Source organism: Ruegeria sp. YTSB088 (assembly GCF_059609825.1).
Genome location: NZ_JBXWMM010000005.1, coordinates 1 through 57671 on the forward strand (window position 1 = coordinate 1; position 57671 = coordinate 57671).

General features: G+C 55.2%; 49 protein-coding genes and 1 tRNA gene (1 of these 50 running past the window's edge). 31 read left to right on the forward strand and 19 right to left on the reverse strand.

Features of this window, described 5'->3' with window-relative positions:
* Positions 1-776 precede the first annotated feature (776 nt).
* Together AC2FFA_RS09355 and AC2FFA_RS09360 are read right to left on the reverse strand one after the other, a co-directional pair.
* Positions 777-1298, reverse strand: coding sequence for a hypothetical protein (locus tag AC2FFA_RS09355; RefSeq protein WP_496851346.1), 522 nt, complete (start codon positions 1296-1298; stop codon positions 777-779).
* Between the two features lie 916 nt (positions 1299-2214).
* The gene (locus AC2FFA_RS09360; RefSeq protein WP_496851348.1) at positions 2215-3237 is read right to left on the reverse strand and encodes a helix-turn-helix domain-containing protein; all 1023 of its coding nucleotides are present in this window, start codon (positions 3235-3237) and stop codon (positions 2215-2217) included.
* Positions 3238-3333: 96 nt separating this feature from the next.
* On the opposite strand from AC2FFA_RS09360, the gene AC2FFA_RS09365 reads away from it, so the two are divergent.
* Complete coding sequence (locus AC2FFA_RS09365) at positions 3334-4845, forward strand: DUF1214 domain-containing protein (RefSeq protein ID WP_496851349.1); 1512 nt, start codon at positions 3334-3336, stop codon at positions 4843-4845.
* A complete protein-coding gene (locus AC2FFA_RS09370; protein WP_496851351.1) occupies positions 4797-6371 on the forward strand; it encodes a DUF1254 domain-containing protein in 1575 nt (524 codons plus the stop codon). The genes AC2FFA_RS09365 and AC2FFA_RS09370 overlap by 49 nt, the downstream gene beginning before the upstream one ends.
* A gap of 354 nt (positions 6372-6725) precedes the next feature.
* On the opposite strand, the gene AC2FFA_RS09375 is transcribed toward AC2FFA_RS09370, so the two are convergent.
* From AC2FFA_RS09375 to AC2FFA_RS09385, 3 genes are all read right to left on the reverse strand, one after another.
* A complete protein-coding gene (locus AC2FFA_RS09375) occupies positions 6726-8099 on the reverse strand; it encodes an aspartate aminotransferase family protein (RefSeq protein WP_496851353.1) in 1374 nt (457 codons plus the stop codon).
* Between the two features lie 20 nt (positions 8100-8119).
* Complete coding sequence (locus AC2FFA_RS09380; RefSeq protein WP_496851354.1) at positions 8120-9604, reverse strand: NAD-dependent succinate-semialdehyde dehydrogenase; 1485 nt, start codon at positions 9602-9604, stop codon at positions 8120-8122.
* Between the two features lie 115 nt (positions 9605-9719).
* Positions 9720-10202 (reverse strand): Lrp/AsnC family transcriptional regulator, encoded by a 483-nt coding sequence (locus AC2FFA_RS09385; RefSeq protein WP_496851673.1) that lies wholly within the window; start codon positions 10200-10202, stop codon positions 9720-9722.
* A gap of 69 nt (positions 10203-10271) precedes the next feature.
* On the opposite strand from AC2FFA_RS09385, the gene ehuR reads away from it, so the two are divergent.
* The 10 genes from ehuR to doeB all read left to right on the forward strand — a co-directional run bounded on the left by ehuR (position 10272) and on the right by doeB (position 20245).
* Complete coding sequence (ehuR, locus tag AC2FFA_RS09390) at positions 10272-11660, forward strand: MocR-like ectoine utilization transcription factor EhuR (protein WP_496851355.1); 1389 nt, start codon at positions 10272-10274, stop codon at positions 11658-11660.
* Between the two features lie 176 nt (positions 11661-11836).
* Positions 11837-12847 carry a TRAP transporter substrate-binding protein DctP gene (gene dctP / locus AC2FFA_RS09395; protein ID WP_496851357.1) on the forward strand — a complete coding sequence of 337 codons (1011 nt, stop codon included), beginning with the start codon at positions 11837-11839 and terminating at the stop codon, positions 12845-12847.
* 127 nt (positions 12848-12974) lie between these two features.
* Positions 12975-13547, forward strand: a complete 573-nt coding sequence (locus tag AC2FFA_RS09400) for a TRAP transporter small permease (protein ID WP_496851358.1) — start codon at positions 12975-12977, stop codon at positions 13545-13547.
* A 1-nt stretch (position 13548) separates the two neighbouring features.
* Positions 13549-14835, forward strand: a complete 1287-nt coding sequence (locus AC2FFA_RS09405; RefSeq protein ID WP_496851360.1) for a TRAP transporter large permease — start codon at positions 13549-13551, stop codon at positions 14833-14835.
* A gap of 11 nt (positions 14836-14846) precedes the next feature.
* On the forward strand, positions 14847-15284 hold the full coding sequence (locus AC2FFA_RS09410) for a universal stress protein (protein WP_209226310.1): 438 nt from the start codon (positions 14847-14849) through the stop codon (positions 15282-15284).
* A gap of 7 nt (positions 15285-15291) precedes the next feature.
* On the forward strand, positions 15292-16056 hold the full coding sequence (gene eutA, locus AC2FFA_RS09415) for an ectoine utilization protein EutA (RefSeq protein ID WP_496851362.1): 765 nt from the start codon (positions 15292-15294) through the stop codon (positions 16054-16056).
* Between the two features lie 17 nt (positions 16057-16073).
* Entirely contained in the window at positions 16074-17063 is a 990-nt protein-coding gene (gene eutB, locus AC2FFA_RS09420) for a hydroxyectoine utilization dehydratase EutB (protein ID WP_496851364.1), read from the forward strand.
* 1 nt (position 17064) lies between these two features.
* A complete protein-coding gene (gene eutC / locus AC2FFA_RS09425; protein ID WP_496851365.1) occupies positions 17065-18057 on the forward strand; it encodes an ectoine utilization protein EutC in 993 nt (330 codons plus the stop codon).
* An 11-nt stretch (positions 18058-18068) separates the two neighbouring features.
* On the forward strand, positions 18069-19256 hold the full coding sequence (doeA, locus tag AC2FFA_RS09430; protein ID WP_496851367.1) for an ectoine hydrolase DoeA: 1188 nt from the start codon (positions 18069-18071) through the stop codon (positions 19254-19256).
* Positions 19253-20245, forward strand: coding sequence for a N(2)-acetyl-L-2,4-diaminobutanoate deacetylase DoeB (gene doeB, locus AC2FFA_RS09435; protein WP_496851369.1), 993 nt, complete (start codon positions 19253-19255; stop codon positions 20243-20245). The genes doeA and doeB overlap by 4 nt, the downstream gene beginning before the upstream one ends.
* 312 nt (positions 20246-20557) lie before the next feature.
* Here doeB and AC2FFA_RS09440 read toward each other — a convergent pair whose 3' ends face one another.
* A complete protein-coding gene (locus AC2FFA_RS09440) occupies positions 20558-21319 on the reverse strand; it encodes a prephenate dehydrogenase/arogenate dehydrogenase family protein (protein WP_496851371.1) in 762 nt (253 codons plus the stop codon).
* Between the two features lie 328 nt (positions 21320-21647).
* The gene (locus AC2FFA_RS09445) at positions 21648-23294 is read right to left on the reverse strand and encodes a hypothetical protein (RefSeq protein WP_496851373.1); all 1647 of its coding nucleotides are present in this window, start codon (positions 23292-23294) and stop codon (positions 21648-21650) included.
* Positions 23295-23745: 451 nt separating this feature from the next.
* Here AC2FFA_RS09445 and AC2FFA_RS09450 point away from each other — a divergent pair, with 451 nt between their 5' ends.
* Complete coding sequence (locus AC2FFA_RS09450; protein WP_496851375.1) at positions 23746-25140, forward strand: alpha/beta fold hydrolase; 1395 nt, start codon at positions 23746-23748, stop codon at positions 25138-25140.
* A gap of 519 nt (positions 25141-25659) precedes the next feature.
* Here AC2FFA_RS09450 and AC2FFA_RS09455 read toward each other — a convergent pair.
* The 6 genes from AC2FFA_RS09455 to AC2FFA_RS09480 all read right to left on the reverse strand — a co-directional run bounded on the left by AC2FFA_RS09455 (position 25660) and on the right by AC2FFA_RS09480 (position 31330).
* On the reverse strand, positions 25660-27399 hold the full coding sequence (locus tag AC2FFA_RS09455; protein WP_496851377.1) for an adenylate/guanylate cyclase domain-containing protein: 1740 nt from the start codon (positions 27397-27399) through the stop codon (positions 25660-25662).
* Between the two features lie 354 nt (positions 27400-27753).
* A complete protein-coding gene (locus AC2FFA_RS09460; RefSeq protein WP_496851674.1) occupies positions 27754-28266 on the reverse strand; it encodes a LysR substrate-binding domain-containing protein in 513 nt (170 codons plus the stop codon).
* Positions 28267-28380: 114 nt separating this feature from the next.
* Complete coding sequence (locus AC2FFA_RS09465) at positions 28381-28776, reverse strand: nuclear transport factor 2 family protein (protein ID WP_171237914.1); 396 nt, start codon at positions 28774-28776, stop codon at positions 28381-28383.
* Positions 28773-29633 carry an N-acyl homoserine lactonase family protein gene (locus AC2FFA_RS09470; protein ID WP_496851378.1) on the reverse strand — a complete coding sequence of 287 codons (861 nt, stop codon included), beginning with the start codon at positions 29631-29633 and terminating at the stop codon, positions 28773-28775. The genes AC2FFA_RS09465 and AC2FFA_RS09470 overlap by 4 nt, the downstream gene beginning before the upstream one ends.
* A 385-nt stretch (positions 29634-30018) precedes the next feature.
* A tRNA-Pro gene (locus tag AC2FFA_RS09475) sits at positions 30019-30095 on the reverse strand.
* 119 nt (positions 30096-30214) lie between these two features.
* Positions 30215-31330: a THUMP domain-containing class I SAM-dependent RNA methyltransferase gene (locus tag AC2FFA_RS09480; protein WP_496851380.1), complete on the reverse strand. Its 1116-nt coding sequence runs from the start codon at positions 31328-31330 to the stop codon at positions 30215-30217.
* 297 nt (positions 31331-31627) lie between these two features.
* Here AC2FFA_RS09480 and AC2FFA_RS09485 point away from each other — a divergent pair, with 297 nt between their 5' ends.
* Genes AC2FFA_RS09485 through nqrF form a run of 6 tightly spaced genes read left to right on the forward strand, consistent with a single transcriptional unit; the run spans position 31628 to position 37488 of the window.
* Positions 31628-32971 carry a Na(+)-translocating NADH-quinone reductase subunit A gene (locus tag AC2FFA_RS09485; RefSeq protein ID WP_496851382.1) on the forward strand — a complete coding sequence of 448 codons (1344 nt, stop codon included), beginning with the start codon at positions 31628-31630 and terminating at the stop codon, positions 32969-32971.
* Between the two features lie 5 nt (positions 32972-32976).
* The gene (locus AC2FFA_RS09490; protein WP_496851384.1) at positions 32977-34185 is read left to right on the forward strand and encodes an NADH:ubiquinone reductase (Na(+)-transporting) subunit B; all 1209 of its coding nucleotides are present in this window, start codon (positions 32977-32979) and stop codon (positions 34183-34185) included.
* Positions 34178-34993: a Na(+)-translocating NADH-quinone reductase subunit C gene (locus AC2FFA_RS09495; RefSeq protein ID WP_496851386.1), complete on the forward strand. Its 816-nt coding sequence runs from the start codon at positions 34178-34180 to the stop codon at positions 34991-34993. Before AC2FFA_RS09490 ends, AC2FFA_RS09495 begins: the two co-directional genes overlap by 8 nt.
* Positions 34993-35646: an NADH:ubiquinone reductase (Na(+)-transporting) subunit D gene (locus AC2FFA_RS09500; RefSeq protein WP_171125643.1), complete on the forward strand. Its 654-nt coding sequence runs from the start codon at positions 34993-34995 to the stop codon at positions 35644-35646. The genes AC2FFA_RS09495 and AC2FFA_RS09500 overlap by 1 nt, the downstream gene beginning before the upstream one ends.
* Complete coding sequence (nqrE, locus tag AC2FFA_RS09505) at positions 35646-36254, forward strand: NADH:ubiquinone reductase (Na(+)-transporting) subunit E (protein ID WP_050603817.1); 609 nt, start codon at positions 35646-35648, stop codon at positions 36252-36254. Before AC2FFA_RS09500 ends, nqrE begins: the two co-directional genes overlap by 1 nt.
* A gap of 10 nt (positions 36255-36264) precedes the next feature.
* A complete protein-coding gene (gene nqrF, locus AC2FFA_RS09510) occupies positions 36265-37488 on the forward strand; it encodes an NADH:ubiquinone reductase (Na(+)-transporting) subunit F (protein ID WP_117873116.1) in 1224 nt (407 codons plus the stop codon).
* A gap of 59 nt (positions 37489-37547) precedes the next feature.
* Here nqrF and AC2FFA_RS09515 read toward each other — a convergent pair whose 3' ends face one another.
* Entirely contained in the window at positions 37548-38561 is a 1014-nt protein-coding gene (locus AC2FFA_RS09515) for an NAD-dependent epimerase/dehydratase family protein (protein WP_496718310.1), read from the reverse strand.
* Between the two features lie 184 nt (positions 38562-38745).
* On the opposite strand from AC2FFA_RS09515, the gene AC2FFA_RS09520 reads away from it, so the two are divergent.
* On the forward strand, positions 38746-39510 hold the full coding sequence (locus AC2FFA_RS09520) for a metallophosphoesterase family protein (protein WP_496851389.1): 765 nt from the start codon (positions 38746-38748) through the stop codon (positions 39508-39510).
* A gap of 11 nt (positions 39511-39521) precedes the next feature.
* On the opposite strand, the gene AC2FFA_RS09525 is transcribed toward AC2FFA_RS09520, so the two are convergent.
* Positions 39522-40046 carry a CBS domain-containing protein gene (locus AC2FFA_RS09525; protein ID WP_496851390.1) on the reverse strand — a complete coding sequence of 175 codons (525 nt, stop codon included), beginning with the start codon at positions 40044-40046 and terminating at the stop codon, positions 39522-39524.
* Positions 40047-40169: 123 nt separating this feature from the next.
* On the opposite strand from AC2FFA_RS09525, the gene AC2FFA_RS09530 reads away from it, so the two are divergent.
* The 7 genes from AC2FFA_RS09530 (at position 40170) to AC2FFA_RS09560 (ending at position 47625) form a co-directional block, all read left to right on the forward strand.
* Positions 40170-40355, forward strand: coding sequence for a hypothetical protein (locus tag AC2FFA_RS09530; protein ID WP_299897950.1), 186 nt, complete (start codon positions 40170-40172; stop codon positions 40353-40355).
* A gap of 66 nt (positions 40356-40421) precedes the next feature.
* Positions 40422-41447: an FAD:protein FMN transferase gene (locus AC2FFA_RS09535; RefSeq protein WP_496851391.1), complete on the forward strand. Its 1026-nt coding sequence runs from the start codon at positions 40422-40424 to the stop codon at positions 41445-41447.
* A gap of 15 nt (positions 41448-41462) precedes the next feature.
* Complete coding sequence (gene nqrM, locus AC2FFA_RS09540) at positions 41463-41699, forward strand: (Na+)-NQR maturation NqrM (protein ID WP_117873122.1); 237 nt, start codon at positions 41463-41465, stop codon at positions 41697-41699.
* Between the two features lie 71 nt (positions 41700-41770).
* Positions 41771-43441 carry a sulfatase-like hydrolase/transferase gene (locus tag AC2FFA_RS09545; RefSeq protein WP_496670507.1) on the forward strand — a complete coding sequence of 557 codons (1671 nt, stop codon included), beginning with the start codon at positions 41771-41773 and terminating at the stop codon, positions 43439-43441.
* A 192-nt stretch (positions 43442-43633) separates the two neighbouring features.
* Positions 43634-45151 (forward strand): 2,3-bisphosphoglycerate-independent phosphoglycerate mutase, encoded by a 1518-nt coding sequence (gpmI, locus tag AC2FFA_RS09550; RefSeq protein ID WP_496851393.1) that lies wholly within the window; start codon positions 43634-43636, stop codon positions 45149-45151.
* Complete coding sequence (locus AC2FFA_RS09555) at positions 45148-46278, forward strand: murein hydrolase activator EnvC family protein (RefSeq protein ID WP_496851395.1); 1131 nt, start codon at positions 45148-45150, stop codon at positions 46276-46278. Before gpmI ends, AC2FFA_RS09555 begins: the two co-directional genes overlap by 4 nt.
* Positions 46279-46284: 6 nt before the next feature.
* On the forward strand, positions 46285-47625 hold the full coding sequence (locus AC2FFA_RS09560; RefSeq protein ID WP_496851397.1) for a S41 family peptidase: 1341 nt from the start codon (positions 46285-46287) through the stop codon (positions 47623-47625).
* A gap of 41 nt (positions 47626-47666) precedes the next feature.
* On the opposite strand, the gene AC2FFA_RS09565 is transcribed toward AC2FFA_RS09560, so the two are convergent.
* The 3 genes from AC2FFA_RS09565 to AC2FFA_RS09575 all read right to left on the reverse strand — a co-directional run bounded on the left by AC2FFA_RS09565 (position 47667) and on the right by AC2FFA_RS09575 (position 50404).
* Positions 47667-49193: an MFS transporter gene (locus AC2FFA_RS09565; protein ID WP_496851398.1), complete on the reverse strand. Its 1527-nt coding sequence runs from the start codon at positions 49191-49193 to the stop codon at positions 47667-47669.
* A gap of 78 nt (positions 49194-49271) precedes the next feature.
* Positions 49272-49631 (reverse strand): hypothetical protein, encoded by a 360-nt coding sequence (locus AC2FFA_RS09570; protein ID WP_496670518.1) that lies wholly within the window; start codon positions 49629-49631, stop codon positions 49272-49274.
* A gap of 11 nt (positions 49632-49642) precedes the next feature.
* On the reverse strand, positions 49643-50404 hold the full coding sequence (locus AC2FFA_RS09575) for a DUF6478 family protein (protein WP_496670521.1): 762 nt from the start codon (positions 50402-50404) through the stop codon (positions 49643-49645).
* Positions 50405-50656: 252 nt separating this feature from the next.
* Here AC2FFA_RS09575 and AC2FFA_RS09580 point away from each other — a divergent pair, with 252 nt between their 5' ends.
* Genes AC2FFA_RS09580 through AC2FFA_RS09595 form a run of 4 tightly spaced genes read left to right on the forward strand, consistent with a single transcriptional unit; the run spans position 50657 to position 56902 of the window.
* The gene (locus AC2FFA_RS09580; RefSeq protein ID WP_496851401.1) at positions 50657-53764 is read left to right on the forward strand and encodes an ABC transporter transmembrane domain-containing protein; all 3108 of its coding nucleotides are present in this window, start codon (positions 50657-50659) and stop codon (positions 53762-53764) included.
* The gene (locus AC2FFA_RS09585; protein WP_496851402.1) at positions 53757-54641 is read left to right on the forward strand and encodes a CPBP family intramembrane glutamic endopeptidase; all 885 of its coding nucleotides are present in this window, start codon (positions 53757-53759) and stop codon (positions 54639-54641) included. Before AC2FFA_RS09580 ends, AC2FFA_RS09585 begins: the two co-directional genes overlap by 8 nt.
* A 60-nt stretch (positions 54642-54701) precedes the next feature.
* The gene (accD, locus tag AC2FFA_RS09590; protein ID WP_496851404.1) at positions 54702-55631 is read left to right on the forward strand and encodes an acetyl-CoA carboxylase, carboxyltransferase subunit beta; all 930 of its coding nucleotides are present in this window, start codon (positions 54702-54704) and stop codon (positions 55629-55631) included.
* Complete coding sequence (locus AC2FFA_RS09595) at positions 55628-56902, forward strand: bifunctional folylpolyglutamate synthase/dihydrofolate synthase (protein WP_496851406.1); 1275 nt, start codon at positions 55628-55630, stop codon at positions 56900-56902. Before accD ends, AC2FFA_RS09595 begins: the two co-directional genes overlap by 4 nt.
* Positions 56903-56964: 62 nt before the next feature.
* Here AC2FFA_RS09595 and zapE read toward each other — a convergent pair whose 3' ends face one another.
* Positions 56965-57671, reverse strand: the 3' portion of a protein-coding gene (gene zapE / locus AC2FFA_RS09600) for a cell division protein ZapE (RefSeq protein ID WP_496670532.1). The gene runs 361 nt beyond the window's last position; only the last 707 of its 1068 coding nucleotides appear in the window; its start codon lies beyond the right edge, outside the window — the gene reads right to left on this strand; it ends in the stop codon at positions 56965-56967.

A 57671-nucleotide genomic window follows, 5' to 3' on the forward strand; every position in this document is an offset into this window, starting at 1 on the left:
CCGAAGGTCTTCCTATCCGCAATCGCACTCGCAGCTACCGTCCTGTTCTGGCTGTAATTTAATGAGTCTGGAGCCTAGCATCGTATCGGTCTCTCCTAAATGTGGTGCAGCCTCAATTACTCAGTTTTGCTTAAATCTAGATGGTGTTTGAGTTGCTGTGCAACCATCAACCATGCAGCAAAATGAAATGTAGAAGTATTAGAAAGACTGATCGATTTCGCGCTGGAGCCCGCCTTTCTCACTATTGCTGATCCGAAATCAAAACGAATTGGAAATGCAGAAGCAGCAAAGGAGCAGAACTATATAGCGAATGTTCCGTTCGGGCTGTAAGTTCGCAAGGTCTGCAACTCGGACACAGGCATCCGAAAACTCGTTGCGCAGTGAATGAACGACCGCTTTTCTTTCTGCGGTGTGGCTTATAAATTTGCCGATTAGTTTGCTGCGCCTGCAAGTTTCAGAGATGGAGCACTTCTGCCTTGGGCTCGCTGCAGACGTTCGCCCAAGTATCGCGAGCGACCGCAATGCGGACAAAGCAGACACGGGCAATAGTAGACCGCGTTGCCTTGTTTGAAAATCGCACTCGATCTGGCCACTCACTCGGATAAACCAAAATTCGTTGCTTTCCAGACAACGCCCGCACCAGTTTGGGCTAGCTAACCATAAGCTTGAGGCGAAGAGACAAGAAATGACGAATAAATGACCCCGCAAACTGCGGGGCCACTAAGACTTTGACAAAAGGGCGACTCAACTTTTTTGAGGTTGAGCAACGGCCTAAGTTAGCTGGCAAGTGCAAGGTTGCATTTACGCCCTTCTTCCATAGCCTTCTTCGTACCAGTTAGGTCCACAATGAAATTTGCGGACTTCTTTGGAAATGCGATCAAAGTCTGTCCTTCGGCCACGGCAGTCGCCATATTCGCGTCCTTTACAACGATATAGCCACCAGAGTAGTCATCCGCTAGCTTCTTGCTTTTTATGCCTTTTGCGCGACCTTCATACACGAATTCGTCAATTTCTATTTCTATTTTTTGACGGTTTTTGATGTCGATGTCAGCTTGCGTGAATACTCCCAAGTAACCGTGTTTTTGGTTTTTGGTTAGACCCATTTGCATGACGTTCCCGCTCTCGAAGACTTTTTCTATCAGGCATGTACCAGAGTCGTTGTCGGCATAAACCGTCCAACCTTCAACCTCACTGTAAATCTCGAAGTTGTCGCTACTTGCCGGAACCGGGTCTTTGGCAACGGCAACAGTTGCATAAGCGGAGATTGCCACGGCGGCAAAAATGGCAGCATATTTCATGTATTCCTCCCAATAAAACGATGCGTCGCGAAGCTATCTACGACGCAACAAAAGCAAATATTTCGATGTGAATTCATTTCAACGGGTAAAAGCGTCTCCCGCAAACAGCTGCTCGAAAAGCCCTGCGGAACGTCAGTGAACACCTAGTGCCTGAAGAACTCGCAAGCTCTTCTTTCAAAATACAAAGCTTTTAAGGGCGTTTTGATCCAAACTCATGATGGTTTCGTTCGGATCATACCCCTAACTGTTACCCACGGTCCTCTCCCATCCCTTGAACGACCGTGGTTTTTTTCGCTAATTTCTTTGGTTCGTGTCTGGAAAAGACTAGAGGCTGCACCGAAAACAGAACTACAAATGCTCGGCTATGCATTTACAGAAGTATTTTCCATCACGTGGGTTCTTTTAAGTAACTGCTTGGAATAGATGCAAAAAATGGACCAACCGATATAACCCACTAACCAATTCTGAGAAGGTGCTCGGGAAACTCGCGATCAACGCTCTCTAATTCGAGGGGTGTTCGCATTGCATGCTCCGACTCTTGAAGCAGTTGGAGCTATCGAATATTCAAATTGGATTCATAATTAAATCAAGTATCGAAATATTAGAATGCTTCCCGTAGTGAGTGCGGGCATCATTTTGATTACCTAGCACTTTCCTACAGCCCCGCGTTGATCCTATCCCAGGGTAATCGACGCGGGGCAACTGACTAAAATCACCTCCACAAGCAACTACTCTGTAGCGTTGTAGTTGCTCCAATGCACAGTGTTTGTTGGTCCTGAGAGCAAACATGATAAGCGATCGAACTCTTTTAACTTCGCTTCTTACTCGGGTTGGACGCGGTCGCTCGCCGCATCTAACCTTAACTTATATTTGCGAGCAATGCGGAGGCCAACGGCTTGCTTTTGCAGACGACAATTCAATTTTGACCGGAATTCCTTTGGCGATAGTCGGAGGGTGCCAATCCCGTTACCTTTTTAAATGCGCGGCTGAAATTGTTTGCGGTTTCATATCCTAGCATGGAGGAGATACTGGAGACGGTCTCATGCGTATCTGTAAGGAGTTCCTCGGCCCTTGCTAATCTGACATCGTTGACGATTTCGCGAAAACGAACCCCTTCGCTTGCTAACTTACGTTGTAGTGTGCGAACGCCAAGATCGAGCGAACGCGCGGTGGCATCAATCGACATTTCCTCCCGATGAAGTTGTTGCCAAACCACTTCCTCGACTTGTCCTCTAAGTGTTTGAGGTGGGCCGCCCAATCGTTCGCGAGAAATATCTCCGACAGTTGTCGACCCGCCGCTAAGTTTTTTGGGCGTGGCTTCGGCTCGCAAAGCCGATGCTTCAAACTCAACCCCAAGCCGGGTGGCGTTCCAGATTACAGGACAAGCGTAGGTGTCTTCTGCCTCGACAAATCCAGGAACTTTCGGGAAGTCCAAGAGCACGGCCGATGGTTTCCAGTCGTTTCCTAAATACCCGCGGAATATGCTCAAAAAAACCCCAACGGCCGAGAAACCGATGTCCGGATACGCGAAATGCGAGCGAAGTCCAAAACGATAACAGTAGCGCGCGCTTGTGCCCGAAGTTTCTAGCCACGCGCGATCTGCGGACGAATGAAATGGCATGACGGCAGAAGCTCGTACTAGCGCTGCCCCCAGCGTTGGAGCAGAAAGAACGTAACTCCCCCAGGCGCCGTAGTCAGCGACGGTGAGATACGGTGACCACAACAATCCGATGTTTTGTTGTCCCGCGGATCGTGCGGCTTCATGCACAAAGGTCGCCAAGGCATGTTCCGAGATGTAACCGCCTCTTTCTTCAATGAAGTGAATAGGAAGATCGGCCGCATCAAAAGCACGCAACAAGCGTCGCTCGCCAGCGGCCTCAAACACAAACTGTGGCATCGCGCCCAATGCCTTAGCCGAAATCATCGGTGGTAAGTTCAATCCGTCAACCCGCTTGTTCGCCCGTGTGTCGTGAAATGATACGCATCCGCCAATCGGATGTGCAAGCTTGCCCTAAACAGCAGGGAGCGTTGCGATATGAAAATACTTCGGCCATCACACAGCGGTTTGTCGATGCATCTTTTGGGCATGGTACTCGGCATAGGTATTTCTGCTTCACCCGTTCTCTCCCAGTCCTTTAACGACACGGGCGACATCCTTGCGCGATCGGCCGAGGTCGAGGACATCGAATACCAGATCATGGTGCAGCGCGCCACTCAGACGGCGATCTGGGGAATGCCTGCCGCTGGTATGATCGATTTCCTGAAGGGGATTCGCCGCGACCTCGGTGGCGACTACAACGACGTCATTTACCTCAACAAGCCGTTCGACTCCAAACATGGGTTTCTTACGGCCAACGATGTTACGGCCTATGCTTGGGCTTCAATGACCTCCGAACCCGGCCCCCTTGTCATTGAAGTACCCGCTGCGACCGATAAGGTGAACTACTTCGGTACAATCGTGAATGCCTGGGATGTTCCGATTGTGGACGTTGGTCCGGACGGCTTCGATGAAGGTGCCGGCGGCAAATATCTCATGCTACCCCCGGGCTATGAAGGGGGTAAGTCGCTAGAGGAATTAACTGAGGCGGGATACCTTCCCTTTGAAACAGATACCTACGAGTATGGTTTTTCGTTCCGGCCAAAACTGACGAATGGCGGAACGGACGCCGATGCGGCCGACTACGCTCAGACGATCAAAGTGTACTACCTGTCTGAGGCCGACAATCCGCCACCCAACAACTATCTCGAAGCGTCAGAAGTGCCGTACGACTCGCTTCCTTACTACAACGAGACCTTTTTTCAGGACTTGAACGATTACGTTCAAAACAACCCGATACGTTCACAAGACAAGGTTATGGTGAATTTTCTGAAAGATTTCGGGATCGAGAAGGGAAAGCCTTTCGAGCCAAGTGAACTTCAGATGCAGGCAATGAACGAGGGCTTGCTGCTCGCATATGCCTCGATGCAGAATTACTTTGTGACGCCTGGGAAAGCCATGATCCCACTGTGGGTCGACGATAGCGGCGAGATGAGGAGCCAGTGGCTGATTTGGGACTTCGCCGAAGGTCAACCCGAGGCTGGTTTCCCCTATGAGACTGAGACCGAAGTCCTTGTGGATGCGCGTGCGGGCGGCAGTTATTTCTGGATTACATACCTGCCGAAACAACTGGGCGGAGGTACATTTTATCTGACAGGCCTGCGCGACAGCGACGGGGAAATGTACGATCACAATCAGACCTATAAACTGAACGTACCAGCGGATACACCTGCCGACGATTTCTGGTCCGTGATTGTTTATTCGATGGAGACCAAGAGCTTCATTCGGAACGTTGATCCTGTCGGTTTGTCCGAGCGCGACACTGATGCGATGCAGGCCAATGAAGACGGCTCCTACGACATCTATTTTGGCCCAGAGGCGCCGGACGGAAAGGAAGGCAACTGGATACCAACCACAGAGCCGTACTTCCTGTTATTCCGTCTTTACGGGCCGCAAGACGGTTGGTTGGAGAGTGGCTGGATGCTGGGAGATCTCGAAAAAGTAAACTGATCACAACACCAAAATTCCCGATGGAGGTAATGATGAAAGCAAAGTCAGTTTCCTTGCTGTCCGCCCTAGTACTCGCATCGCAATCTTCAGCCCAAGAGTTCAAAGCCGACGTGCCTGAGAATGTTCTTACACCAGACAGGGTCGAGACCCAGACGCTTGGTGATCTTGAATTCTTCGATGGTATGCCATCACCTGAGACGGTGGAGAAAGTCTTCGACAACCTTGATCTGATCAGAGCAACGACGGCTTTCCTGGATGGCATGAAGATCGCTTCGCTTCGGGCTATGTTTCAGGGGTACGAAGACTTGGGCGTCAATCCCAATGACGTCGTGATTGCAGAAGACCTGCTGGACGCGCGGTCCATCTGGCTGACGCCCAATACAACCACAATCTACATTGGTTCGAATGTCGATATCTCGGATGGCCCGATGGTGATTGAGGTTCCGGCAGGCCTGCTTGGGTTGCTTGATGACGCCGCGTTTGACTATGTGACGGATATCGGGGCGCTTGGCGCGGATAAGGGAGAAGGTGGCAAGTATCTACTTTTTCACAACGACGATGAAACGCCGGTGCCCGAGGGCTACTTCGAACTACGCACAAAGACATATGAGCACTGGTTGTTGCTAAGACGGTCGCCAGACGCAGACGGAGATACGGCTGGTCCTGTTGCCGAGATCAAGGCGGGTCTGAATATCTATCCGCTTAGTGAAGCGGACAATCCTCCCGCGGAAACTTTCCTGAATATCTCCGGTGTTCAACACAATACTGTTCACGCAAACAACGAGGACTTTTTTGAAGAGATCCACATAGCGCTCGAAAACAACCCAATTGGTGCATTCAATCCGGAAATTGTGGGGACATTTGCCTCCATTGGGATCAGGAAGGGCGAGCCCTTTGAACCCGATGCCCGTATGCAGGCCATTTTCAAGGAGGCAGCAGCGATAGCAAACGCCACGGTGCGAGCGATTACGTATGCCTCGCGCGATCCGGGAGTTTTCTTTTATGAAGACCGGCAATGGAACTCACCGTTCCAACGCCAGAGCTATCAGTTTTTTGAGGACGGCGCGCGCATCCTCGATGATCGGTCGTACTTTTTCTATATGGCAACGGGCATAACGCCTGCGATGACCTCGCCACCGGTCGGGACGGGGTCTGTCTACGCGATGACTGCGCGAGATAACAACGGACAGTACCTTGACGGCTCAAAAACCTATAAGGTAACGCTCCCGGCGCCGGTTCCCGCCAAAAACTTTGCGTCGTTTATGTTGTATAGCGGACAGACTCGGTCAATCCTTGAAACTGACCAGCAATCCGGCGGTATCGACTCTAATAGATCGGGGATAAAGCCAAATGAGGATGGGAGTACCAGCATCTATTTTGGTCCAGAAGCCCCGGAAGGTTGGGAGAACAACTGGGCGCAAACCATGCCCGGGCAAAGCTTCAACGTGATGATGCGCCTCTACGGCCCGCTCGAGCCTTGGTTCGACAAGACCTGGCGTCCCGGTGATCTGGAACTGGTAGAATAAAGCGACAGCCGCGACTATCGGGCGACGCTACTTTTTGGCGTCGTCTGGCATTTTTTCGGTGTCCGCTTTGGGCTCGGTACAGACGTTCGGCAGAATTCAGTGAATGTCTGCCTTGCGGACAGACAGGCCATTGGTCCAACGACCGCTTTATGGAGCCTGGTTCACAACCACGGTTGAAGAGAGCACAGCAATGTCAGCACAAAAGGCCACAGGGCGCGTGTCCTTTCAAACGCGTCGACGGTCGCAATTGCGGTTCAAAGTGAACCCAAGAGCTACCGAGGCGTCGAGTTTCAATTGGCCCTTGCGCCCAGCACGTTCTACTTAAGACTCTGTGGCAGCAACGAAACGATGGACCTATGCAAAGTCGGTGGAAGCAACGGCTCGGCGTGTTGCCTCGACAACCCTGTCGGCCTCTTCGCGCGTGAGGCATAGGGGAGGGGCGAAGCCCAGTATGTCGCCCTGCGGCATCGCTCGTGCGATGACGCCTTCTGCCAAGAGTGCTCCGGCGACTTTTGCGCCGACACCTTTGCCGGGCTCGAAGAACGACCGGGATGAAGGATCACGCGCGAATTCGACGGCGCAGAGCATACCCTCGCCGCGAATTTCAACGACGTTTGGATGGGAACCCAAGGCCTTTTGCATCTCGGCATTCAGATAGGCGCCGGTGGTACCTGCGTTGCTCACCAGATCCAGCGTGTCGATCAGCTGCAGATTGGCAATTCCAGCGGCCGCCCCAATGGGATGGGCCGAGTACGTCCATCCGTGACCAATGGGGCCGTTTTCGTCTGTTCCCTGTTCCAGCACAGACCATACCTTCTCGGACACAATCGAACCGGATAGCGGCGCATAGGCCGAGGTCAGGCCTTTGGCAATGGTGATAATATCCGGCTGCAGCCCATAATGCGTTGAGCCGAACATGCTGCCGAGCCGCCCGAAGCCGGTGACGACCTCGTCCGCGATCAGCAGAATATCGTATTTGTTCAAAACCTCCTGAATGGCAGCCCAATACCCATCAGGCGGCGGGACGATCCCGCCGGTTCCAAGAATGGGTTCTCCGATGAACGCAGCAATCGTGTCGGGCCCTTCGGCGAGGATCAGGTCTTCGAGGCGCGTGGCGCACCAGTCGGAGAATTCCTGTTCGCTCATACCGGCCTCGGGGCGGCGCAGGTAATACGGCGCTTCGGTGTGAATGACCTGAGCGAGCGGGAGGTCGAATTTCTTGTGGAAGAGTTCCAGCCCGGTGAGTGATCCGGTCATCAGCCCCGACCCGTGGTAGCCGCGCCACCGGCTGATGATCTTCTTCTTTTCAGGGCGGCCAAGAATGTTGTTGTAGTACCAGACAAGCTTGACGTTGGTCTCATTGGCGTCGGAACCACCCAGTCCGAAATATACCTTGGACATGTGATCCGGCGCGCGATCCAGGATCATTTTGGCAAGTGTGATCGACGCCTCGGTGCCATGGCCGACATAGGCGTGATAGTAAGCCAGCTCTTTGGCTTGTTCGGCAATTGCTTCGGCTATTTCCTGTCGTCCATAGCCGACGTTGACGCAATAAAGCCCGGCAAACGCGTCCAGCATACGCTTGCCATCCCGGTCTTCGATATACACACCTTCCCCGCCCGTGATGACACGAGACGGCGTGTCGCCGCGCGCATGGTTCGCCAAATGCGTTGAGGGGTGAAAGAAATTCTCGCGATCCCATGCGGCCAGTTGATCATTCGTCAGCATTGTTTTGTTCCTCGCCTTTGTCACGCCCAGTCGCGGCAGACATATTTGATTTCTGTGAAAGCCTCGAGCCCTTGTCTCGCACCTTCGCGGCCAAGCCCGGATTGTTTGACGCCGCCGAAAGGGATCGGCGCGCCGGTAATTTTGGTCCGGTTCACGGCAACCATGCCGAACTGCAAGGCCCGGCTGGTGCGGTAAATCCGACGAGGGTCCTGCGTGTGGACATACGCGACCAGCCCGTATTCTGTCGCATTTGCGATCTCGACGGCCTCGTCCTCGTTATCGAAGGGCGCAATCGCTGCCACCGGGCCAAATGTCTCTTCGTGGAAGATCTTTGCGCTTGTCGGTACGTTGCTTAGGACAGTGGCCTCAAAGAACAGAGGGCCTTTGTCAGATACCCGCCCTCCGAGCAGGCAGTGTGCGCCTTGCGCGACGGCGTCTTCGACCTGTTCGATTTGCTTCGCGACAGCTGCCGCGTTCATCAGTGGGCCGAGGTCTGGATCGTTGATCCCCGCATCCATTGAAAGCGCCGCTGTGGCTTTGACGAAACGCTCGACAAAGGCATCATAGATGGGACGGGCAACAAGGATCCGATTGGCGCCGAGGCAATCCTGCCCGGTCGTTGCGAATTTTGCGTTGATGGCTTCGTGGACCGCGACGTCCAGATCGGCATCTTCGAAAACGATGAAGGGAGCATGCCCGCCAAGTTCCAAGACCAGCCGTTTTACGGTTTCTGCCGACCGGGCATAGAGCATCCGCCCAATTTCCGTGCTGCCGGTAAAGGACAGTGCGCGTACACGCGAGTCGTTTAACCACGGCTCAACCACTGCCGCAGGGTTTCCGGTCACCACATTGAAGACGCCTTCCGGAAGTCCCGCACGATCAGCGAGCTCGGCGAGGGCCAGCGCGGAAAAAGGCGTTTCCTTCGAAGGATGGACAAGCACGCTGCAACCCGCAGCTATGGCCGCCGCCGCTTTTCTCGTGATCATCGCACAAGGGAAATTCCACGGTGTGACCAGGGCCGCAACACCAACCGGTTCGCGCCAAAGTTCGACCTCGGCCGTATTCAGATGCGATGTGACACCCTCGATATTGGGTCTGCGGGTTTCCTCTGCGTAGAATTCCACAAAAGATGCAGCATAGTCGATTTCGCCGCGAGCCTCCGAGATTGGCTTGCCCTGCTCGGCAGTCATGATCTGCGCGAGGTCTTCTCGGTTCACAACAATCAGATCATGCCATTTTCGCAGCACCTCCGCCCGGTCCTGCGGCAGCGACTTTGCCCAGGACGTAAATGCACGATGCGCCACATCGACCGCACCTGCGCTGTCTTCGCCGTCAATCGCGGCGACCTGGCCCAGCACATGTCCTGTGGCCGGATCGGTGACGCCAAATTCTTCTCGGCGGCGTCCGGCAATCCACTGATTGCCGACATAGGCAAAATGCCTGAGCAGTGACGCATCAGCCAGATCAACCGTTGGCGTGCGGGTAAGATCGGATTCAGCAAACATCGGTGCAACTCCTGTGCAAGGGCTGCACCCTTGCTAGCGCGAGACGCCGCAGAGGGTGTTTCTGATTGTGGGGCTTTGGGCAGACGATCTCTCTGAAATCAGCCGGGGGAAAGCGTCACTTTTTCTGCGCGCCATCTAGGACGGCAAACGGGGGTGCGCTGACCTTGACGGTCGATGTGACGATGTAGGTGAAGTATCGCGCCAGCCCGAGATCGGCGTGCAAAAGCGTGTCTATGAAGCGTTGATAAGTGTCTACGTCTTTCGTCACAACTTGCAGGATGTAGTCAAACCCACCACCCAGCGCCCAGCAGGCTGTGACCTCATCGCTCTGATTGACCGTGTCTTCGAAAGCACGGAAATCCTGCGCCTTGTGCCGTTCCAATTCGACGGTAACGAAGATCGTCACGCTGGGGCCGAGAGCTGAAAACTCGATATCAGCTCGGTACCCTCGGATCAGCCCCGAATTCTCCAACCGCTTCAAGCGCTCCCAACAGGGTGTCGGAGAGAGGTTCACGCGCTTGGCGAGCTCGGTTTTCGATATCCGACCCTCGCGGCTCAGGATGCGCAGGATTTCGAGGTCCCGATTGTCAAGTTGAATGCTCATATGAAACCAATCCGAAATCGGAATGTACTTGTCAATTGTCTTGGTATTATTCAGGATAATATCATGACAAAATGGCCAATACAAAAACAAGATCTGGTGCGCCCAGCCTACCGCTCGCTTGCGAGAAAGCTGGTTGAGGCGATTGAGAGCGGTGATTTGCCCGCCGGAACGCAACTTCCGACCCATCGGGCGCTGTCCTACGAGCTAGAGCTGAGTGTTCAGACAGTCAGTCGTGCTTATGACGAATTGGGCCGGCTGGGCTTTATCAGCGGAGAGGTCGGACGCGGCAGCTTTGTGCGCGGGCGCGATGGAGATGCTCAAGTGCCGTGGAATCGCACGTCGAGTGGTTTTAACATTATTGACCTCTCGATGCTCGCCCCTGTCACCGGTGACATCCACGCACAGTGTATGGCGCAGACACTGAGCGAACTGTCCAGGGACCTGCCGCAAAGCACGCTCGTTTCGTTTCGACCGCGCTCTACTTTGGAGCGGCATGTGACAGAAGCTGCGCGTTGGATCACAGCAGGAGGGGTGCTGGTCGACCCTGAGCGCATTATTCCGACAAACGGCAATACAGCGGCCATGAGCGTCGCGTTGCAAACAGCCGCCTTGCCGGGTGAGTTGATTGTGACCGAGACGCTGGGTCACCATACCCTTAAGTCGCTGACCTCAACGCTGGGTCTGCGCCTGCAGGGTCTGTCCATTGACTCAGAGGGTATTGTGCCCGAGGCATTCGAAACTGCCTGCAGGAACGACGCTGTCAAAGCGTTGTTTCTAATGCCATCCGGGCTCGGTCCGACTTGCGCCTTCGCAAGCGCAGAGCGCAGGCAGGCATTGTGTGATATCGCAAGAAAGTATGGTGTCTGGATCATCGAAAGCGACGCCTGGGGTCCGATTAACCCTGCAAGATCTCCGGCGTTTGCCGAACTGGCGCCGGATCAAACCTTCTACTTTACCGGGGTGACCAAATGCCTGCTGCCTGGGTTACGGCTTGGCTGGCTGGTGGTTCCGGAATCGATGATATCGGCCGCACGGAACCGGCATCTTGTTACGAACTGGATGGCGACACCCCTTATGGCCGAGATTGCCACGCGCTGGATCATTGATGGGACGGCACAAACTCTTTTGAAGTGGCAAAGGAAGAATCTCGACCGCAGAAACGCAATCGTGAGATCAAAGTTCGGTCCACTTGATTTTGCTTCTTCGCCGTATGGAATGCATGTCTGGCTTCCGCTGCCGGAGCCATGGAAAGCGCAGGATTTTGTCGAATATGCGCGCAACGAAGGTGTCGCGGTTGCAGCGTCCTCGAATTTTCGGACCGGAGAAGAGGCCGCACCGGAAGCTGTCCGCATATGTGTCGGAATCGGGACAGAGCAAGAGCTTGCAAAAGGATTGAGCATAATTGCTCGTTTGGCAGGCAATTCGCCGGAACCGGCACTTCTGGCAATTTGAGATTGCACGGAAACGCTGGATAAAATTGTCATGATTTAATAAAAAAATTGACATGATTTGATTTTCCACAAAAGCATTGGCGGCGTCAGGGCCGGATGATTTGTCATGCGCCCTCGAACTTACAAACGGCCGATCAGGGCCAACCTGAGACGCGCCAATGAAACAGGGAGTCAAACATGACAATTAAGAAAATTGCTGCAGCGGCGTCTGCACTTGCAATGCTGGTCGGAGCGACCTCGGCCCGTGCCGACAACTGGCGCTATGCCATGGAAGAGGCGCTGACTGATCCGCAGGGAATGTATGCGCTGAAGTTCAAAGAGGTGATCGAAGCCAATTCCGATCATACCGTTCAGATTTTTCCCATCGGCTCGCTTGGGGAATCCGCTGATGCCATGGAACAGGCACAGGCCGGATTGCTTCAGTTCATTGACCAATCGCCAGGCTTTACAGGCGCAATGATCCCCGAGGCCGAAGCGTTTCTGGTGCCGTATGTTCAGCCGACAGATCCGCAGGAAGTTCGCAAGTTCTTCAAAGAGGGCGTCGCGGTCAACGAGATGTTCCACGACAGCTATCGCGAACAGGGTCTGGAGCTTTTGGCCATGTTCCCCGAGGGCGAAATGGTCGTGACCACCATGGAAGAATTCCGCACACCTGAAGATATGGAAGGCATGAAAATTCGCACTATGACGTCGCCATTGCTGTTGGAGACATACAAAGCCTTTGGCGCGTCGCCTATTGCCATGCCATGGGGCGAACTGATCGGGGCCCTAAAGACCAACATGGTTGACGGACAGGAAAACCCGACGGTCTGGATCGAAGCCTATGACTTGGACAACCTGACCAAGGTCATGACCTATACCGGTCACGGACAATACACGACTGCCGTCATGGCAAATGCCGAATTCTACGACGGGCTGAGCGACGAGGACAAAGCCCTTGTTCAAAAGGCATCTCAGGAAGCTTTGGACTACATCCTCGATGTGGCGGTTGAACTGGACGCCATTGGCCTGAAAAAGATCCAGGAATCCAATCCCGACTATAAGATTGTGCGCCTGACGGACGAAGAGCGCGAAGCGTTCAAAGAGCGGGCCAAATTGGTGGAAGCTGCATTTATCGAGCGGGCAGGACCGCGGGGTGAGGCTATCTTTGAACAGATGAAGAAAGATCTGGAAGCGGCGCGGCAATAGGCTGCGCTAGAGGAACCAAACCACTCACGGTGCGGTGCACTGCGGGCCCTTTCCAAAATTCTGGAGCCCGCAGGCCGTCTAAAAAATCAAAGTGATGCGCCGGGTCGGCTGGCACTGGGGAGAGACGATGAACAATACGCCAGACAAAAAAAGCGGCGTGACGGGCCTGGTCGACAGTTTGGACAATGGCGTTGCCGCGCTGGAACGTGTGATCATGGCCATCGGCGTGATCCTGATGGCCGTGAATACCATTGCCAATGTCATCAGCCGGTTTCTGTTCAATCACTCAATCATTTTCGCGGAAGAACTGAACAGCATTTTCATTTTGTTGGTGACGTTTGCCGGGCTTGGATACGCCGCCCGACATGGGCGCCATATTCGGATGTCGGCCATTTCCGATGCGATGCCGCACCGTGTCCGGAAAATTCTGATGATTGTCATCACGGGGGTCACTTCGATCCTGCTGCTGCTTCTGGCTTGGTATGCGGTGCAATACATCGTCAGTATTCAATCGAAGGGGCGCGTGTATCCTGCGCTTGGATTTCCCGTTTACCTCAGCTTCCTTTGGGTACCTGTCGGGCTGCTCGTCTCAGGCATTCAGTACGCGTTAACCTGCCTTCAAAATCTCAAAGAGCCGGAAATCTATCTGTCCACGGATCTGCGCGAAGTGGATGCACAGGAACTGGAATTGGAGCTTTAAGATGGCCCTGTTGATGTTTTCCGTGATGGTCGTTCTGCTTCTGCTGGGCTTTCCCATGATGGTACCGCTGATCGCCGGGGCGTTCATCGGTGTCGTTCAATTGTTCGGTTCCATCGAAAAGACCGAGTTTCTGGTTCAACAGATGCTTGGGGGAATCCGACCCGCGTCTTTGATTGCCGTGCCTATGTTCATATTGGCGGCGGACATCATGACACGAGGTCAGTCAGCGGGTCGCTTGATCGATATGGTCATGGCCTTTGTCCGCCACATTCGAGGGGGTCTGGCGGTCAGCACTGCGACGGCCTGCGCCTTGTTTGGCGCTGTGTCGGGTTCCACCCAGGCAACCGTCGTCGCCGTGGGAACACCCCTGCGGCCCCGGATGCTCAAAGGCGGTTACAAGGATTCGTTCATCCTCGCCCTCATCGTGAATTCAAGTGACATCGCTTTTCTGATCCCGCCTAGCATCGGGATGATCATTTATGGTGTGGTGGCAAAAGCATCCATTCCGGAACTGTTCATCGCGGGGCTAGGGCCGGGCATTCTGATCCTGATCATGTTTTCGATCTACAGTGTCATCTATGCCAAGCTGAACGATGTTCCGACCGAGCCGAAAGCGTCTTGGAGCGAAAGGTTGATCGCGATCCGTGGTGCCCTGTGGCCACTGGGTTTTCCCCTGCTGATCATTGGCGGGATTTTCTTCGGTATTTTCAGCCCGACAGAGGCGGCTGCAATCAGCGTGGCCTATGCGCTTTTCCTGGAAGTCGTGATTTTCAGAACCATGAAAATCACGGACCTCTACCAAACGGCCCTGTCTACGGGCATGGTGACCGCTGTGGTATTCATCTTGGTGGGTGCCGGAGCTGCATTCGCCTGGGTTTTGTCCTTCGCGCAAATCCCGCAGCAGCTATTGGGGGCACTTGGAATTGACCAAATGGGTCAGATCGGAGTGCTGTTCACAATTGCGATCGCATTCTTCATCGGCTGCATGTTCGTGGACCCGATCGTGGTGATCCTGATCTTTGTGCCAATCTTTGCACCGGTTGTCGCGCAAACCGGGCTAGATCCGATCCTGGTTGGCACATTAATCACGTTGCAGGCTGCCATCGGGTCAGCAACTCCGCCCTTTGGTTGCGATATCTTCACGGCGGTGGCGGTCTTCAAGCGACCCTATCTTGAGGTCATCCGTGGAACGCCACCTTTTGTGTTCATGCTTCTTACCGTCTCGGTTCTTTTGATCTTCTTCCCACAACTGGCGCTTTTCCTGCGCGATGTGGCCTTTGGCAAATAGGGGGCTGGCGCATGTTTACATCGATACTGGCGGCATTTGACGGGTCCGAAGGCGCAGTCGCGGCGCTTCAAAAAGCGGCGGAGCTGGCGAAACTTTCGGGCGCGGAACTTACGATTTTGACCCTCTACCGGCACCATTCGGTGCTAGAAGGGTCAATGTATGTCACAGACGTAGAACAACCCGATAACATTGACGAAATCATGCGTGAACGTTCCAAGGAAATCGCGGAAAATGGCGCATCAATCGCCCGGGAGGCGGGCTGCGAGCACATCCGGGCGTTCGTCAAAAGCGGGCCGGTCGCGCGAACGATCATTGGCTTCGCGCAAGAGCATAAGAATGACCTGATCGTCATGGGAAGCCGTGGTTTGGGGTCAATCGAAGGGTATTTGCTGGGAAGCGTCTCACACAAAGTGACAAGCCTGGCACAATGCCCTGTACTTGTGGTGTGAGGTAGAAATGGAATTGTCCATAAGATCTTCGGTTTCATCCGTTGCATCCAGTCTCGACGCCCGCCCCGTTGCAAAGCGTATCGGATTGGTCGCCCTGGCTACGGATCATACGACCGAAGTGGACTTTGCGCGGATGCTGCAAGGCGAGGATGTTGGTGTCTATGTGAATCGTATCACGTTCGACAACCCGACCACTCACGACAGCCTTATGCGCACCGGTCCGCGTCTTGCAGCGGCGGCCGCCGACATTTTGCCGGGTGAGGCGCTGGATGTTCTGGTCTATGGATGCACCGCCGCCTCTGTGGTCTTGGGCAACGACACGGTGGCCGAACACATGAACAAGGCCAAGCCCGGCGCGCCATGCGTGACCCCAAGTTCCGCCGCCTTCGATGCATTCGATGCTCTGGGAGTTAGGAAGGTCAGTGTTCTGACCCCCTACACGCAGGATGTAACGGATTCCCTTGCCGCCTATTTCTCACAACTCAGCGCAACCGTCGTGAACGCCGCCTGTTTCGGGCTGACTGACGATCGCGAAATGGCGCGTATATCCAAAGAAAGCATTGTCGAGGGCGGGGTTGCTGCCTGCGCCGATGATGCCGATGCACTTTTCATTTCCTGCACCGCCGTTCGGGCCGCCGGATGTGTCGAGGAATTGGAGCAGCGGCTGAGCAAGCCGGTTGTGACGTCCAATCAGGCGATGGTTTGGCGGTGCATGAAGCATCTGGAGATACCCACTGACGTGCCTCATGGAGGCTTGCTGTTTAAGACGTAACATGCTCGGAATAAGCAATGAAATCTGAAATCACTCTTCAGGACAGCCATGCGGCGCGGCAGCGCATTTCTGGCCATGTCCGGGCCACTCCGATTGCCGCCTCACCCAGTCTGAGCGCGACAACCGGTGGCACCATCGAACTCAAATTAGAGCAGCTGCAAAAAACCGGCAGTTTCAAACTTCGCGGCGCGACCAACGCGGTCTTGTCGTTGACCGAAGCCGAGCGCGCGCACGGCGTAGTCGGTGTCTCCACCGGCAATCACGGTCGCGGTCTAGCATACGCGGCAAAACAAGCGGGCGTCCGGTGCATCATCTGCATGTCGGAGCTTGTGCCGCAAAACAAGGTGGACGGGATCAAGGCGGAAGAGGCCGAGGTTCGTATCGTCGGGCGATCGCAGGATGATGCCCAGCTGGAAGTCGACAAACTCGTTGCCGAAGGCATGGTTATGTTGCCGCCGTTTGACCACCCTCAGATCATCACAGGGCAAAGTACACTGGCGCTTGAGATGCTTGAACAGTCGCCAGATCCCGATACCGTACTGGTCCCCTTATCCGGCGGTGGGCTGATTTCTGGGGTAGGCATGGTCATCAAAGCGCTGAGTTCATCGACCCGCGTGATCGGTATTTCGATGGAGCGCGGTGCCGCCATGTATGAAAGCCAACAGGCGGGCAAGCCCACTATGGTCCCCGAGCTTCCAACCCTCGCGGACAGCCTCGGCGGTGGGGTCGGGCTGGACAACGAATACACTTTCGCAATGACCCGCGACTTTGTTGACGAGATCGTTCTGGTCAGTGAGGCTGAGATTGCCGCAGCCATTCGCCACGCCTATTGGCAAGATCGTCTGGTCATCGAAGGCTCGGGCAGTGTGGGGATTGCCGCGCTGATGTCGGGAAAAATCAAAGATCCCGGCAAATGCATCGTCGTCATTTCGGGGCAGAATATCGATATGAACCTGCATCATCGGATCATTTCCGGTGAAGATGTAGATGTGGCACAGGAGAGTTGAGTTGCCAGAAATCAAAATACTGACCGAGGCCGACCTTCGCACGCTTGTTCCGCTGGACATCGACGCGATCGATTGCGTTGAACAGGGGTTTGCAGTGCTGGCCGGAGGCAGCGTCGTGATGCCCCCGATCATGACGTTGATGGTTCCGGACCATAATGGCGAAGTGTGCGTGAAGTCCGCCTATGTTCCCGGCATCGACAGTTTTGCTATGAAGATGAGCCCCGGGTTTTTCGACAACCCCAAATTGGGCCTGCCAAGTACATCCGGGTTGATGGTGTTGTTTTCTTCCAAGACGGGTATTCTCGAAGCTCTGCTGCTTGATAACGGCTACCTCACGGATGTCCGCACCGCAGCCGCCGGCGCCGTGGCCGCGCGTCACTTGGCAAAAGAAGACGCAAGCAGGGTCTGTGTCATCGGGGCCGGAGTTCAGGCGAGGTTGCAATTAAAGGCCCTTTCTCTCGTGCGACCAATCGCAAGCGCGGTGATCTGGGCGCGCGACAACACAAAAGCCGAAGCGCTGGCGAGCGAACTTCGGGAAGAGATGGGGATCGACGTAAGCGCGAAAGAGGACGCGGCCGTAGCCGTCTCTTCGGCGGATATCGTGGTGACCACCACACCTTCTTCCACGCCTCTAGTCATGTCGGACTGGTTGCGACCGGGGCAGTTGGTCATCGCGATGGGATCGGATCAGGAACACAAGGTCGAGCTGGAACCGGGCTGTCTGGCCCGCGCGGGCCTGTACGTACCGGACAGTCAGTCGCAATGCGCCGTCAAAGGTGAATTGCGCAGCGCCCTTGCCGCAGGTGTTGTTCCTCCCGAAAAGCAATTTGCCGAGTTGGGAGAGATCGTCATTGGCAATGTATCTGGTCGGCGGTCAGAAAGCGATATTATCATAGCCGATCTGACAGGCACTGGCGTGCAGGACACCGCCATCGCCACGCTCGCAAGGCAACGCGCCGAGGCCAAAGGCGCGGGCACTACATTCAACAGCTGAAGAAAAACACCATGAATGCACCCACACTCCACTTCACGCCCGATGAATTCGCAAGCCGCCTGTCCAAGACCCGAACCGCAATGGAGGCGGCCGGGCTGGATGTGCTCATAATATCGGACCCGTCCAATATGGCGTGGTTGACAGGTTATGACGGCTGGTCCTTTTATGTGCATCAGGCTGTCGTCGTCGGCACCGATTTCGACCCGATTTGGTTCGGACGCGGACAAGATGCTGCAGGCGCGCGGCGCACAACATGGCTGCCCGAGGCCGACATCATTGGCTACCCGGACCACTATGTGCAATCCACCGAGCGCCATCCGATGGATTATCTTGCGGCGCGTTTGACCGAGCGCGGTCAGGGCGCAAAGCGTATCGGCGTCGAGATGGACAACTACTGGTTTTCGGCCAAAGCCTACGCTGCACTGACCAACGGTATGCCGGACGCTTCGTTTTCCGATGCAACAGCGTTGGTGAACTGGCAGCGTGCCGTGAAGTCCGAGACCGAGCTTGACTATATGCGGGTCGCCGGGCGGTTTGTCGAAAAAATGCACAAACGCATCTTCGAAGTGGTTGAGCCGGGTCTTCCAAAGTCTTCACTCGTGGCCGAGATTTACGATGCTGGTCTGCGCTATGACGACCAGATCGGTGCTGGGGGCGACTATCCCGCGCTTGTCCCGCTTTTGCCCTCCGGAGCGGATGCCGCCGCGCCGCACCTGACCTGGGATGACAAGCCCATGAAGACCGGCGAAGGAACGTTTTTCGAAATCGCGGGCGTGTATCGCAGATATCATTGCCCGCTATCGAGAACGGTCTTTCTTGGCCAGCCGACAAAAGACTTTCTCGAAGCCGAGAAAGCGGTTCAAGAGGGGATGGAAGCCGGTCTTGAAGTAGCCCGTGCAGGAAACCTCTGCGAGGACATCGCCAAAGCCTTTTTTGCGGTTTTGTCCCGCCACGGTATCGAGAAAGACAACCGAACAGGCTATCCGATCGGGCTATCTTATCCCCCGGACTGGGGCGAAAGGACCATGAGCCTGAGGGCGGGTGACAAAACGGTTCTTGAACCAAACATGACGTTTCACTTTATGACGGGTCTTTGGATGGACGAATGGGGCTTTGAGATTACCGAAAGCATTGTCATTCGAGACGGCGAACCCGAATTGCTCGCCAAAGTTCCACGCAAACTGATGATCAAACCATGACCGCAACCAATCCGATCTCAAGCACTGTTTCCTTCGATCAGGACGGGGAGTTTCATGGCTTTCTGTCTCTTCCGCACAGTCGCGAGGACAGCGCATGGGGCCTTATACAAATTCCGATTTCAGTGTTTCGAAACGGGGATGGCCCAACCGCGCTGCTTACCGGGGCCAACCACGGGGACGAATACGAAGGCCCAATTGCGCTCCAGTCGCTGGCGCATGACCTGAGTGCTGAAGAAATTCGCGGCCGGGTGATCATCGTACCTTATATGAACTACCCAGCCTTTCGGGCCGCGCGGCGCATCTCGCCGGTAGATGGGCTGAACCTGAACCGCATCTTTCCCGGCAAACCGAATGGAACGGTGACGGAGAAGATTGCAGACTACTTCCTGAACCAGCTCATCCCCTTGGCTGATATTGTTCTGGACTATCATTCTGGTGGTAAGTCCTTGGACTTCATTCCATTTGCCGCTGCGCACGTGCTGGACAACAAAACCCAAGAGGCAGCTTGCATAGCCGCGATGGAGGCATTCGGCGCTCCATACTCGATGACGCTTAAGGAAATCGACCCCACCGGCATGTATGACACAGCGGTCGAGGAGGCAGGGAAGATTTTTGTCTCCACCGAGCTCGGCGGTGGCGGCTCCGCCACAGCACGCTCAGCCGGCATAGCGCGCAGGGGTGCAGAAAACATCCTTAAACACGCTGGGATCTTGAAAGGGGAGCTAATTGGCACTGGCACGACTCGGATCGATACCACCGGTGGCGATTGCTTTCACTTTTCGCCCTGCGACGGAATGCTTGAGATGTTGTTCGATCTCGCGGATGACGTGGCCGAGGGTGACACCGTCGCAAGGATCTGGCCTTTGGATGGGTCAGGGCAAAAGCCTTCAAAGGTGATTTCAAATGAGACTGGGATTCTGGCAGCACGACATTTCCCCGGCCTGATCAAGCAGGGCGATTGTCTGGCTGTTGTGGCCGTCACTCAGTAACGCTTGGCAGTGCTATGTTCGTTTTGTTTGCACGAAAAAACGTCCAATTCGGAAAAAGGAAGTTAGTGCGGGACGTATAAAAACAACCCTCCCGAACGCATTCAAACCGGTTTTACTGAACGCGCTCGACTAAGTGACATAGGGTTCACCCCGTAATGAGCTAGGTGCAAGACCCGACATTCGCTGCGTCCTGACGAGTGATCAAGTTGGGCTCAATGCGGTCGTTCGCTGCAACTTGCTTGAACGTGTACTTTGCGGGACGAAGCTGCCGTTGGGTGCCGCTTAATCAATGTCCGCTTTTGTTGTGGCGGTCTAATCAATTGCTGCCTCCAGCTCTACACTCAGACTTGCGGCCAAATCAAAAAACTGCCGTCGCACGGTCTCGGCGTAGGGATTGGCCTTCTCAATCGCTTCGAATACTTCTGGCGCATCGTGCTGAACCATGGAAATCGCCTCAGACAGCAAGTCAAAACTCTTCGTGGTCATACGCGTTGGCAGCGGTCCCATTCTCAGAAGCACTTTGGCGATGAGGTGCGTGAGCCCTTGGACTACTGCCGCTTCTTGGTCGTGATCTTCTGGTGTCGTGATGATGACAGTCAGACCCAGTGTCTTGCGCAAAAACGCAGCAAGTCTGGCATGTTGCCTTCCCTGAATGGGGCAGACGGCAATTTTTAAACCCTTAATACCTGTCGCAGCACTCTGAGGACCAAACAAGGGGTGGGTCGCGATTATGTCTACATGGTTCGGTAGCCGCCGCCGCATGATTTCCGAGGGAACTACCTTTACTGAGCCTACATCAACAATCAGCGCGCCAGGTTTACAAGCAACTGCAATCTCGCTGACAACCCGCTCAAATGATGCCACTGGTGCCGAAATGAGGACCACATCAGACTGCAATACTGAGTGCATTGATGAAAGACGCACCCCGAGTTTCTTTGCGACCTTGGCGACGTCCGCGGACGGATCGTAGGCCGATATCTCGAAGTGCTGACCGAGATGAAAGGCGGCGAGTTGTCCGAACGCACCAAACCCCACGATACCTAGCGACTTGTTTTGACTTCTGTTGCTGTTCATTTATCGACCTTTGAATTTGCCGCCCGGCACAAGGTCGATTGTTTGTTGACCGCTGTTAGGGGCAGCGGAAAACCAATGATGAATAACCCGCAGCTATCGAAGCTGAGGGTAATAGCTCTGCGATGCGAAGAACGATCCGATCATGACGCCAGCGATAAAGTACACAAGAGAGCAGAGTCAACGATGTTGGTGCCTAGCGGCAATTGGATAGGGCGCTGCATTTTTGAGTTTTGGATTCTATGCGGCCATTCGACCAACTCGATTTGAAGTCCGCATTGCGGATAAAGTAGACGTTGCTTTTAACCCAGACTGTCCTTCTGGTAGCCGATTACTCGGCTGCCAAAGCCTTGTGCCGGCAATAACATGACGCCCTGATTGGCACTTCGGCTCGGGCAGCGGCCTTGTCCAGTTGTAGTTTTATTTGGGGCGCTTCAACCGTTTCACCGCGCCGATTCAGGCATTCGTACAAGCCGTGCAAGCTCCAGACATTGCCTGGGTGCTGGCAGGCCCGGCTAAGCGTTGCATCCAGTCCAAGGTCGGCGCGATAAACGCTTTCCGCTTCCACCATATGGCCTTGCTCCAATAATAGAGCGCCGAGCGCATGCCGAGTGGGCTGCATCCAACCCCAGGGTTCGTCGTAGGGTAGCGTATCATCAATCTCGACCGATCTACGCAGGTGCTCGAAAGCGCTCTCGTGCTCTCCCTTGTGATACGCTAGCTCACCTAGCATCATTTGCTCGGCAACCTTCAAGATGTCGCGGCACGCGTTGTTGAACAGCATTCTGGTTTCAGGCACCTGATCCAAAGCTTCATAGAATTTTACCTTTTCACTCTCGGCGTCAGTGATCTTTTGCTGGTTCGCCAAGGCAACGGTTCGCGCGTACCGCATCATGGCGGTAGTGACGCAGAAAAGCTCTTCATCCACTGGCAGATCCTGATCGAGTATCTCTTGCCAGCGTCCGAACCGGATCAGAACATGTTGCTTCATAGGGATGAAACCTTCGAACCAGTCGGCCATAGGGCGAAGGGTCTCCCCGGGTAATGTCGCAATCAATTCTTCCGCCGCTTCTATCGCTGCACTCGGTTGGCCAAGGAACATCGCTCCGTAGATCTTGAAGTGGTAATTGTGGCAGCGATAAACGGAGTAGAAGTTGTTGGGGCCCTCGCGCTCCAGAAACTTCCTGTCGGCAACGATGGCCGCTTGATTGCGAAGCACCACGTTCATGTAGTCACCGCACAAAACGTCGACGTGGGTAGGCATATGCAGTAGGTGCCCGGCGTCCGGAATCAGTGTGCTGAGCGCATCGCCATGGCGCAGCGCGCGTTCGGGGTGCGGGGACATTTCCATCAGATGAATATACATGTGCAGAAGCCCGGCATGTTCCCATGCGCCAGGAAGAGAGGAGAACGCTGTGTCGAGCACGCCAATTGCCTCAAGCGTATCTGCGCCTTCGGCTGGCTTCCCGGTCGCTAAATCCCAAAGCTGCCAAGGCGTCCGGTTCATGATAGCCTCGGCAAGGACGGCGCACACGTCCAGATCATTGCTGAATTCGGCATGGACTTTGCGCATTGCAGCAGCGAAGGCGTCATTCCACGGGCTAAATTCTTCGACATCTGACGAAGTTGGATAGCGGGACGGAATTGCCTCGATCAGGGCACGTTCAACCGGTGTCAATCGATCTAAAAGCGCGGTAGCGGCATCGATTGATGCACTTGCCAATGCGATGCAGTCGGGCTTCTCGTCGTCCTCAAAGGTTTCCCAAGGCTTGTTGTAGTTCGGTCCGATGCAATACGCGATGCCCCAATGCGCCATCGCACAATCGGGGTCGGCGGCAAGAGCCTTTTGAAAGCAAACTATCGCCTCTTCGTGATTGTAGGCATATGTCCACGCCAAGCCCCGATCGAACCACCTCTGAGCGTTATCTGAAGATGTTGAAATCTTACGCGTATAGTCGCCGAGGTCGTAGTACTCCATCGGGATTTCCCCCACTAAATTCGCTAAGTTTATCACGGAACGCCTTGAGTCGATAGCGACGCCGCAATTTGGCGAGTATCGGACTACCTGCCTATGCTTTTGGCTGCTTTGGGCTCACTGCTTTGAATTGAGCGGTTCTGTCGGATGACGCATATCAACGCTATGCGGTCCTTGGCAGTCTCCCCTTCGAGTTTTCAGCCCTCAAGGTCCGGCTCTTCCGTCTTCGTAGGCTCATTGAGATCGGTGCAAGGAAAGAGTCGCCGACAATACTGCCTTTCGCGAAACAGACGTAACAGCGGCCACTTTAAGCGATTGTTTCTCCGATTTTCTGGCTTTTGGAGACCTTGGCGAACGGTAATCTCGAAACAAAAAACACGCCTTCTGACAATTTATCGATTCTAACATTTTATGGGCATGGTAGAGTTTTCGAGCAATCTTTCCGGAAGTAACCATGAACCAACGCCGCCTTGCCGCAATCCTGTCTCTCGATGTCGTCGGCTTCAGTCGGATGATGCAAGGTGGCTCAAGGGCGCTGCTCAAAACACTGAACACGCTGTACCGCGATTTGGTGACACCAATCATCGGACAGCACCATGGCCGGGTGGTCAAACTTCTTGGCGATGGGGCACTAATTGAATTTCCGTCCGCGGGCCACGCTCTCGAAGGGGCAATCGCGATCCAAACCCAACTTAGAGAGCCGGACCATCCATATTTGGTTCCAGAACGCATTCAGCTTAGAGCAGGCTTGCATGTGGGCGATGTCGCTGTGGACGGTGAAGATATCTTCGGAGACGGCGTAAATATTGCGGCGCGCCTCCAAGCGGCAGCTGAACCCGGTGGCATTCTGGTCTCAAAAGTACTCTGTGATCTTGCCGGGTCGGATTATGCCAACCGATTGCACAGAGAGGGGCTGCGGACGTTAAAAGGTATTGCACAGCCGATTGAGGTGTTGTCGATCAACTTCACTGATGAAGGTGTGTCAAAGTCACGAGTCGACTTCGCCAAAACACAAGAAATCCGCTACTGTCAAACCGATGACGGCACTAGTCTGGCTTGGAGCGCAGTGGGCGACGGATCCCCGGTTGTGAAAGCACCAAGTTGGATTGGACATCTAGAACTGGACTGGCGCAATCCTGCGGTGGCTCCAATTTGCACTTCGGTTGCGCAACATCACCGGCTAATTCGATTTGACGCACGGCTCAACGGTCTCTCCGACTGGGATGCAGAAACTTGCACGTTCGATCGGTTCGTCGATGACTTGGAAACCATATTCGACGCGGCTGGTCTAAAGCGCGCGCCAATCCTTGCGATTTCACAAGGGTCTGCTGTCGCAGCCACCTTTGCAGCCCGTCGACCAGACCGGGTTTCGGCAATTGTTATGATCGGTGGTTTCCCAGTAGGACGAGCAAAACGGAAATCTCCGAAGGATGTTGAGCGAGCTCTGGCTATGAAACAGATGATGACTGCAGGGTGGGACGATGAGTATCCGTCTCTGCGCGATTTAATGGCGCAAATCATTGTGCCTAGCGCTAGCCAAGAGGCCCGGCGGCAATATGCAAAAGACATGAGCCAAATGATCTCGCCCGAAAACATGGGGCGGTATCGCGATGTGATCGACCAAATTGATATCAGGCAAACACTGTCAAAGGTTGAGGTGCCGTGCCTTGTTTGTCATGCGACGGGGGATAGGATGCAACCTGTCGATCAGGGACGACTGTTCGCCAAGGGATTGCCCAACGCGAAGTTCATCGCCTACGAAAGCTCTAACCATGCCATGCCGGACAACGACCCAGAATGGCCGCGTTTCGAGAGAGACGCTTTGGCTTTCTTAGCAGAAAACAAATGAAAGGTTTTGTCAGATCAACTACGCTTGAGCGTGGTATGGCATTTGGGAATGACCCGACCAAACTCCGTCAAGTGCTTCAAAAGCAGTCCCGAGTTCATTCGTCCAACCGTGATACTGATCGGCATCCTAGCCAAACGGCTTGCCGGACAGGTTGATTAGCGGTCATTTGTGAGACTTGCAGCATCCGGCACTATGGGCTCTCAGCAGCCATCAGATACGGTGCAGCATCTTCTCAATCTTCGATTGGGCCGGCAACAGGTCCGGCCCATAGGAGACACTCGACAGGTTGCTGTCATTCTGCGGTCGCAGCCCGCATTGTTGTCGTTCACTGCGTAAGAAAATTCAGTGCATGTTCAATTTTTCACAGCTCGCGACGAAACGGACATTCCTCGTAGTCGCATCAATTTTCGCTTTAGGCTATGCCGCGTTGTTTTGATGCAGCAAGCGGCGTTTCTGGATTGTCTGGTGTTTGATCTCCTTTCTTTGTCTGAGGATGGTTTCGGCCCTGGCCCCAATGGCTCATCCCGGCAGACCTGCCTTCCGCAAGGCTTCAACGACAAGCGTGCGATCCTCACCACGCCGAAACGAATTTATTAGTTGTGTGCGGTCGAGGCGAAAGTCTGGGTATTCGCCAAGCAACGACTGTGCCTCTGTCTTTGCTTCCTCAACCTGATCGGATCCTACCAAGTTGAGTATCCGGTAAAGTCTTGTGATGGTCTGCCCGCCCTCGCTGCTTGCCAGGATCTTGAGTGCGTCGTCACTGCGATCGTGTAGGAAATAAGCAAGCGATAAGTAATTTTTGAAGACATCAGGCGCATACTGATTTGTTGCAAATGCACGTTCAAGATGGACCAAGGCCTGTTCCGGCTCACCATTCCACAACCGCGCAAGGCCAAGTGCGATCATCATGTCGCTATGATATGGGTTTAACTCGTAGGCCCGTTCGGCATGGGCCACGCCTTTTGCGTAATCGCTTTCGAAATAGCGCAGGCGGCTCATAAGCCGGTGAATGTGAGCGGAACGCGGATAGCGGCGCATTAGATCGATCATTTCGTTGAGGGTGAACTCGAGTGCATCTGCTCGCGTTGACGGCCAGCCGCCGGCCAGTTCTATGGCATATGTCCAGCAAAGGCAGAGCTTGGGCCAAAGCCCCTTGGGATCTGATTGCAATACGTTCTCGAAGTGGCCTCTGGCGACTTCGTTGTCTTTGGGATTGACCCGGTGAAGGAGCTGAAGACCGCGTACAACCTGCTCATGAGGCGAGAGCTCGGAATCCGGTTTCTCGGCAATCGCCTTCGCCTGCTCCTCACCGACCGCATCGCTCATTGTGGATGCGACCAACGCGGTGATGTCATCCTGAAGCTCAAAGACATCATCAAGGCTGCGGTCGAGTGTGTCGGACCAAACCCGTTGACCATTGGAGACTTTCACAAGCTGCACACTTATGCGTGCCTTTTGAACCGCAACCTGTACCATGCCTTCTAGCGCGAATTCGGCTCCAAGCCGACGACTGGCTTCGAGAGCTCCGGAGTTTGCGATGGCCTGCTTCGCACTACTGGGGTCTATGAGTTCGAACTCCTCAAAATGGGCAAGCGCCGAGCCCAGGGTTTCAGTCAGCCCTGAGGCCAGGCTTTCTGCGTCAATGCTGGCACCCTGGTGTCGAAACGGTGAAAGGAGAACGGTGGGAGGCTTCCAGGTCGAATTTGAATCGTTGCGTCGTCGTGCTGCCATTTGCAGTTTATCGGGGAAAGCGCGTACACCGGATGTCAGGCGATACACACGCACCGGTTCAGCTACATTTTTTAGGTGCTTGGCACCAAGATCCTCAAACTGTGCCTCAACTTTTCCTTTCGATTGACGCCATGCATCCTCGGAAAGACAAATTCCACCCGGTTTCGCAAGTGCCTCCAGGCGGGCAGCGACGTTGATCCCTTCACCAAACAAGTCATCATCCTCGACAATTACGTCACCCAAGTTGATGCCTATGCGAAACACCAGCGGGCCTTCCATTTGGTCCTGCCATTCAATCGCGCATTGCACGGCTGAAACAACGCTTGGAAATTCAACGAGATATCCATCTCCCATCTTCTTGACGATGCTTCCGAAATATTTTGCGACGGTGGGTTGGATCAACTTTCTCTCGCAATTCTTCAGATGAGCAAGCGTACCTGCTTCGTCTTCGCCCATCATGTTCGAATAGCCAACGACGTCAGCGGCCAGAATGGCCGCAAGTCGCCGCTTCGGTTTGCTGTTTTCCATGAACCTCAGATTAGCCCAGGGTTAAGCTCAAGGCTATGTCTCAGGCGACAAGCGGACGCCACAATCTCAGCACCGTTGAAGCGAAACTTCTAAGCCAGCAAATATCGCATCGCTTTGAAGGCATGCTCGGGGCTCAAAACAGATGATTTCTTCAACTCGCGTCAGCGGAATGCTGCGGCCCTTTCCGGACCTTGGCCGACCGTTCAAGTTTCTGCGGCCGCAGCCCGCATACCGGACATTCGCCGCGACGGCAAAGTCAACCGCATCTAGAACTCACAGTTCGCGGAACAAAACGGACCTACGCTCAGCGCAGACCAATGACCGCATTCCCGGGGCTTTGACCGGAACCAGAGCTCAAATTGACATGAGCCATTTCCTGAAAATTCTCACCGTGACCCGCTTCTGATCGCCGGGGCGGCAGACGAAGTAGAGCCCACGTACCAATGGAACACGGCTTTCATCGATGCGGATCAACCGACCAAGTTTCAAATCCCTCTCTGCTAGAAGATTTCTTGCCAGTGCCACGCCTTGCTCATCTATCGCGGCCTCCAACAGAACTGCACTGTCCACGTACTTGATGCTTTGCGAATTGATCCTATCAGCGTTCAGACCGACTTGAGCAGCCCAGTTTTCCCATCCGACGTTGAATGCATCGTGCAATAGTGGGAGATCAGCCACGTCCTCGGCGCGCATTGGTAGCCGTGTTTGCCCGACAAGGGACGGCGCGGCCACGACAATCAATTCCTCTAGCCTTATTTGCTCATGATACAGCCCGTCCCAACCGGGCTCCCCAAACCGCAGGGCGACATCAACTTCGGACGTATCGAAATCCACAAAGGCATCATTTGTGTCCAGCAATAATGCGATACCCGGATGTTCATGCTGAAACGAGCTTAGTAACGGAACAAGCCATTTAGGACCGCTGCCGCTGCCATGCCACCCATTCCCGAGCCTATGACGATCGCGTCCCAATCAGTGTTCTCAGTCTCCGACATGCTTAATCTCCGTTGGTTGACTAGGAACGATGTCCCAGACCTCTTGAATTCGCCCCTCGACAACGCGCCAGACGACAACGACGTCCACGGTGATGATCTGAGCTTCGAGGGTCAGCGTGTTGCGAGACTGGACAACGACCAGTTCCGGCCCCACGGGCGTGGCCGAAACGGGCTCTATCTGGAAAGTCCCTTGGGATTTCTCTGCGAGATTGGCAAAAAAGGTGCTTATGCCTGCCGGTCCCACATAGTCGCCGTTCAAGTCCGGCAGATTGGGGTTGGAGTAGTGCCAGACGGCATCTTCGGCGAAGAGATGCGCAGAGGATGCTATGTTTCTGGTATCAAGCTGCTGCAGAACAGCCAAAGCGGGATGATCTTCAGTCATGTCTGCAGACTTTCAGGTTCGTGTGCAACACCTGTCGCTTGATCAATGAACTCTGACGCGCCGAAATCATGCGAAGGAACGATCGCGAGATTAGGCAGGCGCTCTTGTAGCTTCCGAACCTTGGCATAGGACGCCAGCAGTGTGGGACCGTCGCCAACACCGGGGACCACATCTTTCTCCATCAACGATGCTTCGTAAGTGACGTCAGCAACAAGCAGGATCGGATCCCAACCCTCCTGCCGGATCAACATAGACATCGAGCCCTTGGTATGGCCGGGCGTTGGCAACAAGATCATGGAGCCGTCACCGACCACGTCATGGATGCCTTCGAAGCCATCAAACAGGGGGTCGTCTGTGGGCACAAACGAAATCTGCTGCCACTTCGCGGATGGGATTTCGATGTGCTCTCGCAGGATCCAGTCCTGTTCCGGGTGTGGCTCCGACAGGATCGACCATTCCTCCGCGCTCACCAGCAGGTCAGCCTGCGGGATGTGTTGAATACCCCCGACGTGGTCAAAATGCAGGTGCGAAATGATCGCCGTCTTGATCTCCTCCGGCGCAACGTCGGATTTGCGAAGGACATGATCGATGCGGTCCTCCGCAGTCAGGTGCAGCCGAAAGATGCGCGGCAGCAAAAAACGCCCGATGGCCTGTTTGATATAACTGCGGTCCAATTGAACGGCGGGGTCAATTCCCGTGTCAAACAGCACCAAACCGTCCTGATGGGAAATCAGGAAGGCCTGGAGCGGCAGCTTCACCCAGCGCCGCCCGAAGAACACCCACCAAAGCTTGGGCAATGGACTGCCGTGCCGGTGTTCCCAGTGCTGTTCCGCGCGCCCGCAATCGAGAACCTGCACGGACCTGATGAGTGCGTCAGAGCTGTGATCGGTTCGTTCTTTTTCCGTCGGTTTTGTGTACAAAAGAGGCTCCCCTCAAGGGATCATTCGGACACATCTCAAATTGTTCGCTGGCTTGGATGAGCGTAGAGATCCGATACCACGACAGACTCTAGTACAAGCAGAGACTGGCAGATTTGATCTCTCTCAAAGCAGTAATTCGCAGTCATGGGAGCAAATGTAACAATGGGCTCCAAGCGGACCTTAGCTGCGCGGTGCCTGACGGCCCGGGCGGAGATCATGCGAAGGCTCGCCGAAAGGGCCTAATTTAGACTCCCATGTGGGCTGGGTGTGGGCTGGAGCACACAAGGCTCTTAGCCCCCATCGCGTAAGTAATTGATTTTATTGGTCGGAGTGAGAGGATTCGAACCTCCGACCCCTGCCTCCCGAAGACAGTGCTCTACCAGGCTGAGCTACACTCCGACCGTGGCGGGTGATCTATACGCGGTGCTGCTGATGCGCAAGAGGTTTTTGTAATGGGGACACCCGGATCACTCGGTCTCAAAAATCGAAAAGAATTTGGGCGGAACCCGATTTGGCAATCACGACAAGGGATCGGTTTTGTACAGGCGAATTTTGGTTCCTCCATGGTCCACTACCGGTCCTGGTGCCAGCAATGGCAGGCGTGTGGCCCGAGCAAGCCCGGGGGCGCTGGTGATTACGCCTACGCGCCATCCCCTGAACCGGTTCATCAGGGTTTTTCCCATGGCACCATAGACTGAACGCAAGCGTTTTTCGTCACCAATTCGCGCTCCATATGGCGGGTTGACAATGACCAGCCCCGCAGGACCCTCGGGTGGTTTGATGTCGCTGACGGAATGCTGTCGAAACCGTGTCCAAGCACCGACTTGTGCCCTTTCAGCATTGGCGGTCGCAGCATCAATTGCGCCGGTGTTGCGATCCGAGCCGTAGAAGGTAAGGGCACAGTCTGCCGTATTCGTTTCTCTTCGCATCTTTTGCCACTGATCAGGATCAAAACCCGCCAGTTCTTCGAATGCAAAACTACGGGAGCGGCCAGGACGCAGACCCAGAGCGATCTCGGCGGCCTCGATCACGAATGTGCCTGACCCGCACATCGGGTCCAGTACGGGTTCGTCGCCCGAGTAGCCGCACTCTCTCAGGAACATTGCGGCCATTGTTTCTCGCATCGGAGCCTTGGCAATGGCTTCCTTGTGGCCGCGCTTGTGCAATAGCTCGCCAGAACTGTCGACGGAGATCGTGCAAATGTCTTTCTCGATTCGGAGCAAGACCCGAAGCCCTGCGTCGGATGAAATCGGAGCGCCCAATGTTTCGGATATTGCCCGCTCGATCCTCTGACGTGCTGCACCCGCATGATAAATTCTGGATTTGCGGCTGGTGGCCTCCACCTTGATCGGCACGTCAGGACGCAAGACATCACCCCAAGGGAATTTGCGTGCACGTTTGTCCAATTGGGCAAGATGCACAGCGGGGAAACTGCCGAGTCGCACCAGAACCTTGTTGGCGCCTCGCAGCATCAGGTTGGCACGCCAGACCTCGGGCCACGACCCCCGGCATGACACGCCACCTGGTACGGTTCTGACCCCTGCGAATCCGTTCGATTGCGCCTCGTCACCGAGAGGTGCTTCAAGGCCTGGGGTGGCAACCAGAAAGATTTCCAAATCTGTGTCTTTTTCCATTCCGGTTGCTTACACTGGAACTTGGGAGGGCGCGACATACAATTGTATGCTTCGGATTCGGTAGGTTTGATCGGTAAATTGCAGGATTGTGTGGTTCATTCTTAACTTTTGGCGGTAACAGGTTTGCGTTTGTGAACTTCCCCGCGTAAAGGGTCCTTGATCGGAAATACGCCTGCGGATTTTGGACCGTTTTCGACGCTTTTGCGACGGAGGTTCGAGAAAACCGCGCTATTGCATGACCCCGAAAGGGTGTTGGCAGAGCTGGCGCAGAAAAGAGGCTTGGAAGAACGTAGCAACATGCAAACTTTCAAACTGAAAAAAGGGCTGGATCTGCCAGTGGCAGGCGCTCCTGACCAGACCATTCACCCGGGCCCGGAATACTCGACCGTAGGCGTCTTGGGCGGTGACTACATCGGCCTGAAACCCAAGATGCTTGTGCAGGAAGGCGACAGTGTTGCGCGTGGCGCGCCGCTGTTTTGTCACAAGGATGCACCTGACGCGATGATGGTCGCACCGGTCAGTGGCAGGGTCGTCGCGATCAACCGTGGTGCCCGCCGGGTGCTGCAAAGCGTTGTGATCGAAGTGTCCGACGTCAATGACGCTGGTATGGATTTCTCGGGCGTAGGGGATGCTGAAAGCGCTGAAGGCGTGACCGCCAAACTGTGCGCTGCCGGTCTGTGGACGTCGTTCCGTACGCGGCCCTATTCAAAAATGCCGGAGCCCGGCGTCAAACCGGATGCAATTTTTGTCACCGCAATGGATAGTGATCCGCTGGCTGCGGATGTTGCCTTGATCCTTGCGGAGGCACCGGAAGCATTTGCTGCCGGGTTGGCCGCGGTCACCACGCTGACCGAGGGTAAAACCTATCTTTGCCAAAAGGAAGGCGACGCAATACCCGGCACAGATGTCGCCGGTGTCGAAACTGCATCTTTCGAAGGCCCGCATCCATCAGGGCTGGCTGGAACGCATATTCACTTCCTCGAACCTCTTGCAGGTGACAAGCAGGTCTGGACCATCGGGTATCAGGACGTCATCGCCATTGGCCGCTTGATGCTGACCGGCCATCTGGATCCGAATATAGTGATTGCTTTGACGGGGCCCGGTGCGCGTCAACCGCGTTTGATCCGTACCGTGATGGGCGCATCAACTGACGATCTGACCCGCGACGAAGTCAATTTGGACGGCACACCTCGGATCATTTCGGGTTCGATCCTGTCGGGCCGACACGCTGATGGCCCGACTGCTTATCTGGGCCGGTTTGCACGTCAGATCAGCATTATCCGTGAAGACCCCGATCAAATCCCATTGGGCTGGATTCGTCCGATGCCGTCGAAATACTCGGTCCAGCCTGTATTGGGTTCTGCATTTGCCAAGAAGCTGTATGCGTTCACATCCAACCTGAACGGCGGTCGTCGCGCCATGGTGCCGACAGGTGTTTTCGAAGAACTGATGCCGCAGGACTATTTGCCCACTCAATTGCTGCGGGCACTGCTTGTAATGGATACGGACACGGCCCAGTCTCTGGGCGCGCTGGAGCTGGATGAAGAAGATTTGGGTCTTGTGGGCTTCGCCTGTCCTGCGAAATATGAATACGGGCTGGCGCTACGCGATTGCCTGACCAAGATTGAAAAGGAGGGCTGATCCAAATGGGTTTGCGCAGCTTCTTCGATCGGATCGAGCCGAACTTTACCAAGGGCGGCAAGTACGAGAAGCTTTTTCCCATCTACGAGATGGTGGAAAGCTTTATCTACACTCCGAAAACTGTGACCACCGTTGCCCCTCATGCGCGGTCTTACGTGGATATGAAGCGGATCATGACCTACGTCGTGATCGCGACGATCCCCTGTATCTTATGGGGGATGTGGAACACCGGTTATCAGGCCAATTCAGCCATTGCTGAGCTTGGGTCGGACTCGGCTACCGGCTGGCGGATCGCGATTTTGCAGGTATTTGGCATTTCGCTGAACCCGGACAGCATTTTTGCCAATGTCATGCACGGGCTGATGTACTTCTTGCCGATATATATCGTCACGCTGGTGGCAGGCGGCATCTTCGAGGTCATTTTCGCGACCGTTCGCGGGCATGAGGTGAACGAAGGTTTCCTTGTTACATCAATGCTGTACACGCTGATCATGCCTGCAACCGCGCCCCTTTGGCAGGTCGCATTGGGCATCATCTTCGGTGTTGTGATCGGCAAGGAAGTGTTCGGTGGAACGGGTAAGAACTTCCTCAACCCGGCATTGGTTGGACGGGCCTTTTTGTACTTTGCTTACCCCGCGCAGATGTCGGGCGATGCGGTTTGGACCCCGGTTGACGGGTTTTCGGGCGCGACGGCTCTGGCGATATCGGCTGCTGACGGCGTGCAGGCACTGGCTGCTGACGGCATCACGTGGTCGAGCGCGTTCTTCGGCCAAATCCAGGGCAGTTTTGGCGAGACATCGACACTGGCCTGCATGATCGGTCTGGCTTTCCTTTTGATGACCAAGATCGCCAATTACCGCCTGATTGTGGGCTGTCTGGCGGGCACCATCGGCTTTACCCTGGTGCTGAACCTGATCGGATCGGACACGAACCCGATGTTCGCGATGCCATGGTACTGGCATATCGTGTTGGGAGGCTACGCTTTCGGTCTGGCCTTTATGGTGACGGAACCGGTTTCGGCCAGCCACACCAATGTGGGTCGCTATGTCTACGGCGCGCTGATCGGTGTGATGGTCGTGATGATACGTGTGATCAATCCGGCTTTCCCCGAAGGCATGATGCTGGCAATCCTGTTCGGGAACGTTTTCGCACCGCTGATCGACTATTTCGTCGTGCAAGCCAACATCAAACGGAGGGCGCGTCGCCATGTCTGATACGCAATCCCCAGAACCTAAAGGCGCACTGGCTAAGTTCCTGGCGGCCTCGCCGGATTCGGTTGGCAAAACGATCTTCGTCGCCGTTGCCGTCTGTCTGGTCGCCTCGATGGTAGTGTCCGCGGCCGCAGTCAGTCTGCGCCCGGTGCAAGAGGCCAACCGCCTGAAGGACAAACAGGTGAACGTTCTGCAAGTTGCGGGCGTGTTCGAGCCCGGCATCGACGTAACAGAGGCTTTTGCCGCGTTCGAACCACATGTGTTGGAACTGTCCACCGGTGCGTTCGTCGATGATCAGTTTGATCCGACCACGTTTGACGACATCGCCGCCGCCAGCGATCCAGAGCTGAGCGTCGCGCTGGACAGCGACCCCGCCGGTATCGGACGCAAATCCAAGTACCGCGTTATATATCTGCTGCGCGATGACGCAGGAGAACTGGACAAGGTGATCCTGCCTCTGCACGGCTATGGTCTATGGTCGACGCTCTATGGTTTTATCGCGCTTGAGAATAACGGCAACGATATCTACGGCCTGCAATTCTATCAGCATGGTGAAACACCGGGCCTTGGGGCCGAAGTGGACAACCCACGCTGGAAAGCACTGTGGAACGGTAAAAAGCTGCGCGACGAAGCAGGTGAATTGCAAATCACCGTTGCCAAATCGCAGCCCTCAGCCGGACCAGATTTCTATGTCGATGCGTTGGCGGGAGCCACGCTGACGTCGGTCGGTGTCGATAACCTTGTGAAATTCTGGATGGGCGATGCGGGCTATGGTCCCTTCCTGGCCAAACTGCAAGCAGGAGAGATTTGATGTCCCAGACCAAAAAAGAGATGCTGGTCGACCCGCTTGTCGACAACAACCCGATTACCCTGCAGGTGCTTGGCATCTGTTCGGCACTGGCGGTGACATCATCGCTGCAAGTGTCGTTCGTGATGGCGCTCGCGGTGACATTTGTGACATCTTTCTCGTCCTTCTTCATCTCATGCCTGCGAAACCAGATCCCGGGTTCGATCCGGATCATCGTGCAGATGGTCATCATTGCTTCGCTGGTTATTCTAGTGGATCAGGTCCTCAAGGCTTACGCCTTCGAGATTTCGAAAACACTGTCGGTTTTTGTCGGCCTGATCATCACCAACTGTATCGTGATGGGCCGCGCCGAGGCGTTTGCGATGAAGAATCCCCCGGTTGCGTCCTTCATCGACGGGATGGGCAACGGAATGGGCTATGGCCTGATCCTGCTGCTGGTCGGCTTCATTCGCGAGCTGTTTGGGGCAGGGTCGCTGTTTGGAATCACGATTCTGGAAACCGTCAACAACGGCGGCTGGTACGTGCCCAACGGCATGCTGCTGTTGCCGCCTTCGGCGTTCTTCATCATCGGTCTGATCATCTGGGCCTTCCGCACCTGGAAGCCGAACCAGGTGGAAGAGCGTGAATACAAAATTCAGCAGGTAGAGGCCCACTGATGGAAGGTCTGATCTCACTGGCCGTAAAGGCCATCTTTGTCGAAAACCTTGCGCTCAGCTTTTTCCTTGGCATGTGCACTTTCATCGCCGTGTCCAAGAAAATTTCAACCGCGCTGGGTCTGGGTATTTCGGTCATGGTTGTTCAGGCCATCACCGTACCTGCCAACAACCTGTTGCTGAACTATCTGCTCAAGCCGGGCGCGCTGGCCTGGGCAGGGTTCCCGGATGTGGACCTGACCTTCCTTGGCCTGATCTCCTATATCGGTGTGATCGCGGCGATGGTGCAGATACTTGAGATGGTTTTGGATAAGTACTTCCCACCGCTTTACAATGCGCTGGGGATCTTCCTGCCGCTGATCACAGTAAACTGCGCCATCCTTGGCGGGTCTCTGTTCATGGTGGAGCGTGATTACAACTTTGCCGAGGCGGCGACTTATGGCTTGTCTTCCGGTTTTGGCTGGGCACTGGCAATCACGGCAATGGCCGGAGTTCGGGAAAAGCTGAAATATTCGGACATCCCCGATGGCCTGCAAGGTCTTGGCATTACCTTCATTACCGCAGGTCTGATGGCCATGGCCTTCATGTCCTTCTCAGGCGTGAAACTGTAAGGGGGCGTTGATGGAAACCTTTACCCTAGGCGTAGCTCTTTTCACCTTAATCGTTCTGGCATTGGTGGCCATCATCATGGCCGCACGATCCAAGCTGGTTTCGACTGGCAACGTCAACATCACGATCAACGGCGAAAAGACCATTTCCGTTCCAGCAGGTGGCAAGCTGTTACAGACACTGGCTGCCGAGAAGCTCTTTGTTCCTTCGGCCTGCGGTGGCGGCGGCACCTGTGCGCAATGTCGAGTGCGGGTGCATTCGGGGGGCGGGTCGATCCTGCCAACCGAAGAAAGCCATATCACGAAACGCGAAGCGTCGTGTGGTGATCGCCTGTCTTGTCAGGTTGCCGTCAAGCAGGACATGGACATCGAAGTTCCGGAAGAAGTTTTCGGCGTTAAGAAATGGGAATGTACCGTTCGTTCGAACGAGAACGTAGCGACCTTTATCAAAGCGCTGACCCTGGACCTTCCGGAAGGTGAGGATGTGAACTTCCGCGCTGGTGGCTACATCCAGATCGAAGCTCCGGCGCACCAGTTGAAATACACCGATTTCGACGTGGAAGAGGAATATCGTGAGGATTGGGATCGCTTCAATCTGTGGCAGTACGACTCGGTCGTTAATGAGCCGATCGAACGCGCCTATTCGATGGCCAACTATCCAGATGAAAAAGGCATGATCATGCTGAACGTCCGCGTCGCCTCGCCCCCTCCGGGCTCAGAGGGTATTCCGGCGGGTCAGATGTCGTCTTACATCTTCAACTTGAAACCGGGTGACAAGGTGACAATCTCGGGTCCGTTTGGTGAGTTCTTCGCCCGCGAAACCCAAAAAGAGATGGTGTTTATCGGCGGTGGCGCGGGCATGGCGCCGATGCGCAGCCACATCTTTGACCAGCTTAAGCGTTTGGAAAACCGTGATCGCAAGATCAGCTTCTGGTACGGTGCGCGGTCGAAGAAAGAGATGTTCTTTGTTGAAGATTTCGACCAATTGGCCGAAGAGTTCGACAATTTCGATTGGCACGTCGCCTTGTCGGACGCACAGCCCGAGGATGACTGGAAAGGCTATACTGGCTTCATCCATAACGTTCTGTTTGAAGAGTACCTCAAGAACCACCCAGCGCCCGAGGATTGCGAATACTACATGTGTGGTCCGCCAATCATGAACCAATCGGTCATCAACATGCTGCTGGATCTGGGCGTGGACCGTGAAGACATCATGCTCGACGATTTTGGTGGGTAAGAAACAAAGAAAAACCGGCGTTGAACACGCCGGTTTTTTCAATTGGCGGCTGGCCCGCGCTATTTTCCGTAATAGTCCCGATACCACGCGACGAATTGAGCGATACCGTCACTCAGCTCTGTCTGTGGACGATAGTTCGTCAGTCGTTGTAGCAGTCTGTTGTCAGCCCAAGTGGCGTAAACATCACCCAACTGCATCGGCATGAAATTCTTCACGGCTTTCTTTCCTACGGCCTGCTCGATGGCTTCGATGAAATCCATCAGACGCACTTTGTCTCCGTTGCCGATGTTTACGACGCGGTAGGGCGCGACGGGTGACAGGCTGTCACCGTCCACGATGTCATCACGACTGGCTGGCCGCACCGGAGGCACGTCGATCAGCAATCTGATCCCGCGCACAAGGTCTTCGACATGCGTGAAGTCCCGATACATGTCACCGTGATTGTAGATATCGATCGGGCGGCCATCCAGGATGGCGGCAACAAATTTGAAATACGCCAGATCGGGCCGTCCCCAAGTGCCGTAGACAGTGAAGAACCGGAACATTGTCGTCGGTAAGTCCCACAGATGCGCGTAGGAATGCCCCATCGCCTCATTCGCCTTCTTTGTCGCGGAATAGATGGTCAGTTGGGTGTCGGCTTTTTCCGTCTCGGTGAACGGCATCTCTTCGTTGGCACCGTATATCGATGAGGTCGATGCCATCAAAAGATGTTCCACCTTATGCTGACGCGCAATTTCCATCACGTTGAAAGTTCCAACGACGTTTGATTCAATATAGCTGCGGGGGTGTTCCAAACTGTGTCTAACACCGGCTTGAGCCGCCAGATGAACAATGACATCCGGCTGAAATTCTTCGGCGACCTGCAACAGCCGATCATAGTTTTCCAACCGATCCTCGGTTGCCGTAAAGCCGGGTGTCTGAAGCAGAATTTGATGGCGACGCTGCTTCAGGACCACGTCATAATAATCCGTCATCCCGTCGTAGCCATGCACGCGGTACCCTTCCTCCAACAACAGTTTCGCCAGATGGAACCCGATGAACCCCGCAGAGCCCGTAATCAAAACCCGTTTCATAGAACCCTCAATACGCCCTGAATGACTATTGCTGATCAAAAGACTTTGTCCCTGGTATCGGGGCAAATACTTTTGACCACTTCGAAAGTCATATCGGACATCCCGACGTCATTGGTCAACTCTTTGCCGATTCAATCAGTTGTTCATTGCCGCCAATTGACGAGAAGGATAGGGATCAACGTGCATGATTACGAACTGGATCAGACGGCGGTTCGACCGCGCACCGGGGCAGACAACGGATACAGTGCCTTGCGACATCGCTCCGGCTGCGAAAGTGACGGCCGTGGGCGATATTCATGGTCGTCTGGACTTGCTGCAGGCGTTGTTGCCCAGGCTGGACGATCAGTGCTCGCTAGTTTTTGTCGGCGACTACATCGATCGGGGGCCGTACAGCGCACAGGTGTTGCACCATCTGCGTCACCTGAGCGAGACGTCAGAAGGTCGTGTTCACTGTCTTCTTGGGAACCACGAAGAAATGCTATTGCGATTTCTGGATGTGCCGGAATGCAATGCCCGGCTCTGGTTTCAAAACGGGGGCGTGCAAACGCTGGCGTCTTTCGGGCTAAAACCGCCTGAAAATGCCAATAAAAACCAGCAGGTTCAAAAGTTGGCGGATGACCTTCGCCTGAAGATGGGAGAAAGCCTGCTCAACTGGCTTGCCGATCGGCCCCTGACCTGGACCAGCGGCAACGTCACATTTGTTCATGCGGCCCTGGACCCCCGACAGCCGGTTGAGGTCCAGGAACCACAGATTTGCCTCTGGGGGCATCCCATGTTTCCCAGGCTCGCACGCAGCGATGGCCAATGGGTGGTGCATGGCCACACCATCGTAGACCTTCCCCGGGTCAAGAACCGGGTGGTGTCTCTTGACACAGGAGCTTTCGCTTCGGGTCGTTTGACAGCCGCCGAGATCAACACCGGCTGCGTTCGGTTCACCTCAACCGTTTGAACAATGGACGATTAACCGACGATCATTTGCTTCATGCGAAGGGCTTCGTATTCCAGCTCTTTCAGGCGGAAGTGGACAACGTCTCCGATCGTGATAACGCCGCATAAATTACCGTCGCGCAGCACCGGCATATGGCGAAAACGGCCTTCGGTCATTGTTTTCAGGACTTCATTCAGCAGATCATCCGGTGTGCAGGTCTTTACGTCCTTGGTCATCAGGTCTTCGACCGATTGCGGCAGGGTCTGGCCGGGTGTATCCGCCATCCGCCGGACAATGTCCCGTTCTGACAAAATCCCCTGCAACTCCCCGTTCTGATCCGTCACAAGTACAGCGCCGATCCGTTTTTCCTTCAGCGTGTTGACCACAGAATGAATGGTGTCGTTTGGGCGCACCGAAAAAACCGCGTCCCCTTTACCTTCAAGCAGCTTGGCCACAATTGTCTGCGAGTGCGACAGGTTCGATTCCGCTGACTGGCTGTACGTCGTCTTGTCAGCCTTGTCGCCGCGCGAGGGCGACTGGTAAGAGGTTGGAGCCATGGGCAATCTCCTTGTGGTTCTTGCAAAGTCTTTCCCTTTCACCTTAGCGCAGCTAAACGACCTGTATAGGGTGCAATTGCGCGGATCGGTAAAAACGCGGGCCCGGAAAGGACGTTTAAGCTATTGAGTGAACTCTATCTTACTCCACCCATAGCGGCATTGATCTTCTTTGCGGTTGTCGTATGCGGCCACAATTTTCGCATGGCGTGGAAACAACAGCCGCCGGGTTGGCAAAAACGTGCGTGGTTCTTTGGCGTGCCGGCGGGGGTCGGCCTGTTGGTGCTGGGATTCCTGCCGCTAAAGATGTGATCGCAGTTTGACTCTGGCCGGGGCCACTGGCATATGCCGGGCACAGAATTTCCCGGAGATCGACCGATGCGTCTTATGCCTTTACTGGCCGTTGCCACCCTCCTTTCCGGCTGTCTGTTCGACAAGGAACCCGAGGTGGTTCGTCTGTCGGGCGAAACAATGGGCACGACCTTCAATATTACCGCGATCGGTGAAGATATTGATGAGGCCGCATTGGCCGCCGCGGTCGAAGAGACGCTGGCCGAGGTCAACGCCAAGATGTCCAACTGGGATCCAAAGTCCGAGGTTTCCGTTTTTTCGGCTTCAACCAGCACAGCCCCGATTCCGGTTTCAGACGAACTCGCGCTGGTCCTTTCGGCAGCCAATGACGTGCACGAAAAAACCGGTGGGACCTTTGACGTAACTCTGGGCCCGCTGATCGAACTTTGGGGCTTTGGCCCGCGCAAGCCCGAGGATCCGGTGCCATCGGATGCCGAAATCGAGGCCGCGTTAAGCGGCGTCGGGCAAGCCAGTTTGCTGACGCTCAACACCGAATCTGGCACTCTGTCAAAATCTGATCCGCAAGTGGGCATCAACCTGTCGGCGATTGCGAAGGGCTATGGCATCGATGCGGTTGCCGGCGCTTTGCAGGATGCCGGTATCGACGATTACCTTGTCGAGATCGGCGGTGATCTTGTCGCCAAGGGAAAGAATGAGCAGGGCGAAGCCTGGCGCATTGGCATCGAAAAGCCTGAAACGGGCACTCAGAGCATTCAATTGATCGTTTCCCTGGATGATCGTGGCATGGCCAGCTCGGGTGATTACAAGAATTTCTTCGAACAGGACGGTGTGCGTTATTCGCATATCATCGATCCGACCACGGGACGCCCGATCACACATCGCACGACCTCTGTCACGGTTCTGGCGGGAAACGCTATGTTGGCGGATGCCTGGGCAACGGCCATGCTGGCTTTGGGTCAGGAGAAGGGAATGGACATTGCGGAAAAGCATAAACTTGCCGTGTACTTCATTTCGCGGGATGTGACAGGCGGCGAAGATGCCTATATTACGTCGCACAGCACCGCGTTCAAAGACGCTTTGGGAACCAACTGACAGGCAGGGACCAAGATGAGCACTTTTATTCTGGCATTTATTCTGCTGGCACTTGTCATGGTCGGTATGTCTTTGGGTGTCATACTGATGGGTAAGACCATCAAGGGCAGCTGTGGTGGCCTGAACGCGATTTCGGGCGCTGATAAGTGCGTTGTGTGCCAAAAAGATGTCGACCCGGACAGCCCGCTGCGCGACCAATTGCAATGCAAACGTGCCAGGAAGATGCTGGAACAAATGGAACAGCAGACCTGAAGCAAGTTTTTCTTCGCTCTGCGGGCGGAAATGGCTAACTAGGTCCCCATGACTTCCGGAGAGGCGTCGCGTTGGCCAAGGCAAAGAATATCCTGTTCATCATGTTCGACCAGCTGCGCTGGGATTATCTGAGCTGTTATGGGCATCCACATCTGCACACTCCGAATATCGATCGTCTGGCCGCGCGCGGTGTCCGCTTTGACCGCGCCTATATCCAGTCGCCGATTTGCGGCAGTTCACGTATGTCGACCTATACCGGACGATATGTGCATTCCCATGGTGCATCATGGAACAACATCCCTCTGAAAGTGGGCGAGATCACGCTGGGCGACCACCTGCGCAAAACGGGAATGGATTGCTGGCTTGTTGGCAAGACACATATGGCCGCGGATGCCGAGGGGATGGCCCGTCTTGGGCTGGAGCCCGACAGCGTCATCGGTGCCCGCGTGGCGGAATGCGGGTTTGACGTGTTCGAACGCGATGACGGGTTGCGTGCCGAGGGTCCGGATGGGTTCTATGATCCGGACGGGGCAAAGAAATACAACCAATACCTTGCAGACAAGGGATACGAGAGCGACAACCCCTGGCATGACTTTGCCAATTCCGGTCTGGATGCCGATGGCAATGTTCTGTCAGGCTGGTTCCTGAAGAATTCATCCGAGCCTGCAAACATTGCAGAAGAGGACAGTGAAACTCCATATCTGACGACCCGTGGGATCGAGTTCATGGAAAGCCATGAAGGACCGTGGTGCTGTCACCTCAGTTATATCAAGCCACACTGGCCTTACGTTGTGCCAGAACCTTACGCTTCGATGTATGGACCAGAGCATGTTGTGCCCGTGGTCCGCTCTGAGGGCGAGCGAATGACTGCACACCCCGTCCTGAAGGCCTTTATGGACACCAAGGTCGGGCAGGCATTTTCGCGTCAGGATGTCCGCGAGGCGGTGATCCCGGCTTATATGGGGCTGATCAAACAAGCTGATGACCAGATGGGTCGCCTGTTCGACTGGATGGAGAAAACCGGGCGGATGGACGACACGATGATCGTGTTGACCTCAGACCATGGCGACTTTCTGGGCGACCACTGGATGGGTGAAAAGACGTTCTTCCACGATGCCTCAACCAAAGTGCCGCTGATTATTTATGATCCGTCACCTGAAGCAGACCTCACGCGCGGCACCACCTGCGACGCGCTGGTCGAGTCGATCGATCTGGCGCCAACGTTTCTGGAACAGGCAGGCGGTGAAAAAGCCGGTCATATTCTCGAGGGGTATTCTCTGCTGCCGATCCTGCATGGTCAGTCCGACAAAACGCCCCGAACGGTCGCAATCTGCGAGTACGACTATTCCGCGTCTCCGATCGCGCAGCGGCTGAACGCATCTGTTCGCGATGCGGTGATGTTCATGGTCGCGAATGAAAAGTGGAAGCTCATCCATTGCGAAGGTGGGTACAGGCCGATCCTGTTCGATCTGGAAAACGACCCGGATGAGCTGATCGATTTAGGTGACAGCGCGGACCATTCGGATGTTATCGCGCAGATGTATGATCACCTGTTCGCCTGGGCGCGGCGCACGTCTCAGCGCACTACCCGATCCGAACAGCAGTTGGTCGATATGCGGACGCGAAGTGGGGGTACAGGAATCATGATCGGTATTTACGACGAAAACGACACGCCGTTGGAACTGACGGTCAAGTATCGCGACCGCATGGCGCAGCCATACAAAAGCTACCTAAAAGATTAGTTTTGTCCGCGTTTTCATCGAACAAAACATGAGGCCCTTTAATTGAGTTGTTCAGGGGTTCGTTGTCTTCCAGCGGGAGACCTTGGGCGCCCGGCGGCTTGATTAATTCTGCGCAAATTGACGCAAAGACGGTTCACCCCTTGCCAGCCAGACGGTAGAAGATGACCCAAGAGCAGTAATCGGAGAATTTCAATGTCCACCCCCAAACCAGTTGTTCTGTGTATTCTTGATGGTTGGGGCCTGTCCGACGACAAGCATGCGAATGCGCCTTTACTGGCGAACACTCCGACCTTTGACGCGATCATGGCCAAGTTCCCGCACGCCACGCTGGTAACGCACGGCCCTGATGTGGGTTTGCCCAGCGGGCAGATGGGTAATTCCGAAGTAGGCCATACCAATATCGGCGCAGGTCGCGTTGTTGCCATGGATCTGGGTCAGATTGACCTGGCCATCGAAGACGGTTCATTTTTTGGCAATGAGGCCCTGCAGGCTTTTATTTCCAAGGTCAAAGCCTCCGGGGGGACGGCTCACCTTATGGGGTTGGTCTCGGACGGTGGTGTCCATGGGCATCTGAACCACATCATAGCTGCAACCAGGGCCATTACGGACGCCGGCGTTCCTGTCGCCCTTCATGCCGTTACCGACGGGCGCGATGTGGCCCCCAAATCTGCGCTGACCTATTTGTCCCGGTTGGAAGAGCGGCTGCCCGAGGGTGCCCGCGTTGTCACGGTGAGCGGTCGCTATTTCGCCATGGACCGCGACAATCGCTGGGAGCGGGTATCAGAAGCTTACGACGCGATGATCAACGGCAAGGGCAGGGCGGCCAACACTGCACATAGCGCCGTGGACCACGCCTACAACCAGTCTGAGTCTGACGAATTCATCACGCCAACCGTACTGGAAGGTTACGAAGGCGTCGTCGACGGAGATGGCTTCTTCTGTCTGAATTTCCGAGCAGATCGCGCTCGCGAAATTCTGCGCGCGATTGGTGAACCGGGCTTTGCAGAGTTCGAAACCGGGCCACGGCCAAAACTGTCGGCGCTGCTGGGTATGGTGGATTATTCGGACGGTCACAACGCATACATGACCACGGTTTTTCCGAAACGGGCGATTGAGAACACGCTCGGGGAATGGGTGGCCAAGCAGGGATTAGGTCAATTCCGGCTGGCTGAAACTGAAAAATACCCCCATGTAACCTTTTTCCTGAACGGGGGTAAGGAAACCCCGGAACAGGGTGAAGATCGCTGTATGCCCAAGTCACCTAAAGTCGCGACCTATGACTTGCAGCCCGAGATGTCCTCGGCTGAGGTCACAGCCAGGTTTGTCGAGGCGATTGAACAAGGGTATGACCTGATCGTGACCAATTACGCCAACCCTGATATGGTCGGGCATACCGGCGATCTGCAAGCTGCGATCAAGGCATGTGAGGCTGTCGATACAGGGTTGGCACAGGTCGTTGCTGCCTTGGAAAAGGCAGGCGGTGCAATGATCATCACCGCCGACCACGGAAACTGTGAAGTGATGGTTGATCCGGCAACCGGTGGTGCACATACGGCGCACACGCTGAACCCAGTGCCCGTTGTGTTGGTTGGCGGACCTGAAGGGGCGCGATTGCGTCAAGGTCGATTGTCTGATCTGGCGCCGACGCTGCTTGACTTGATGAACCTGCCCAAACCGCCAGAAATGACCGGAGAAAGCCTATTGTCATGAGGCTGACCGCCCTTGCACTATTTTTGCTGTCAACCTTGCAGGCTCTGGCCCAGACTGACTCATCCCAGGCTGCACTTGAAGCCGCAGAGATGCTGGAACAGGCGTCTATCTCTCTGACTGAAGCCGAAGGTGCCCGGGATCGGGTGCGCGCGTTGACCGAAACGATACAGGCCTATGAGGCCGGGCTAAGCGCGATGCGGAATGGTCTGCGCAAAGCTGCGACACGCGAAGCGCAACTGAGCGCGCAACTGAGGGTGCGCGAAAAGGATGTCAGGCAATTGCTTGGCGTTTTGCAGACCATTGAAACGACCGCCCCGCCGGTGCTGATGTTGCACCCTTCAGGCCCATTGGGCGCGGCGCGGGCCGGAATGATACTTTCTGAAGTCACGCCTGGTCTCAACGCAAAAGCGCAAGCGCTGGCACAGGACCTGAACGAAGTTCAGACACTGCGCCTTCTGCAGCAAAGCGCCTCGGAAACTCTGACAGAAGGACTGAGCGGTGTGCAAGAGGCCCGCACACGGTTGAGCGAAGCGATTGCCGACCGCACTGATTTGCCGCGTCGATTTGTTGAAGACCCGGTGCGCACGGCCATTCTGATATCATCCACCGAGACTCTGGATGGCTTCGCAAGCGGCCTGTCAGAAATCTCGGAAGGTGAGATCATGGAATCCGACGCAAGTGTCTTGGACCAGAAAGGGCAGATCGTGTTGCCAGTTCAAGGCGTCGTGCTTCGCAAGGCAGGTGAGCCGGACGCGACAGGGGTTACCCGCGCAGGTCTGGTTATCGGCACTCGTTCCCGTGCGCTTGTAACATCCCCAACCGCGGCCACGATCCGCTATCGCGGGCCATTGCTGGATCTGGGAAACCTAGTCATTCTGGAGCCGCAACCGGGCCTGTTGTTCGTGTTTTCGGGCTTGCAAGAGGTCTATGGTCAACCCGGGCAGGTGATCCCAAAAGGCACTCCGGTTGGCCTGATGCCGGGTGAAACGCCGGAAATCGGCGCAATATTGTCAACAAGCGGTGATGGCACTGGAACTGATCGCCCAGAAACGCTCTATATAGAGGTAAGAGAAGATAACAGCCCGGTGGACCCGGAAACTTGGTTTCGGACCGACAAGGATGGATAAACGAGTATGAAGAAATTTGTGATGGCCGGTTTGGCCGGAACGGTGGCAGGCATTCTTGCTACAACGCAGATCGCAGGCCCCCTGCTGGCGCAAGAGGCCGTGAACAAGGCCAGCGTCTATGAACAGCTTGACCTGTTCGGTGACATTTTCGAGCGCATCCGTGCACAATATGTCGAAGAGGTTGAGCCCGAAGAACTGATCGAGGCTGCAATCGATGGCATGCTGACCTCTCTTGATCCGCACTCCAGTTATCTTTCGCCCGATGATGCCGAACAGATGCGCGTGCAGACTCGGGGCGAGTTCGGTGGGCTAGGCATTGAGGTCACGCAGGAAGACGGTTTTGTCAAAGTCGTGTCTCCCATAGACGACACACCCGCTGACGAGGCCGGGATCGAAGCCGGCGATTTCATCACACATGTGGATGGAGAAAGCATTCTGGGCCTGACGCTGGACAAAGCGGTGGATCTGATGCGTGGTCCGGTCGGCTCAGAGATTGTCATTACCGTCGTGCGCGAAGGCGAGCCTGATCCATTCGATGTCACCATTATCCGTGACACGATCAAGCTGACCGCCGTTCGTGCGCGCACCGAAGGCACTAGCGTCGTCCTGCGCGTAACGACCTTCAATGACCAGACCTTCCCAAACCTGCAGGAAGGGTTGCGGGAACAGATCGAAGAGGCCGGTGGCATCGACAAGGTCAATGGTGTCGTATTGGACCTGCGCAACAACCCCGGCGGACTGTTGACACAGGCCATAAAAGTTTCGGATGCGTTCCTGAACGAAGGTGAAATCGTGTCGACCCGTGGACGGGACCCGGAAGAGGGTGAGCGGTTCAACGCTGCGCCCGGAGATCTGGCGGAAGGCAAACCCATTGTCGTGCTGATAAATGGCGGATCGGCTTCAGCGTCCGAAATCGTTGCCGGTGCCTTGCAGGATCATCGCCGCGCTATCGTCGTCGGCACCAAAAGCTTTGGCAAGGGGTCGGTTCAGACGGTGATGCCGCTGCGGGGTGATGGTGCGATGCGCCTGACCACGTCCCGGTATTACACCCCATCAGGGCGGTCGATTCAGGCTCTGGGTGTCAGCCCTGATATTATCGTGGAACAACCCCGCCCGGCGCCTGAACCGGAAGAGGAAGAAACCAACGCCCGTTCGCGGTCCGAGGCCGATCTGCGGGGCAGCCTCAACAATGACAGCCTGAGCGAAGATGAGATCCGCCAGATCGAAGAAGATCGCGCCAAGGCTGAGGCGACGGCTGCGTTGAGGGAAGAGGATTACCAGCTGGCCTATGCTATCGACATCCTGAAGGGGCTGTCGGCCTTCAACCCCAACGGGCCGTCACAGTAAACTGTAGGGGCTGCGCATGTCGCAGCCCTTTCTGACCGGCTTCAGCTTTCGATCCTGTGCAGTTTCTTTTCATCGAGAAGCAGCGCCAGAACGAGACCGACCGAGACCGATAGGGCTGAAAAGACGAAAGCCATACTCATCCCGCTGTCAAACGCTGCCGACAATGCCCGATGAACCGTCTCTGCTTCGCTGGATGACAACCGGCTGATAACCGCGTGGGCGGACGGCGTATCAAGTGTTCCGCCATTGATCGTCCGAAGCTCTGCTTCCGTCAACTTGATACCGGAAGCAACCACATACTGGCGAAGCTCAGACAGGCTGACGACGTACATAATGGCCGTGGCACACGCGACAGAAATTGCGCCATAAACCAGATGGGTCATAAAGCTCAGACCGCCGACCAGCCCAGCCCGTTCCGGCTTCACTGCACACATTGCAGCCGTGCCGGACGGACCGACGGTCAGGGTTGCCCCCAGTCCGATCATCGCCATGCCGGGCAGGATACGAAAGTATCCCAGATCGCTGGGCATCACCACAATCGTCGCAGCCCCAATCGTGGCAATCAGGTACCCCCAAAACAGTAACCGCTTGGGGCCGAAATCATTGTAAAGCGTGCCTGAAACGACTGACCCCACCGCGAGCAACACGGTTAGCGGTGCCAACCCCAGTGCAGATTCAAACGTGGACCAGCCCAGCACCTTTTGCATGTATTGCGGGAAATACAGCAGCCCCACAAAAGCCGCGGACACGTTGAACATGTTCAGGCCAAGGGTGATGCGAAACTCGCGGTTTTGCATCATCTGCGGTAAAAGCAGTGGCTCTGTTACGCGTTGCTCGACTTTCGGGAACAGAATGAAAAGCGCAGCGCTGATGAAAAAGAGCATCAACAACGGTACGGACGTCCACCCCCAATCCGCGCCCACATCCAGACCGTAAAGCAGAATTAATACGGCAAAGGACAATACACCCATTCCGGCGAGGTCGAGATGCTCACCCTGTTTGTGATGGGTTTCCCGTTCCATCAGGATCAGCGCGGTGGCCATCGAAATGCAGGAAAAGACGACATTGGCGAGGAAGAAGTACCGCCACTCCCCCAGGTTCACAGCCAGCCCGCTAATCATCGGGCCAAACACATTACCGGTCGTCACACCCGCCAGAATAAGCCCCATCACCAACGCCCGATGCTCAGGCTTCGCCACCTTGGTTGCCCCGAACGCCAGAGTGCAAGGCCAGACGCATCCCGCGCCAATACCTTGCAACGCACGTGCAACGATCAGGAAGTCAAGGCTAGGCGAAACAAAGCACATGACCGAGGAAAACAGAAAGATCGACAAGCCAAAAAGCATCATCCTGCGGTGGCCATACATGTCGCCAAGCCGCCCGCCTGCGACCATGGTCATGGCAAAAAACAACGCATAGATGTTCAGAACCCATTGGGTGCTGGTGATATCGGCGTCAAAGCCGTTTTCGATTGCAGGCACCAGCATGAGGGCACCGGTAAAATCGATACCGATGCCAAATCCTGTCACCATCAACGCGATGACTTTGACAATGCTGCTGCGGTCCATTGCTGGGCACGATCCGTTTCGAATGCAACCATGATGCACGGAATCGGTGAAAAGGATAGAAAAACAGGCCAGAACGGATCAGTAGCCGTCCCGGCAGATACGACGAAATGCGCGTTTCAGCATATCCAGCTCTGCACGCAACAAATCTACTTCGGCCCTGAGATCATCTGCTGCAGGCTCACCCGAGATTACCGTGAAGTGTCCCAGTTTTTCAGCATTAGCTGCGTCTGCAATGACGAACGTGTGCACGCCTTCGGATAGGGCGGCAACAGGCACCTGTATGCGTAAATCCCATCCGTCTTCTGCGGGCGACAGGTCAACATTGTTAAGGGTTTCGCCCTGGTAGCTGACCTCCAGAATCGGCTCACTGCTGGCTTGAATATGGCCTTGCCAGGTTCCGTTTTCGAACCGAATGAAGGTTAACGTGGTTTGCGTCATGTCTGATCTTCTCACAAGTCGGCGCGATGAAAACGGCAAAACGTAAGATCCCGCACCACTATGCGGTTCATTTCGGGCATTTCAAAAATCAGGTCCAGCCAGATTTTTTCGATCCTGCGCTCATTCAGGGGGAGGTGCGCCAGATCAAAATCCACCGCATTCGACGCCTCAGTGGGATCAAGGCTTCGCAACACTTGCTCCATATTGGGCCCGTGCTGAATGTTGAGGCGCGCGAACACGCTCGATGGCTTTTCACACTCGATCAGGGTTTCCACCCTCACAAGGTGCTCGCGTGTGAGGTTAACTGCTGCATCCTCAGGTAATTCGACAGAAACTGACAGAAAGGATCCTTCAAAGCTGAAAACCTCGACCACGAGACTGAACGGGGCCAGATCCCTGCCTTCCCTGTTGCGGACCTGCCGCACGGCAATTTCAGAATGCGGGCAATCGTGGAACAGGCTGACCTGCCTATCCAGAACGGCCTTTCGCGGGGCCGAAGCCACACCCGGTTGCGTCAGGGGGCCACGCCAAAGGTCGGGGCGACAGCTCCAGTCCGTCCCGAGGGGCTTGGAAAACTGCGTGGACCCAACCTTTGGCCGGATAAGGCGGCTGTCCGCCTGCTGAATCAAATGATCAAGATGCCTGCGCAAACCGCGGGCCTGGTCTCGTTGCAACCGCAAATCTGCCTGCGTGGCATACGGGGCCTGGTGCGCGGCCTTGCGCCAACGCCCCATAATCTTGCGATGAATATAGCGATCCAGAATCCTGCTCATGGCCACGTCGTCCGATAATGCCCGTCGTTAGTCAAGGAGAAGAGCATGAACAAACCCGCAATAACAAAATTGCTATCGAAAGCCTGCGGTTTTCTGTTGGGGTCGGACCATAATTTGGATAGGCGCGACGTGTTGGATATGAACTGGTCTATTCTTGCAATACACAGGGTCAGTGCTTACCGTCTGGTACCTGCAAAGTGGGTCACCCCAAAAACAGCCACGCAACAATTTAGCTCATGACAAGGCCAGGTTATGGAGTCCACTTTATTTGCCTTCATTTGGAAACATTCGAAGAAACAGCAACTTGTTCTTCTTCTGCTGACAGTCTTGTCGTTCCCGTTTCTTTATGCCTCGCTGGAATTGCCCAAACAAATCATCAACGACGCAATCGGCGCGCCGGGTGACACGGTAACCATCTGGAATTTCACCGTGACGCAGGTGCAGTATCTGATGATACTGTGCATTGCATTCCTGGCGACGGTGATCGCAAGTGGTGTGATGAAGATGCGCATCAACACGATGAAGGGCATCCTTGCGGAACGCATGCTGCGGCGCCTGCGTTATACGTTGATCCAGCGCTCGATGCGGTTTCCGAAATCCTATTTCGCGACCACCAGCCAGGGTGAGCTGGTATCGATGATCACATCCGAGGCCGAACCGATGGGCGGCCTGATGGGGGATGCCATCGCACAGCCGGTTTTTCAGTTCGGCCAGATGATGACGATCGTCACATTCCTGTTCATGCAAAGTGTTTGGTTCGGACTTGCCAGTATCGCGCTGATCCCGCTTCAGGCCTGGCTGATCCCCAAGCTTCAGCGGCAGATCAATCTTCTGAACAAGGACCGCATTCAGGAAGTTCGACGTCTGAGCTCGGAGATCGGCGAAACTGCGGCGGGTATCAGCGATCTGCGTACCAATGGCGGTTGGCGCTATCGCTTGGCGCAATTCAGCCATCGGTTGGGGACCCTGTTCGAGATCCGCTTCAAGATCTACAACAAAAAATTCTTCATGAAGTTCCTCAACAATCTGATTACTCAGATAACGCCCTTTCTGTTTTATTCAGTGGGTGGATATCTGGCGATTACCGGTGAGGTAACCGTAGGTGCTTTGGTTGCTGCATTGGGTGCCTACAAGGATCTGAGCGGCCCATGGAAGGATCTGCTGACCTATTACAACCAGGTGCAGGACATGTCTTTGCGGTGGGAGATCGTCACCGAGAGATTTGCTCCGGATAGCATGATACCGGAAGAGCTGTTCGAAGGTGAACCTGAAACCATCCCGCGTCTGACTGGCGATATCGAGCTGCGAAATGTGACGGTCCGCGATATTGATGGTAAAACTGTTCTAGAAGATCTCGATCTGACCATTCCACGTGGCGCGCGTGTCGCGATTCAGTCTTCACACGCGTCGGAGCGTAGTGCGTTGGGGCAGCTCCTGACACGTGAAGTGTTACCGGTGCAAGGCGAGGTGATCATGGCCGGACACAATCTACGTGGCCTGCATCAGTCCGTCATTGCGGCCCGGATCGGCTATGCCTATTCGCGCCCGTACCTGTTTGACGGGACGTTGGGCGATAACCTCATGATGCCCTTGCGGACGCACCCACGTCATGAAGCAGAAACGCTCAGAGCCCCGACACGGTGGCAGATCGAAGCTGTTCGTGCAGGCAATTCACCGGATTCTCTGGGCGATGAATGGATTGATCCGGGTCTCGCTGGCCTTGACGATATCGAAGACATACGTGACTGGTGGTTCCAGCTGGTGGAAGCGATGGGCATTGATGAGTTCATGTTCCGCCGCACATTGCGTACGCAGTTTGACCCCGAAATTCACCCGGTTCTGGCACAGGAAGTGGTCAACCTACGAGGGATAATCGCCAAGCGTCTGGCGGAAAAGGGACTTGACCGCTATGTGTACCGGTTTGACCCCGATCGCTTCAACCCGGCAGTTCCGCTGGGCGGCAACCTGTTGTTCGCGGCACCATCCAGGGACATATCTCCGGACATTCTGGCTGGTGACGAACGGTTCGTTCAGATGCTCAGCGCCCATGATCTGGCTGACGACGTGATTAGTATCTCTCAGGCCGTTATGGATACGCTCAGCAAGACCTTCGGGAGGGACGGAGCGGATCACCCGCTTTTCCTAAGGCTTGGTATGTCCAAGGACATGTATCACAAATTGCTGGATATCGAAGAACGGCGCAAAGCCAAAGGTGATATGGCTGTGAGCGATCAGGAGCGTGCATTGCTATTGACGGTGCCGTTCCTGTTGACGGCAGAACAGATCGGTCCGGACTTTCCGGACGAGTACAAGGAAAAGATTCTTGCCATTCGCAAAAGTCAGGCCAAGCGGCTGCGGGATGCGATGGGTGGTATGTTCATAACGGTTGCGCCGGATATCTATGTGCCACGCCTGACAGTATTGGAAAATGCGATCTACGGCCGGGTGTCTTTGATGGCAGGTGCACATGCAGACGACATAGAAGACGTCGTGGCCGAAGCCATGAACGAAGCCGGCTTGCGACGCCGGGCAGCGGCCATCATTTATGATCTGCCAACGGGTCTGGGCGGGAACAATCTGCCGACCGTCTTTCAGGAACGTGCCGCTTTCTCTCGCGCCGGTATCAAGCGTCCTGACATCCTGATTTTGGATAAGGCTCTGGCAAGTCACGATTCTGAAAGCCGACTGCGCACCCGCCTGAAGCTACGGGAGTTGCTGCCGGATTCCATTATGATCTTTATGGAAGATCACTTTGCACATCCCGAAGCTTATGATTTGTTTGTGGAAATCAAAGAAGGTCGTATCGACGGAGTATCACGCACTTCTTCAACAAAAGAAGACAGCACTTCGGACGACCTGAGCCGAAAGCTTGAAATCCTATCCGCCACTGAGTTGTTTTCCGGCGTGGACGGTCGCAACCAGCGACTGCTGGCCTTCTCAGCGCAATGGTACGAGGCTGCAGCTGGGCAAGTCATCTTCTCGCATGGTCAGGCACCGGACGCGGCGTATCTGTGCATCTCAGGTCGGGCCAGACTGGACTGGCCTGCGGATGATGGAACAAAACGCCCAATCTCGATCATCGAGCCCGGGCGTCTGATCGGTGATCTCTCCATCATTACAGGAGAACCCAGACAACTGGATCTGGTCGCCATCGAAGACTGTAGTTTCCTGCGTATCGGAGCAGAGGAACTGCGTGCCGTGGTCGAAAGCGACGCTTCGGTTGCAACACAATTGCTGCAGACTGTCGCGGGGTATCTGACTACGCTGTCCACAAGAATCAACGCAGCACAGAACCCTGAGGAGCTGCTCCCTGCCATTGCGGATCAGGTGACTCCGGAAAGCACGGATAAAAATGCCTAAAGCATATACCGCTCATAGCAATTTGGTCGAAACGGCACGCGCCAAACCGGAAATCTGGCGCCTGTTGCTGGGGCTCTTGCTGGTTGCAGTGCTGGTCAGCGTTCTGAATATCGTGTTTTTTACCGTGATCGCCGGGATGGGGCCGGAAAGCTGGGCGCAGACGCTTTTGATGGGCAGTTCACCCCTCGCGCTGCTGTTGCTGTTGGCCAGTTTCGGTTTCATCATTCTAGGCGTGGCAGTCGCCGCGCGGCAAGTTCAGCAAAGGTCTTTGGCGTCTATCATCGGCGGGTACCGATTGGCAGCGGGGCAATTCCTGAAAGTGTTGAAAGCACTTCTTATTTTGGGTGTGGTCGGGTTCTTGTTGCCGCCTTATGGCTTCGGCGGATCTCTATCGCAGAACCTGCCATTGTCGACTTGGCTTCTTCTGTTGCCGGTTTCGGCGTTGGTTGTTCTGGTACAGACCAGCGCCGAAGAACTATTGTTCAGAGGGTATATCCAGCAAACTCTGGCAGCCAGATTCCAATCTCCTGTCATCTGGATGGGGGTACCCTCCATCCTGTTTGCCGTTGGACATTACACACCCGACATGGCTGGCGACAATGCGCTGCTGATTGCGCTATGGGCTTGCGTTTTTGGTCTGTTGACGTCGGACCTGACGGCCCGGGCTGGAACACTGGGACCTGCTATTGCGTTGCATTTTTTCAACAACATCATTGCGTTGCTGTTCATCTCGTTGCCTGACAACCTGAACGGGCTGGCCCTGTTTACCCTTCCGTTCGATGCATCGGACGCCGAGCAGCTTCGTCCCTGGATTTTGGTGGACCTGGCTGTGATGTTCGTTTGCTGGCTGGCCGCGCGACTTGCGCTCAGGCGTTGATTGCAATTCCTTCCGTGGCGTCCTATTTGACGTCAACACCGCACAAGCCAAGGTTCCGACATGAACTGGATCACAAACTACGTCCGCCCCCGGATCAACTCGATCTTCTCACGCCGCGAAGTGCCCGAAAACCTCTGGCACAAATGCGACGAATGCGGAACGATGCTGTTCCATCGCGAGTTGGCGGAAAACCAGAATGTCTGCACACAGTGTGACCACCATATGGCGATCACGCCGCGTGAACGGTTCAAGCACTTGTTTGACGGCGGAGTCTTTGCCGAGGTTGAGGTGCCCACCCCAAAAGACGACCCGTTGCAATTCCGCGATCAGAAGAAATATCCCGACCGCATGAAAGCAGCGCAGAAAAAGACCGGCGAAAAGGAAGCCATGCTGGTCGCTTTGGGTGAAATTGGCCGCACCCCAATCGTGGCCGCAGCCCAGGACTTTTCGTTCATGGGCGGATCGATGGGGATGTATGTCGGCAACGCGATCATCGCTGCCGCGCAGGAAGCGGTAAAACTCAAGCGTCCTCTGATCCTTTTCTCGGCTGCCGGTGGGGCCCGTATGCAGGAAGGCATCCTCAGCCTGATGCAGATGCCGCGCACCACTGTGGCAGTTGAGATGCTGAAAGAAGCCAACCTGCCATATATCGTTGTTCTGACTCATCCGACGACTGGTGGGGTCACTGCATCTTATGCGATGCTGGGCGATGTCCATATCTCGGAACCCAATGCGCTGATCTGCTTTGCCGGACCTCGCGTGATCGAGCAGACGATTCGCGAAAAACTACCCGAAGGCTTTCAGCGCGCCGAATACCTGCTGGATCACGGTATGCTGGACCGTGTCACCAAACGTACCGAATTGCGTGACGAGTTGATCACCATCACGCGCATGCTGATGAAGCTGCCCCCTGCGATCAAGGGTGATCTACCCGCACCGGAACCAGCCGACGCAATCGAGGCCCCAGTGGAAGAGACAGATCCGAAATGACGGCCAAGACGTCTGACGCTATCCTCGACCGGATGATGGCGCTGCATCCCAAGATCATTGATTTGACCTTGGACCGCGTTTGGCGTTTGCTGGCGGCGCTGGACAATCCTCAACTCAAACTGCCGCCGGTCATTCATATTGCCGGCACCAACGGCAAGGGCTCGACTCAGGCGATGATCAGAGCGGGGCTTGAGGGGGCAGGACGCTCGGTACACGCTTATACGTCGCCGCACCTGGCACGATTTCATGAACGCATTCGATTGGCCGGAGAGCTGATCTCGGAAACAGAACTGACGGCGGTTCTGGATGAATGCTACGCTGCCAACGGCGGCGAAAACATCACCTATTTTGAGATCACCACATGTGCTGCCCTGCTGGCCTTTGCCCGTGCCAAAGCAGATTACACACTGCTCGAGGTCGGGCTGGGCGGGCGTCTGGACGCTACAAACGTGATCGAAAACCCGACCGTCACAGTTATTACACCCGTATCCATCGATCATGAACAATTCCTGGGTGATACCTTGGGCAAGATCGCGGCGGAAAAAGCGGGTATCATCAAGCCCGGCGTTCCGTGCATTGTCGGCTCACAACAGGACGAAGCGCTTGAGGTCATCGAGTACACCGCCGCCCGTTTGGGTGCGCCTTTGCTGATCCATGGGCAGCACTGGCACGTGCAGGAAGAAAACGGGCGCCTGATCTATCAGGACGAAACAGGTTTACGCGATGTGCCTCTGCCCAACCTTCTGGGCGCGCACCAGGTTCAGAACGCAGGCGCAGCGTTGGCAGTTCTGCGTCATCTGGACATGGGCGACGACGCATACGAAGCCGCTGTCACCAAAGCCGAATGGCCGGCACGCATGCAGCGTCTGAAATCCGGCCCGCTCGTAGATCAGGCCCCGCAGGCCGAGCTTTGGCTGGACGGTGGTCATAACGCCGCCGCAGGTGTCGCGTTGGCGGATGTGTTGACGAATCTGCCAATTAAACCGACCCACATGATTTGCGGCATGCTCAACACCAAGGATGTGACCGGGTATCTCGCACCTCTTGCTGAGAAGGCCGCAAGCCTTACAGCCGTCTCCATTCCGGGCGAAGCGGCGACGCTTAGTGCAGAAGAAACCGCTGCGGCTGCGACCAAGGTCAACCTGCCCGCGTCCACCGCAGACAGCGTAGCGGACGCGTTGAAAGTGATCACGGACAATGACCCGCAGGCGCGTGTTCTGATCTGCGGTTCGCTTTATTTGGCCGGAAAAATTCTGCAAGAAAACGCATAGGCGCGTTCCAGCCTCTTGATCTGGCTGACATAGTCTTGGGTGGGTCACGCGATACGGGCGGATCAGCGCCCAAGTTGCCCCCAATCCTGATCCTGCATTTCCCGCAGGCGCGACGCGGTGCGTTCAAACTCGAATGTCCCTTCGCCTTCGACATACAGCATCTCGGGTTCGGCCGCGGCCGAGCAGATCAATCGCACCCTGGCTTCGTAGAGCGCATCGATCAGGGTGACAAAACGCTTGGCCTCGTTGAAATTGTTCCGCGACAGGCGTGGGATATCCTCAAGCACCAGCACCTTCACTTCTTCCGCAATCGCCAGATAATCCCCCGGTCCCAGCATGCGCCCACACAGGTCATAAAATGAAGCCCGGGCCACTCCGTTGCGAAAGGCTGGCAGTTCAACGGCACGGCCTTTGACTTGCAATACAAGCGGTTCTGCGGGTCCACCGGCAAGATCTGTCCAGACCTCTCTGATTTTCTGCCGGGCTTCTGGGCCAATCGGTGTGAAGTAGACCGGGGCACCCTCCAACCTGTTTTGCCGGTAATCCGTGGGTGACACCAATTCCCACACCTGCGACTGCTCTTTGATATGGGCGATGAAAGGCAGGAACAGCTGCCGGTTCAGCCCATCCTTGTACAGATCGTCGGGATGCCTGTTCGACGTGGTTACAACGACTACGCCGCCCTCGTGCAGCAAGTCAAACAGCCGCCCGACAATCATTGCGTCCGTAATGTCGGTGATCTGCATTTCGTCAAATGCGAGCAAGCGAA

Excerpts from the sequence above, each read along its gene's own strand:
- nqrF (WP_117873116.1), top strand. The coding sequence starts at position 36,265 with ATGGAAACCTTTACCCTAGGCGTAGCTCTTTTCACCTTAATCGTTCTG.
- AC2FFA_RS09480 (WP_496851380.1), bottom strand. The coding sequence starts at position 31,330 with ATGGAAAAAGACACAGATTTGGAAATCTTTCTGGTTGCCACCCCAGGC.
- AC2FFA_RS09405 (WP_496851360.1), top strand. The coding sequence starts at position 13,549 with ATGGCCCTGTTGATGTTTTCCGTGATGGTCGTTCTGCTTCTGCTGGGC.
- AC2FFA_RS09580 (WP_496851401.1), top strand. The coding sequence starts at position 50,657 with ATGGAGTCCACTTTATTTGCCTTCATTTGGAAACATTCGAAGAAACAG.
- AC2FFA_RS09500 (WP_171125643.1), top strand. The coding sequence starts at position 34,993 with ATGTCCCAGACCAAAAAAGAGATGCTGGTCGACCCGCTTGTCGACAAC.
- AC2FFA_RS09375 (WP_496851353.1), bottom strand. The coding sequence starts at position 8,099 with ATGCTGACGAATGATCAACTGGCCGCATGGGATCGCGAGAATTTCTTT.
- eutB (WP_496851364.1), top strand. The coding sequence starts at position 16,074 with ATGAAATCTGAAATCACTCTTCAGGACAGCCATGCGGCGCGGCAGCGC.
- AC2FFA_RS09490 (WP_496851384.1), top strand. The coding sequence starts at position 32,977 with ATGGGTTTGCGCAGCTTCTTCGATCGGATCGAGCCGAACTTTACCAAG.
- ehuR (WP_496851355.1), top strand. The coding sequence starts at position 10,272 with ATGACAAAATGGCCAATACAAAAACAAGATCTGGTGCGCCCAGCCTAC.
- AC2FFA_RS09355 (WP_496851346.1), bottom strand. The coding sequence starts at position 1,298 with ATGAAATATGCTGCCATTTTTGCCGCCGTGGCAATCTCCGCTTATGCA.
- AC2FFA_RS09495 (WP_496851386.1), top strand. The coding sequence starts at position 34,178 with ATGTCTGATACGCAATCCCCAGAACCTAAAGGCGCACTGGCTAAGTTC.
- accD (WP_496851404.1), top strand. The coding sequence starts at position 54,702 with ATGAACTGGATCACAAACTACGTCCGCCCCCGGATCAACTCGATCTTC.
- doeA (WP_496851367.1), top strand. The coding sequence starts at position 18,069 with ATGAATGCACCCACACTCCACTTCACGCCCGATGAATTCGCAAGCCGC.
- AC2FFA_RS09410 (WP_209226310.1), top strand. The coding sequence starts at position 14,847 with ATGTTTACATCGATACTGGCGGCATTTGACGGGTCCGAAGGCGCAGTC.
- AC2FFA_RS09455 (WP_496851377.1), bottom strand. The coding sequence starts at position 27,399 with ATGGAAAACAGCAAACCGAAGCGGCGACTTGCGGCCATTCTGGCCGCT.
- AC2FFA_RS09560 (WP_496851397.1), top strand. The coding sequence starts at position 46,285 with ATGAAGAAATTTGTGATGGCCGGTTTGGCCGGAACGGTGGCAGGCATT.
- AC2FFA_RS09570 (WP_496670518.1), bottom strand. The coding sequence starts at position 49,631 with ATGACGCAAACCACGTTAACCTTCATTCGGTTCGAAAACGGAACCTGG.
- gpmI (WP_496851393.1), top strand. The coding sequence starts at position 43,634 with ATGTCCACCCCCAAACCAGTTGTTCTGTGTATTCTTGATGGTTGGGGC.
- AC2FFA_RS09585 (WP_496851402.1), top strand. The coding sequence starts at position 53,757 with ATGCCTAAAGCATATACCGCTCATAGCAATTTGGTCGAAACGGCACGC.
- AC2FFA_RS09365 (WP_496851349.1), top strand. The coding sequence starts at position 3,334 with ATGAAAATACTTCGGCCATCACACAGCGGTTTGTCGATGCATCTTTTG.
- nqrM (WP_117873122.1), top strand. The coding sequence starts at position 41,463 with ATGAGCACTTTTATTCTGGCATTTATTCTGCTGGCACTTGTCATGGTC.
- AC2FFA_RS09400 (WP_496851358.1), top strand. The coding sequence starts at position 12,975 with ATGAACAATACGCCAGACAAAAAAAGCGGCGTGACGGGCCTGGTCGAC.
- AC2FFA_RS09445 (WP_496851373.1), bottom strand. The coding sequence starts at position 23,294 with ATGGAGTACTACGACCTCGGCGACTATACGCGTAAGATTTCAACATCT.
- AC2FFA_RS09525 (WP_496851390.1), bottom strand. The coding sequence starts at position 40,046 with ATGGCTCCAACCTCTTACCAGTCGCCCTCGCGCGGCGACAAGGCTGAC.
- eutA (WP_496851362.1), top strand. The coding sequence starts at position 15,292 with ATGGAATTGTCCATAAGATCTTCGGTTTCATCCGTTGCATCCAGTCTC.
- AC2FFA_RS09575 (WP_496670521.1), bottom strand. The coding sequence starts at position 50,404 with ATGAGCAGGATTCTGGATCGCTATATTCATCGCAAGATTATGGGGCGT.
- doeB (WP_496851369.1), top strand. The coding sequence starts at position 19,253 with ATGACCGCAACCAATCCGATCTCAAGCACTGTTTCCTTCGATCAGGAC.
- AC2FFA_RS09515 (WP_496718310.1), bottom strand. The coding sequence starts at position 38,561 with ATGAAACGGGTTTTGATTACGGGCTCTGCGGGGTTCATCGGGTTCCAT.
- AC2FFA_RS09520 (WP_496851389.1), top strand. The coding sequence starts at position 38,746 with ATGATTACGAACTGGATCAGACGGCGGTTCGACCGCGCACCGGGGCAG.
- AC2FFA_RS09565 (WP_496851398.1), bottom strand. The coding sequence starts at position 49,193 with ATGGACCGCAGCAGCATTGTCAAAGTCATCGCGTTGATGGTGACAGGA.
- nqrE (WP_050603817.1), top strand. The coding sequence starts at position 35,646 with ATGGAAGGTCTGATCTCACTGGCCGTAAAGGCCATCTTTGTCGAAAAC.
- AC2FFA_RS09595 (WP_496851406.1), top strand. The coding sequence starts at position 55,628 with ATGACGGCCAAGACGTCTGACGCTATCCTCGACCGGATGATGGCGCTG.
- AC2FFA_RS09555 (WP_496851395.1), top strand. The coding sequence starts at position 45,148 with ATGAGGCTGACCGCCCTTGCACTATTTTTGCTGTCAACCTTGCAGGCT.
- AC2FFA_RS09380 (WP_496851354.1), bottom strand. The coding sequence starts at position 9,604 with ATGTTTGCTGAATCCGATCTTACCCGCACGCCAACGGTTGATCTGGCT.
- AC2FFA_RS09450 (WP_496851375.1), top strand. The coding sequence starts at position 23,746 with ATGAACCAACGCCGCCTTGCCGCAATCCTGTCTCTCGATGTCGTCGGC.
- dctP (WP_496851357.1), top strand. The coding sequence starts at position 11,837 with ATGACAATTAAGAAAATTGCTGCAGCGGCGTCTGCACTTGCAATGCTG.
- AC2FFA_RS09440 (WP_496851371.1), bottom strand. The coding sequence starts at position 21,319 with ATGAACAGCAACAGAAGTCAAAACAAGTCGCTAGGTATCGTGGGGTTT.
- AC2FFA_RS09465 (WP_171237914.1), bottom strand. The coding sequence starts at position 28,776 with ATGACTGAAGATCATCCCGCTTTGGCTGTTCTGCAGCAGCTTGATACC.
- AC2FFA_RS09535 (WP_496851391.1), top strand. The coding sequence starts at position 40,422 with ATGCGTCTTATGCCTTTACTGGCCGTTGCCACCCTCCTTTCCGGCTGT.
- AC2FFA_RS09485 (WP_496851382.1), top strand. The coding sequence starts at position 31,628 with ATGCAAACTTTCAAACTGAAAAAAGGGCTGGATCTGCCAGTGGCAGGC.